At 55.8% G+C, this 57,671-nt stretch carries 53 protein-coding genes (2 of these 53 cut by a window edge); 39 read left to right on the top strand and 14 right to left on the bottom strand.

The genetic code is table 11. The features are described 5' to 3' along the window. A protein-coding gene (locus CJD38_RS08060) for a cation:proton antiporter (RefSeq protein WP_240783564.1) crosses the window boundary here: on the top strand, positions 1-459 show its 3' end. It extends 741 nt beyond the left edge of the window; 459 of the gene's 1,200 nt are visible here — the last part of the coding sequence; its start codon lies off the left edge, out of view; its stop codon occupies positions 457-459. Between the two features lie 813 nt (positions 460-1,272). Here CJD38_RS08060 and CJD38_RS08055 read toward each other — a convergent pair. From CJD38_RS08055 to CJD38_RS08035, 5 genes are read right to left on the bottom strand one after another with little or no spacing between them, the layout of a single operon-like run. After that, the gene (locus CJD38_RS08055; RefSeq protein ID WP_107939832.1) at positions 1,273-2,151 is read right to left on the bottom strand and encodes a PPK2 family polyphosphate kinase; all 879 of its coding nucleotides are present in this window, start codon (positions 2,149-2,151) and stop codon (positions 1,273-1,275) included. A 50-nt stretch (positions 2,152-2,201) separates the two neighbouring features. Beyond that, the gene (gene trhA, locus CJD38_RS08050; protein ID WP_107939831.1) at positions 2,202-2,918 is read right to left on the bottom strand and encodes a PAQR family membrane homeostasis protein TrhA; all 717 of its coding nucleotides are present in this window, start codon (positions 2,916-2,918) and stop codon (positions 2,202-2,204) included. Positions 2,919-2,920: 2 nt separating this feature from the next. After that, positions 2,921-3,349, bottom strand: a complete 429-nt coding sequence (locus CJD38_RS08045; RefSeq protein ID WP_240783563.1) for an NfeD family protein — start codon at positions 3,347-3,349, stop codon at positions 2,921-2,923. Positions 3,350-3,362: 13 nt separating this feature from the next. Next, positions 3,363-4,322: an SPFH domain-containing protein gene (locus CJD38_RS08040; protein ID WP_107939829.1), complete on the bottom strand. Its 960-nt coding sequence runs from the start codon at positions 4,320-4,322 to the stop codon at positions 3,363-3,365. A 49-nt stretch (positions 4,323-4,371) separates the two neighbouring features. Further along, positions 4,372-4,797, bottom strand: a complete 426-nt coding sequence (locus tag CJD38_RS08035) for a SufE family protein (protein WP_107939828.1) — start codon at positions 4,795-4,797, stop codon at positions 4,372-4,374. Between the two features lie 65 nt (positions 4,798-4,862). Here CJD38_RS08035 and rph point away from each other — a divergent pair, with 65 nt between their 5' ends. The 8 genes from rph to CJD38_RS18905 all read left to right on the top strand — a co-directional run bounded on the left by rph (position 4,863) and on the right by CJD38_RS18905 (position 11,147). After that, positions 4,863-5,579: a ribonuclease PH gene (rph, locus tag CJD38_RS08030; RefSeq protein WP_107939827.1), complete on the top strand. Its 717-nt coding sequence runs from the start codon at positions 4,863-4,865 to the stop codon at positions 5,577-5,579. Between the two features lie 4 nt (positions 5,580-5,583). Then, entirely contained in the window at positions 5,584-6,183 is a 600-nt protein-coding gene (rdgB, locus tag CJD38_RS08025) for an RdgB/HAM1 family non-canonical purine NTP pyrophosphatase (RefSeq protein WP_107940329.1), read from the top strand. Beyond that, entirely contained in the window at positions 6,170-7,318 is a 1,149-nt protein-coding gene (gene hemW, locus CJD38_RS08020; RefSeq protein WP_107939826.1) for a radical SAM family heme chaperone HemW, read from the top strand. The genes rdgB and hemW overlap by 14 nt, the downstream gene beginning before the upstream one ends. A 17-nt stretch (positions 7,319-7,335) precedes the next feature. Further along, positions 7,336-7,524 carry a CPXCG motif-containing cysteine-rich protein gene (locus CJD38_RS08015; protein ID WP_107939825.1) on the top strand — a complete coding sequence of 63 codons (189 nt, stop codon included), beginning with the start codon at positions 7,336-7,338 and terminating at the stop codon, positions 7,522-7,524. Between the two features lie 83 nt (positions 7,525-7,607). Further along, complete coding sequence (gene rpmE / locus CJD38_RS08010) at positions 7,608-7,826, top strand: 50S ribosomal protein L31 (RefSeq protein ID WP_107939824.1); 219 nt, start codon at positions 7,608-7,610, stop codon at positions 7,824-7,826. Between the two features lie 129 nt (positions 7,827-7,955). Continuing rightward, positions 7,956-9,218, top strand: coding sequence for a malic enzyme-like NAD(P)-binding protein (locus tag CJD38_RS08005; protein WP_107939823.1), 1,263 nt, complete (start codon positions 7,956-7,958; stop codon positions 9,216-9,218). Between the two features lie 20 nt (positions 9,219-9,238). Continuing rightward, positions 9,239-10,534, top strand: a complete 1,296-nt coding sequence (locus CJD38_RS08000) for a citrate synthase (protein WP_107939822.1) — start codon at positions 9,239-9,241, stop codon at positions 10,532-10,534. Between the two features lie 421 nt (positions 10,535-10,955). After that, on the top strand, positions 10,956-11,147 hold the full coding sequence (locus tag CJD38_RS18905; protein ID WP_206362926.1) for a hemin uptake protein HemP: 192 nt from the start codon (positions 10,956-10,958) through the stop codon (positions 11,145-11,147). Positions 11,148-11,190: 43 nt separating this feature from the next. On the opposite strand, the gene CJD38_RS07990 is transcribed toward CJD38_RS18905, so the two are convergent. After that, positions 11,191-11,793 (bottom strand): hypothetical protein, encoded by a 603-nt coding sequence (locus CJD38_RS07990; RefSeq protein WP_107939821.1) that lies wholly within the window; start codon positions 11,791-11,793, stop codon positions 11,191-11,193. 74 nt (positions 11,794-11,867) lie between these two features. Next, the gene (locus CJD38_RS07985; protein ID WP_107939820.1) at positions 11,868-14,282 is read right to left on the bottom strand and encodes a penicillin-binding protein 1A; all 2,415 of its coding nucleotides are present in this window, start codon (positions 14,280-14,282) and stop codon (positions 11,868-11,870) included. A 175-nt stretch (positions 14,283-14,457) separates the two neighbouring features. Between CJD38_RS07985 and CJD38_RS07980 the strand changes: the two genes are divergently transcribed. The 24 genes from CJD38_RS07980 (at position 14,458) to CJD38_RS07865 (ending at position 46,141) form a co-directional block, all read left to right on the top strand. Continuing rightward, entirely contained in the window at positions 14,458-15,543 is a 1,086-nt protein-coding gene (locus tag CJD38_RS07980) for a pilus assembly protein PilM (RefSeq protein ID WP_107939819.1), read from the top strand. A 3-nt stretch (positions 15,544-15,546) separates the two neighbouring features. Continuing rightward, a complete protein-coding gene (locus tag CJD38_RS07975; protein ID WP_107939818.1) occupies positions 15,547-16,125 on the top strand; it encodes a PilN domain-containing protein in 579 nt (192 codons plus the stop codon). Then, entirely contained in the window at positions 16,122-16,772 is a 651-nt protein-coding gene (locus tag CJD38_RS07970) for a type IV pilus inner membrane component PilO (RefSeq protein ID WP_107939817.1), read from the top strand. Before CJD38_RS07975 ends, CJD38_RS07970 begins: the two co-directional genes overlap by 4 nt. Then, on the top strand, positions 16,769-17,296 hold the full coding sequence (locus CJD38_RS07965; protein WP_107939816.1) for a pilus assembly protein PilP: 528 nt from the start codon (positions 16,769-16,771) through the stop codon (positions 17,294-17,296). Before CJD38_RS07970 ends, CJD38_RS07965 begins: the two co-directional genes overlap by 4 nt. A gap of 20 nt (positions 17,297-17,316) precedes the next feature. After that, the gene (locus tag CJD38_RS07960; RefSeq protein WP_107939815.1) at positions 17,317-19,410 is read left to right on the top strand and encodes a type IV pilus secretin PilQ; all 2,094 of its coding nucleotides are present in this window, start codon (positions 17,317-17,319) and stop codon (positions 19,408-19,410) included. Positions 19,411-19,543: 133 nt separating this feature from the next. Further along, positions 19,544-20,077 (top strand): shikimate kinase AroK, encoded by a 534-nt coding sequence (gene aroK, locus CJD38_RS07955; protein ID WP_107939814.1) that lies wholly within the window; start codon positions 19,544-19,546, stop codon positions 20,075-20,077. A gap of 7 nt (positions 20,078-20,084) precedes the next feature. Then, the gene (aroB, locus tag CJD38_RS07950) at positions 20,085-21,164 is read left to right on the top strand and encodes a 3-dehydroquinate synthase (RefSeq protein ID WP_107939813.1); all 1,080 of its coding nucleotides are present in this window, start codon (positions 20,085-20,087) and stop codon (positions 21,162-21,164) included. Between the two features lie 51 nt (positions 21,165-21,215). Continuing rightward, a complete protein-coding gene (locus CJD38_RS07945; protein WP_107939812.1) occupies positions 21,216-22,370 on the top strand; it encodes a deoxyguanosinetriphosphate triphosphohydrolase in 1,155 nt (384 codons plus the stop codon). A 3-nt stretch (positions 22,371-22,373) separates the two neighbouring features. Continuing rightward, a complete protein-coding gene (locus CJD38_RS07940; protein WP_107939811.1) occupies positions 22,374-23,072 on the top strand; it encodes a transposase in 699 nt (232 codons plus the stop codon). Beyond that, positions 23,020-23,766 (top strand): response regulator, encoded by a 747-nt coding sequence (locus CJD38_RS07935; protein ID WP_206362925.1) that lies wholly within the window; start codon positions 23,020-23,022, stop codon positions 23,764-23,766. Before CJD38_RS07940 ends, CJD38_RS07935 begins: the two co-directional genes overlap by 53 nt. Beyond that, entirely contained in the window at positions 23,763-25,550 is a 1,788-nt protein-coding gene (locus tag CJD38_RS07930) for a sensor histidine kinase (protein WP_107939809.1), read from the top strand. The genes CJD38_RS07935 and CJD38_RS07930 overlap by 4 nt, the downstream gene beginning before the upstream one ends. A 72-nt stretch (positions 25,551-25,622) precedes the next feature. Then, positions 25,623-28,505 carry an Ig-like domain-containing protein gene (locus CJD38_RS07925; RefSeq protein ID WP_107939808.1) on the top strand — a complete coding sequence of 961 codons (2,883 nt, stop codon included), beginning with the start codon at positions 25,623-25,625 and terminating at the stop codon, positions 28,503-28,505. A gap of 189 nt (positions 28,506-28,694) precedes the next feature. Then, positions 28,695-33,416 (top strand): glutamate synthase-related protein, encoded by a 4,722-nt coding sequence (locus tag CJD38_RS07920; protein WP_107939807.1) that lies wholly within the window; start codon positions 28,695-28,697, stop codon positions 33,414-33,416. A gap of 42 nt (positions 33,417-33,458) precedes the next feature. After that, positions 33,459-34,922 carry a glutamate synthase subunit beta gene (locus CJD38_RS07915; protein ID WP_107939806.1) on the top strand — a complete coding sequence of 488 codons (1,464 nt, stop codon included), beginning with the start codon at positions 33,459-33,461 and terminating at the stop codon, positions 34,920-34,922. A 131-nt stretch (positions 34,923-35,053) separates the two neighbouring features. Further along, positions 35,054-35,425, top strand: a complete 372-nt coding sequence (locus CJD38_RS07910) for a hypothetical protein (RefSeq protein ID WP_107939805.1) — start codon at positions 35,054-35,056, stop codon at positions 35,423-35,425. A 54-nt stretch (positions 35,426-35,479) separates the two neighbouring features. Further along, positions 35,480-36,130: a YceH family protein gene (locus CJD38_RS07905; protein ID WP_107939804.1), complete on the top strand. Its 651-nt coding sequence runs from the start codon at positions 35,480-35,482 to the stop codon at positions 36,128-36,130. Next, entirely contained in the window at positions 36,127-37,251 is a 1,125-nt protein-coding gene (locus tag CJD38_RS07900) for a PQQ-dependent sugar dehydrogenase (protein ID WP_107939803.1), read from the top strand. The genes CJD38_RS07905 and CJD38_RS07900 overlap by 4 nt, the downstream gene beginning before the upstream one ends. Positions 37,252-37,262: 11 nt before the next feature. Next, complete coding sequence (hrpA, locus tag CJD38_RS07895) at positions 37,263-41,111, top strand: ATP-dependent RNA helicase HrpA (protein WP_161554188.1); 3,849 nt, start codon at positions 37,263-37,265, stop codon at positions 41,109-41,111. Between the two features lie 83 nt (positions 41,112-41,194). Next, on the top strand, positions 41,195-41,458 hold the full coding sequence (locus CJD38_RS07890; RefSeq protein WP_107939801.1) for a TFIIB-type zinc ribbon-containing protein: 264 nt from the start codon (positions 41,195-41,197) through the stop codon (positions 41,456-41,458). A gap of 90 nt (positions 41,459-41,548) precedes the next feature. Beyond that, complete coding sequence (gene pyrF / locus CJD38_RS07885; RefSeq protein WP_107939800.1) at positions 41,549-42,262, top strand: orotidine-5'-phosphate decarboxylase; 714 nt, start codon at positions 41,549-41,551, stop codon at positions 42,260-42,262. Next, the gene (gene hemE, locus CJD38_RS07880; RefSeq protein ID WP_107939799.1) at positions 42,255-43,319 is read left to right on the top strand and encodes a uroporphyrinogen decarboxylase; all 1,065 of its coding nucleotides are present in this window, start codon (positions 42,255-42,257) and stop codon (positions 43,317-43,319) included. Before pyrF ends, hemE begins: the two co-directional genes overlap by 8 nt. A 22-nt stretch (positions 43,320-43,341) precedes the next feature. Beyond that, complete coding sequence (yihG, locus tag CJD38_RS07875; protein WP_107939798.1) at positions 43,342-44,274, top strand: 1-acylglycerol-3-phosphate O-acyltransferase, YihG family; 933 nt, start codon at positions 43,342-43,344, stop codon at positions 44,272-44,274. Positions 44,275-44,494: 220 nt separating this feature from the next. Continuing rightward, positions 44,495-45,610, top strand: a complete 1,116-nt coding sequence (locus tag CJD38_RS07870) for a DUF5131 family protein (RefSeq protein ID WP_161554187.1) — start codon at positions 44,495-44,497, stop codon at positions 45,608-45,610. A gap of 57 nt (positions 45,611-45,667) precedes the next feature. Further along, positions 45,668-46,141 carry a WbuC family cupin fold metalloprotein gene (locus CJD38_RS07865; protein WP_107939796.1) on the top strand — a complete coding sequence of 158 codons (474 nt, stop codon included), beginning with the start codon at positions 45,668-45,670 and terminating at the stop codon, positions 46,139-46,141. A 6-nt stretch (positions 46,142-46,147) separates the two neighbouring features. On the opposite strand, the gene CJD38_RS07860 is transcribed toward CJD38_RS07865, so the two are convergent. The 7 genes from CJD38_RS07860 to CJD38_RS07830 all read right to left on the bottom strand — a co-directional run bounded on the left by CJD38_RS07860 (position 46,148) and on the right by CJD38_RS07830 (position 52,214). Further along, positions 46,148-46,864 (bottom strand): hypothetical protein, encoded by a 717-nt coding sequence (locus CJD38_RS07860; protein WP_107939795.1) that lies wholly within the window; start codon positions 46,862-46,864, stop codon positions 46,148-46,150. A 200-nt stretch (positions 46,865-47,064) separates the two neighbouring features. Continuing rightward, a complete protein-coding gene (locus tag CJD38_RS07855) occupies positions 47,065-47,547 on the bottom strand; it encodes a DUF2062 domain-containing protein (protein ID WP_107939794.1) in 483 nt (160 codons plus the stop codon). Further along, complete coding sequence (locus tag CJD38_RS07850) at positions 47,540-47,890, bottom strand: DUF1475 family protein (protein WP_107939793.1); 351 nt, start codon at positions 47,888-47,890, stop codon at positions 47,540-47,542. The genes CJD38_RS07855 and CJD38_RS07850 overlap by 8 nt, the downstream gene beginning before the upstream one ends. A gap of 27 nt (positions 47,891-47,917) precedes the next feature. Next, complete coding sequence (locus tag CJD38_RS07845; protein ID WP_107939792.1) at positions 47,918-49,234, bottom strand: SAM-dependent methyltransferase; 1,317 nt, start codon at positions 49,232-49,234, stop codon at positions 47,918-47,920. 7 nt (positions 49,235-49,241) lie between these two features. Further along, the gene (locus CJD38_RS07840) at positions 49,242-50,015 is read right to left on the bottom strand and encodes a DUF1365 domain-containing protein (RefSeq protein ID WP_107939791.1); all 774 of its coding nucleotides are present in this window, start codon (positions 50,013-50,015) and stop codon (positions 49,242-49,244) included. Then, the gene (locus CJD38_RS07835; RefSeq protein ID WP_107939790.1) at positions 50,015-51,358 is read right to left on the bottom strand and encodes an NAD(P)/FAD-dependent oxidoreductase; all 1,344 of its coding nucleotides are present in this window, start codon (positions 51,356-51,358) and stop codon (positions 50,015-50,017) included. Before CJD38_RS07835 ends, CJD38_RS07840 begins: the two co-directional genes overlap by 1 nt. 229 nt (positions 51,359-51,587) lie before the next feature. Continuing rightward, positions 51,588-52,214: an arylesterase gene (locus CJD38_RS07830; protein ID WP_107939789.1), complete on the bottom strand. Its 627-nt coding sequence runs from the start codon at positions 52,212-52,214 to the stop codon at positions 51,588-51,590. On the opposite strand from CJD38_RS07830, the gene CJD38_RS07825 reads away from it, so the two are divergent. From CJD38_RS07825 to CJD38_RS07800, 6 genes are all read left to right on the top strand, one after another. Then, positions 52,213-52,881 carry an ABC transporter ATP-binding protein gene (locus CJD38_RS07825; protein WP_107939788.1) on the top strand — a complete coding sequence of 223 codons (669 nt, stop codon included), beginning with the start codon at positions 52,213-52,215 and terminating at the stop codon, positions 52,879-52,881. The genes CJD38_RS07830 and CJD38_RS07825 overlap by 2 nt on opposite strands. A gap of 24 nt (positions 52,882-52,905) precedes the next feature. After that, a complete protein-coding gene (locus tag CJD38_RS07820) occupies positions 52,906-55,386 on the top strand; it encodes an ABC transporter permease (RefSeq protein WP_240783560.1) in 2,481 nt (826 codons plus the stop codon). A gap of 183 nt (positions 55,387-55,569) precedes the next feature. Further along, positions 55,570-56,007: a hypothetical protein gene (locus CJD38_RS07815; RefSeq protein ID WP_107939787.1), complete on the top strand. Its 438-nt coding sequence runs from the start codon at positions 55,570-55,572 to the stop codon at positions 56,005-56,007. 62 nt (positions 56,008-56,069) lie between these two features. Beyond that, positions 56,070-56,459 carry a hypothetical protein gene (locus tag CJD38_RS07810; RefSeq protein ID WP_107939786.1) on the top strand — a complete coding sequence of 130 codons (390 nt, stop codon included), beginning with the start codon at positions 56,070-56,072 and terminating at the stop codon, positions 56,457-56,459. Between the two features lie 219 nt (positions 56,460-56,678). Then, on the top strand, positions 56,679-56,999 hold the full coding sequence (locus CJD38_RS07805; RefSeq protein WP_107939785.1) for a hypothetical protein: 321 nt from the start codon (positions 56,679-56,681) through the stop codon (positions 56,997-56,999). Between the two features lie 177 nt (positions 57,000-57,176). After that, positions 57,177-57,671, top strand: partial view of a malate dehydrogenase gene (locus tag CJD38_RS07800; RefSeq protein WP_107939784.1) — the 5' portion only. The gene runs 483 nt beyond the window's last position; only the first 495 of its 978 coding nucleotides appear in the window; its start codon is at positions 57,177-57,179; its stop codon lies off the right edge, out of view.

Raw genomic sequence — 57,671 nt, 5'->3', positions numbered from 1 at the left:
TACATTGGTGTAGCTGCAATCATCGGCGCGTTTCTCGCAGGCATGGCGATTGCCGAAGTTTCTGAAGACAACCACGAACTCCACAGCCAGATTCGCGGCGTTACAGAATTCATGGTGCCGTTCTTCCTCGTCGGCATCGGCATGCAGCTCAACCTCACCATTTTTAACGATATGAATGTGGTGTGGATGGCGGTGTGGGTGACCTTGATCGCGGTAGTCACCAAAGTCGTCGGCTGCGGTCTCGGCGCGTGGTCGCTGGGTTTGCGAGGCGCTGCTCAAGTTGGCGTTGGCATGGTGCCGCGCGGGGAAGTCGGCATTGTTGTCGCCCAGATTGGATTGGGCATGGGTGTGATTAGTGAAAGTTTGTTTGGTGTGGTGTTGTTTATGGCGATTGCTACTACGTTGATTGCGCCGCCGTTCTTGAGGCCGTTATTTGCCCGGACTGGGGCGGCTGATTAGCACTGCCTGTTGTTCTTTGCAGTGGCGTATTTCGCTAAGGCGCGAGGTACTTTTCTTTTTGTGCCCACCAACAGTAGGCGCCTCTAGGCGAAGAAAAGTAACCAAAAGAAAGGGCGCCCTGCGACTACGCCGGAACAAAAAGCGTTCCCCCGCGGCCACTCCGTGGCGTTCGCTAGGCAATGAGTGCCACTGGCACTCATTGAAATCCCTAGCTCACTCTCGCACTGATCGGGGTGCCTGACAGGCCATCCATGGCCTGGCACGCAAGCTCGGCTCCTGCCTCGCCCGACGCAAGCGTCGGCAATTAACCGATCAGTGCTGTGATGCTCGGCGTTGTCGAAGGGAACCCGGTAAAGCAAAGCCACTTGTACATCGCATCAGCTAGCGAGCGAATGAGCCGTGATGCAGCTTTTCATGCGGATAAAAAATGCCGCGAACACTCTTACTGTTCTCAAGAATCGCTCAGGCCATTGAGGAGACTCTTTCCCCATTCACAGCAAGAGTCGCTTTGCTTTGGATGTCGGGCCCCTTCGGCAGCGCCGAGCATCGCAGTCTTGGTCGGTTAATAGCCGCGCGAGTAGCGCGGGCGAAGGCAGGATGCCGAAGCGTGCGTGTCTGGACAGGGATGTCCTGTCACGCACCCCGGCCAAGACGAGAAGCACAGGGAACTCCCACGTCTTTTTGTGGGAGCGCGTACGCAGGGTGTGTTTTCTTTGGTTACTTTCTTTGCACAAGCAAAGAAAGTAACTCGCGCCGCAGCGCGAAACACGACGCCTCAGTCAGAGCAGGCGCCAGCCAAAGAAGCACGCAGCGCTACTTGCCACTCAACAACTGCGCCTTCATCTCATCAAACTTAGCCAACTCTTCCTTCTCAAGCGTCGGATATTTCAAATCCAAGGACTTGAGTGTTCGCACAAGAATGTCCGCAACCGTCATCCGCATAAAAGATTTGCTGTCAGCAGGAATTGCATACCACGGTGCGTGTGGGCGTGAGGTGGCGTTGAGGGCGTCCTGATAGGCGGACATATAGTCCTTCCATAGGGCGCGTTCGCTGAGATCGCCGTATTCAAACTTCCAGTTCTTTGCCGGTTCGTCCAACCGCGCCAATAAACGATCGCGCTGTTCATCGCGTGAAACGTTGAGCCAGAATTTGAGAATCACCGTGCCATTGCGAGCGAGATGTTGTTCGTGTTCGCAGATCGAGTCGTAGCGTTGCCGCCACAGATCGGCAAGCTTCTTCGGGCGAAATGGCAGATTTTGTGGAATGAGAAAATCTGGATGCACGCGTACCGCCAGTACTTCTTCGTAATAGCTGCGATTAAAAACACCAAGATGGCCGCGTTGCGGGAGGCGCTGTGTGGTGCGCCAGAGAAAATCGTGAGCGAGTTCGGTTTCGCTGGGGCGTTTAAATGAGGTGACTTCGCAGCCTGCGGGATCGACACCTGAGAGTACGGCGCGAATGGTGCTGTCTTTGCCCGCCGCATCCATTGCTTGAAATACCAACAGCACGCTGTGTTGGCTGTGTGCATAAAGGATGTGTTGCAGTGGCGCGAGCTCTGCGACTAACTCAGTGAGCTTGGCTTTGCGCGCGGTCTTATCCGCAACATTTTTAGGCGGCTTAGTGGGCGCCTTGATCTGTGCGAACGTGCCGTCGAAAGGAACCAGATAAGGACTCGATACGGCTTTGAACATGAGGCACCTCTAGTCCGCATCGACGGCGCGGTTGTTATGAGCGCAAACCTTTAAGCCGCGACAGCAGGCGCTCCTGGAATGACATAGAGCAGAATTGCGAAGTAGTGAAACACGCTGCCGCCCAGTACAAACACATGCCAGATGGCGTGGTGGTAACGGAGACGTTCCATTACATAGAAAGCAACGCCGCCGCTATAAGTGAGACCGCCAGCCAGCAATAGCCACAAGCCGCCCGTTGGCATCGAAGCAAGTAAAGGTTTGATCGCGAACAGCACGCACCAGCCCATGCCGAGATAAATCGCTAGCGAAAGTTTTTCAAATTTTCCGGTGGCGAAAACCTTGAAGACAATGCCGAACAGCGCCAAGCCCCAAGTCACGCCAAACAAAATCCAACCCCAAGGACTTTGGCTCAGCGTGATGAGTGTGAACGGTGTGTACGTTCCAGCAATCAGCACATAGATCAGTGAGTGATCAATGACGCGCAGAATGTGTTTGGCGCGTGGATATTGAATGCCGTGAAACAAGGCGGATGCTGCGTACATCATCACCAGCGAAGCGCCAAAGATGGCGCTGGCAGTGACATGAACAACGTCGCCATACATCGCTGCGCGTGCAACAAGAATGGTGAGGCCGGCAATTGATAACACGGCACCAAGGCCGTGCGTGACTACGTGCGCAACCTCTTCGCCAACGCTATAGAGCTTGGTGCGAACTTCTGCGAGTCCGGCGCTAATATCTTCGACGAGGTGTGATTGCGACTGCGACATTTTTATTCCGCTAACTCTACTTTGAAGGTTGTGCCATCGACTTCGATGACGCGTACGCGACTACCCGCGGCTGTGTCTGGACCTGAGACGCGCCATTGGCTGTCATCCACATGCACTTTGCCCATGCCGTTGACGATGGCTTCACTCAACTCGAAAACGCGGCCGATATAAGAATGGCCGCGACGATTCAGAGTTGGTTTGTCGTTCTCAATCGTTGGGCGAAATTTGCGATAGGTGAAATAGCTGACGATCGACAGCACGCCAAACAGCACCAGTTCAATCTGCCAGTTGAGTGGCAGCAGCATGGTCAGCAAGCCGACTACGACTGCTGAAACGCCCATCCACAGCAAAACAAATTCGCTGGCGATCAGCATTTCTGCGCAGAGCAAGCCCAAGCCAAGAACCAACCAATGCCAGTAGAGCAAATCCATGCTGTTCTCCACGTTAAGGTTTGGTGATGCTCACGCCTGCGTTTTTGGCGAGTTCAGCAATGCCGCCGAGTGCGCCGATGACGCCGCCCGCTTCCAGCGGCATCAGCACCAACTTCTGATTCGGGCTGGTGGCGATCTGGCCGAGCGCTTCGATGTACTTGGTGGCAACAAAATAATTGACCGCCTGTACATCGCCTTTTGAAATCGCCTGACTCACCATCATGACGGCTTTGGCTTCAGCTTCGGCCTGACGTTCACGTGCTTCAGCGTCACGGAAAGCCGCTTCTTTGCGACCTTCTGCATCCAGAATCATCTGCTGCTTCTCGCCTTCGGCGGTGAGCACCTGTGCTTGGCGTGCGCCTTCTGCTTTCAGAATGGCGGACTGTTTCATGCCTTCGGATTCCAGAATCGAGGCGCGCTTGTCGCGCTCAGCTTTCATCTGGCGGCCCATGCTCTCAACCAGATCGGCAGGTGGGCGAATGTCTTTGATTTCGATACGCGTGACTTTGACGCCCCAAGGCGTGGTTGCGGCATCGACAACAGTCAGCAACTTGGTGTTGATGTGATCGCGCTGGCTCAACAATTCGTCGAGATCCATCGAGCCCATCACGGTACGCAGATTGGTCTGCGTGAGCTGCATGATGGCGAACTCAAGGTTCTGCACTTCGTATGCGGCTTTCGGCGCATCGAGCACCTGGTAGAACACCACGCCGTCGACGCCAACCATGGCGTTGTCTTTGGTGATGACTTCCTGTGAAGGAACGTCGAGCACCTGTTCCATCAAGGAAAGGCGGCGGCCGATGCGATCGAACCACGGCACCATCCAGTGCGGGCCGGGCGTGAACGTCGTGCGATATTTGCCGAAGCGTTCGATGGTGTATTCCATGCCCTGTCGAACGACGACAAAGCCTTTAAGAATCGTGACCAGTGCAAAAGCGACAAAGGCAAAAAAGACGAGATTTCCGATAGCCATACGCTGTTCCTTTACATTTTTTTAACAGGGGCCTGATTGTAGGCTGGATTTATGACGTCTGAGCGGCGGCATAGTTCGTTGCCATCGCGCGAATGCGCTCAACCATGGCGTAAAAACCGTTGCGGCGATTCATGGTGATGTGATTTTCGAGGCCGAGTCGGGTGAAGGCGGATTCAATATCCAGCGCCAGAATCTCTTGCGGGGTCTGATCCGAGCAGAGCTGAAACAGCAGCGCGATCAGGCCTTTAACCAAATGCGAGTCGGAGTCGCCCTGAAAGACGAGTTTCAGTGGCGGGCCCTGCTCCACCTGATGCGTCAGCCAAACCTGTGACATACAGCCACGGACCTTATTGGTCTCGTTATGGTCGGTTTCAGGCATCGGCGGCAGTTTGCGGCCGAGGTCAATAATGAAGCGGTAACGCTCCTCCCAGTCGCCAAGGAGCTCGAAAGTTTCTGCAAGATCATCAATGTTCATGGGGCTATTGTAGGGCGATGGCCTGTCTGGCCGTATACTTCGCGCCCATATTTGTAGGCTCTCCCATGTCTCGTCCCTCCGGCCGCACTCCCGACCAACTCCGCACTGTCACGATTGAACGTGGCTTCACCAAGCATGCCGAAGGTTCGGTATTAGTCAGCTTTGGCGACACCCGTGTGCTGTGTAATGCCACGGTTGAAGAGCGTGGCCCGTCGTGGAAGAAGGATGGTGGCGGTTGGGTAACGGCCGAATACGGCATGTTGCCGCGCGCCACCAACGACCGTAACCGTCGCGAAGCCGCACAGGGCAAGCAGAGCGGGCGTACACAGGAAATTCAACGCTTGATTGGCCGCTCGCTGCGCGCTGCAGTCGATTTGAATGCGCTGGCTGGTTACACAATCACGCTCGATTGCGATGTGCTGCAGGCTGATGGCGGCACGCGTACCGCGGCGATCACTGGCGCTTATGTTGCGATGGTTGATGCGATTGAAGTGCTGAAAAAGCGCGGCAAGCTCAAAGGCAATCCGATCCATGGCCAGATTGCGGCGGTGTCGGTGGGTATTTATAACGGCGCCCCAGTATTGGATTTGGACTACGCTGAAGACTCGGCTTGCGAGTGCGACATGAATGTCGTCATGAACGAAGCCGGCGGTTTTATCGAAGTGCAGGGCACGGCCGAAGGCCACGCTTTCCGCCGCGAAGAGCTGGATGAGTTGCTGAACTTGGCAACGACGGGCATTCAGCAATTGCTGCAAGCCCAGCGCGAAGCGCTCGGAAAATAAAATGATTAAGGAAGCCGTACTGGCCAGTCGTAACGAGGGCAAGCTCGCCGAGATGCAGGCGATGCTCGCGCCCTTGGGCTGGAAGTTGCGGCTCTTGTCGGATTTCACCGATGGCGGTGCTGATGAACCGGCATCCACCTTTGTCGAAAATGCGCTGCTGAAAGCGCGTCATGCTTCGCTGGTGTCTGGATTGCCTGCGATTGCTGACGACTCTGGCCTGCAAGTCGACGCACTCGATGGCGCGCCCGGCGTGTTGTCTGCGCGCTATGCGGGCGAAGGTGCAACCGATGCACAGAACAATCAGAAACTTCTGCAAGCTCTCAAAGGCGTGCCGGATGGCAAGCGCACTGCGCGTTTTGTTTGTGTGATGACTTTTCTGCGTGACGCTAACGATCCGCTGCCGATCATCGCGCAGGGTTTATGGCGCGGCTCGATTCTGAGCAACCCGCACGGCAACCACGGTTTTGGTTACGACCCGCTGTTCTATGTCGCTGAGCACAAATGCGCTGCGGCGGAGTTGGATGCTGCGGTGAAAAATAAAATCAGCCATCGCGGCCGTGCTGCCAAGCATCTTTATTCTTCACTCGTCGATGTCGGCGTCTGATCTCCCGCTATCGCTTTACCTGCATTTTCCTTGGTGCGTGCGCAAATGCCCGTACTGCGATTTCAACTCGCACGCCTTGCGTGGCGAAGTTCCGGAAGATGACTACATCGACGCGCTGTTGCGCGATCTCGATTTCGAACTCGAACGACAAGCTGAATCACGGCCGCTGCTGAGCATCTTCATGGGCGGCGGCACGCCGAGTTTGTTTTCGGGCCGCGCGATGAAGCGTGTGTTGAGTGAAGTGCAGAAGCGTCTCGTGTTTGCGGCGGATATTGAGATCACGCTTGAATCCAATCCGGGCACTGTTGATGAAGCGCATTTCGCTGAGTATCGCGAAGCGGGCATTAATAGACTGTCGATTGGCGTGCAGAGTTTGGACGCGGAGCGCCTCAAGGCTTTGGGTCGTATTCACGATCCTGCACAGGCGCGCCGCGCAGTAGAAATCGCGCGACGCTGTGGCTTCGACAATCTCAATCTCGACATGATGTACGCACTGCCGCAGCAAACTGTTGAGCAGGCGAGAACAGATTTGCAGGGCCTGATTGATCTGAAACCTGATCACATCTCTTATTACCAACTGACGCTGGAGCCGAATACGGAGTTCGCTGCTCGACCACCCGCACTTCCGGACGACGATGCGTCTTGGACGATGCAGGAACAGGGTCAGCAACTGCTCGCGGCTCACGGTTATCAGCAGTACGAGGTCTCGGCCTATGCGCAGACTGGCCGACAGAGTCGCCACAATCTCAATTATTGGGGCTTTGGTGATTATTTAGGCATCGGCGCGGGCGCTCACGGCAAGCGGACAATGAATGGTGAAGTCCGTCGCCGCGCGCGACAGAAGCATCCGCGGCTCTATCAGGAGCAAGCGGGGACTGCGGAGTCGGCGCAGGAAGATCGCGTGGTGGCGGCCAAGGAGCTTCCGTTTGAGTTCATGCTCAACGCGCTACGCTTGAATAGCGGCTTTGCCATCCCCACATATGAAGCTCGCACCGGGCTGGCTTGGAATGCCGATGCGACAGGCCTGGTGGAAGCGCGCAAGCTGGGTCTGGTCGAGGAAGGCGATGGCAAAGTCAGGGCGAGTGCGCTCGGACAGCGTCATTTAAATACTCTGCTGACGCTGTTTTTGGATTAGTTCGAGGACTTTTACGCATGCTCGAAGACGCGTTTGTCACCTGCCCAGCTTGCTGGGAGGAAATCGTCTTAGAGCTGGACTTGTCCGCCGGATCAGCGGTTTATACCGAAGACTGCTCAGTTTGCTGTCGGCCTATGGTGGTACGTCTTAACGTCGATGACGGCAGTGGCGAGTTCACTGTGATCGTCGCGGCAGAGGACGAATAGGCCAAAGAGTGGCTCAGGCCTTGCCGTATCTTGACTATTTCAGTAGACTGCGCGCCCTTTATTGTTTCGCCTGGACTTTAGCAATGAAACCCGAAATTCACCCCGGCTACGCAGACGTTGCTGTTAAGTGCAGCTGCGGTCACGCGTTCACCACGCGTTCCACTGTGACCAAGCCTTTGTTCTTGGACGTATGCGCCAACTGCCACCCGTTCTATACCGGCAAGCAGAAAGTTGCTGACGTCGGCGGTCGCGTGGACAAGTTCAACAAGCGCTACACCACCAAGAGCGCTACTGCCGCTTAATTGGCTGTCGCGGTTTGCATTTGTGCAAAGCCGCCTACGGGCGGCTTTGTCGTTTCGGGTGGGTTCTTTATCGCCACCCGCGAATATTCTCCACGCGTATCTGTGCAGATGGCACTGCGCTAAGAATTTATGACGAACGAAGAACTCAAAAAAGCAGCACTGGATTACCACGAGTTTCCCCGTCCGGGAAAACTCGGCATTGAAATCACCAAGGGCTTTTCGACGCCTGAGGAGTTGTCGCTGGCTTACACGCCCGGCGTCGCTGAACCCGTACTGGCGATTCAGGCGAATCCTGAAGATGCCTATCGTTACACCGCCAAAGGCAATCTTGTTGCCGTGATCTCCAACGGTACGGCCGTTCTGGGTCTTGGCGACTGCGGTGCCCTCGCCGGCAAGCCGGTGATGGAAGGCAAAGCGGTTCTGTTTAAGAAATTTGCTGATATCGACGTGTTCGATATCGAAGTCGACGCTAAAGAGCCGAAAGACTTTATCGACACCGTCGCGCGTATTGCGCCGACGTTTGGCGGTATCAATTTAGAAGACATCGCTGCGCCATCTTGTTTCGAAATCGAAGATGCGCTGATTGAGCGCCTTGATATCCCGGTATTCCACGACGACCAGCATGGCACCGCGATTGTGCTTTGTGCGGGTCTGATCAATGCCTTGGAACTGGTCGGTAAAAAGATTGAAGACGTGCGCATTGTCTGCCTCGGTGCAGGCGCGGCGGGTATCGCGTCGATGCGCTTGGCGGTGGATTTGGGCGCGCGCCGCGAGAACATGTTGCTGGTTGATCGCAAGGGCGTGATTCATCGCGACCGTGATGACTTCTCCAAGCTCAATAAAGAAAAACTCGAATTTGCTTCCGCAGCTTCAGCCGAGCGTCGTTCGCTGGCGGGTGCGCTGGCGGGTGCCGATGTGTTTATCGGCGTATCGGGACCTGGCCTGATGAAGCCGGAATGGCTGATGCTGATGGCGGAAAATCCGCTGATCTTTGCTTTATCGAATCCTGTGCCAGAAATTTTGCCGGAAGCGGCATGGTCCGTGCGTAAAGATCTGATCATGGCAACCGGCCGCAGCGATTATCCAAATCAGGTCAATAATGTCCTGTGCTTCCCGTTTATTTTCCGCGGAGCTTTGGACGTGCGTGCGCGTACGATCAATAGCGCGATGAAAGTGGCCGCTGTTAAAGCCATTGCTGAACTGGCAAAACAGCCAGTACCGCAAGAAGTGCTAGCGGCCTACCGTAAAAACTCGTTATCCTTCGGCCCTGATTACATCATTCCCAAGCCGATCGATCCCCGTCTGCGCGATATCGTCGCACCGGCGGTCGCTCGTGCAGCAGTGGATAGTGGCGCAGCCCGCTTGCCCTATCCGGCGCATTACCCAGTTTAGTTTTTGAGATGGAGAGCAGCATGAGTGACGCGAACTACAGTCTCGTTAATAACAATACGGGCGAGAAGATTGACCTGCCAGCCATCAAAGGCACGCTGGGCCCTGTCGGCTTGGATGTCGGCAAGGTTTATGACAAACAGGAAGTCTTCACTTACGACCCGGGCTTTACGTCGACTTGTTCGACCAAGAGCGCGATTACTTATATCGACGGCGACAACGGCATCCTGCTGTATCGCGGCTACCCAGTCAGCGAACTGGCTGAGCACTGCACCTTCATCGAAGTTGCATACTTGATTCTGAACGGCGAATTGCCGAATGCAGAACAGCTGGCCAAGTTTGACTCCAGCATTCGCAAGCACACGATGATCAATGAAGGCCTGAAGAGCTTCTTCAACGGCTTCCATTACGACGCGCATCCGATGGCTATGCTGACGGGCATCGTCGGTTCGATGTCCGCGTTCTATCACGACACCACCAACAACAAAGATCCGCGTCACCGCGAAATCTTTGCGCACCGCATGATCGCCAAGATTCCGACGATCGCTGCTGCTGCTTACAAGAAATACTACGGCCAGCCGTTCATGTATCCGCAGAACCACATGGACTACAGCTCAAACCTGTTGCACATGATGTTTGCTGTGCCAGCCGAGCCGTACAAGATTGACCCAGTTATCGCCAAGGCGCTGGATGTGCTGTTCATCCTCCACGCTGACCACGAACAGAATGCTTCGACCTCGACCGTCCGTATGGCCGGCTCGACCGGCACCAACCCTTACGCTGCGGTTGCCTCAGGCATTGCTGCGCTTTGGGGCCCTGCACACGGCGGCGCTAACGAAGCTGTGTTGCACATGCTGGAATCAATCGGCACCAAGGACAACGTTGCTTCGTTCATGGCCAAGGTCAAGGACAAGAACTCCGGCGTTCGCCTGATGGGCTTCGGGCACCGCGTGTACAAGAACTTCGACCCACGCGCCACGATCATTCGTGAGCAGTGCCACAAGGTTCTCAAGCACCTCGGCAAGGAAAACGATCCGCAGCTGGAACTGGCGATGGAACTCGAGCGCATCGCGCTGTCCGACGATTACTTCAAGGACCGCAAGCTCTACCCTAACGTCGATTTCTACTCCGGCATCATCTACAAGGCCATCGGCATCCCCGTGAACATGTTCACGCCGATGTTCGCCGTGGCTCGTACCGTGGGTTGGGTGGCGCATTGGGCGGAAATGGTTTCCGATCCTACGATGCGTATTGCTCGTCCGCGCCAGGTTTACACCGGCGCTCCAGATCGCAAGGTTCAGCCGATCGCTTCGCGCTAAAAGTTGCTAAGTTGTATCTAAAAGCCCTCTTCGGAGGGCTTTTTTTATGGCCATGGATGGCCGGCATGTCGCGGGCGCAGGATGCGCGCGAGCGACAGATGAACAGGGAAGTTCTGTACCTCCGCGGGCGCATGGTGAGGGCAAGGATGCCCGAAGTAGAGCAACGCAGGAGCAGTTGCCGGATGCGCAGGAGCGGAGGTGTTCGTGCAGCGACGCCCATTCCTTAGTGGCCGCGCAGGAACGGGGTTGTTCGTGCAGAGATGCCATCTACAAGTGGCCGCGCAAGCGTGGAGGTGTCGATTCAGAGAAGAAACGTCAAAACAGCTAAATCAGCAGCCTTAATTTGTTGAGAATGATTATTATTTGAATTATGCTGAGAACAACTTAGCACTATCCACAACAAGTCTTCAGGAGCTGCGCTTTGACCATACTGCAAAAAAATATTGTCCAATCCCCGCGCGTTGGCCAAGCGAATGCAAACAGCCGAAGCCCGCAAGGCGAAATTAACAGCCGCGCCCTACTGGCAGGAATGGACTGCATCCCAATTCGGCATGGCGACAATGTGTATTGGCTGCGCGCCACGCGACAGGGAAAACTTTTGCTGACCAAATAAGGCTCGTTGCTTCGAGCGCTCAGGTGCTTTTGCGAGCACAGGTTTAACTGTTTTCGAGCAGGTTTTGTACCGCCGCAAGATCAAGGCGCTTGTAGCTCAGGCCGTCAGCGGGATTCAGCGGCGGACGTCGCTGATCGTCAATCGGGAAAATAGCGACATCGACGCCAATGCCATCAGCGTCAAAACTCGCCAATGGAATTTCATGTTCCTGACCGTTGGAGTAGCGATAGCGGCGGTCACCGAGCTCATAGTGAATGCCGCGATCTTGTAGAAAAACATCCAGCGTTTCTGCCTTTTCGTGGAAGGCATGGAGTTGTACGTGATGCGTCGCATTGATGGCGCCACTTACTGCGCCGCCGACTAAACGCGGCTGAAAATCGGCCAGCCATTTCATCGCCTGCACTGCCGTGCGACGTAGGCGCGCTAAATGCTCGGTGTATTCCTCGCCACCAAACAAGCGCTGATATTCGAGCACTGCCTGCTGCACGGTGGCGTTGTCGGGCAAAGAAGCGCGTGAGCCTAAGCCAAGTCGTTCCGCGGCCTTTTGCTTGGCCAAGCGATAGTCGGTGACCTGCTCTTCACAAATCACTCTGGCTGCTTCCTGCGCTATTTCGTAGTGCAACAAGCCACTGCTCTGCGTGCCCATCGTTGTCACTCAGCTAATTAACGTCGTCCGTGATTGGAGGAGATCATAGAGGCTAATCTGGAAGATGCTAAGAACTAAAAAAGATCCTCTGCTGCAGATTTTTCTTTCGGTGCTTCAGTTCCGCTATCGGCAGCCGGAATGCGATCGGCCTGAACGGTTTCAAAGATGGCGTTTGCGTCATCGGCATCCGCCAATTTGCCGGTCAGTGGATCAATGCGGACATTGGCCAAACCGCTGGGGCGAGGAAGTCTTTCTTGCGGCACGCCTTTGAGCGCGACGCGCATGAAGTCCATCCAGATGGGCAAGGCCGCGCGGCCGCCGACTTCGCCACGGCCCATGGGCGTGGGCTGATCAAAGCCGACCCAGGAAACGGCGACCAGATCTTTCTGGAAGCCATTGAACCAAGCATCAGTTTCGTCATTGCTGGTGCCGGTTTTGCCGGCGAGATCGCTGCGTCCCAATGAATTCACGGCCGCCGCGGTGCCGCGCACGGTGACGTCATGCAGCATGTCGGAGATGAGCCAGATCACTTGCGGATCAACGACGCGTGGCGCAGAGCCAGCGGTAGACAACGGCGCAGCTGCTGGAGGTGCTGTCGCTGTGGGATTGGCTGGTGCGGTGCCATCTGGAGCGGGTTCAGCAGGCGGTGGAAGGCCGCAGCTGGAGCAAGCGACCTTAGGCGCAGCTTTTAAAAGAACTGCGCCCTTGGCATCACGAATCTCGCGAATAAAATAAGGGCTGACCAAGAAGCCGCCGTTGGCAATCGTGGCGTAGCCGCGCGCCAGCTCTAGTGGCGTGTACACCGCGGTGCCTAGCGCAAGTGTCAAATCGCGTGGCATGCGGTCGGCAGGCAGGCCGAAACGTGGGATGAATTCACGTGCGGTGTTGATGCCTAAAGCCATCAGGATGCGAATCGAAACGAGATTGCGTGATTGCACCAGCGCTTCGCGCATACGCATCGGGCCATTGAAGCTGCCGCCATAATTTTCAGGACGCCAGGCAGACTCCAAATTTGGGTCGTCAAACACCACCGGAGCGTCGAGAAATACCGAGGCAGGGGTGTAGCCGTTTGCGAGTGCGGTGGCGTAGAGGAAGGGCTTAAATCCGCTACCGACCTGACGACGCGCCTGAGTTGCGCGGTTGAATTTGCCTTGGAAGAAATCGTAACCGCCGATGAGGGCCTCAATAGCTCCGTCCTTAGGATCGAGCGCAACAAACGCACCCTGCACTTGCGGCACCTGCGCCAACCTCCAGCGTTCACCGACACGTTTAATGCGGACGATATCGCCGGGCAGCAGGGTTTTCTTGGCGGAAAAATTCGCCCACTTAAAATCATTCTGAGCCACGCTGACGCGGCCTGTGCGGGTCAGTAATTGCAGCGTGTCGGCGGTAAATGCAGTGACAACGGCAGGAACTAAGCCGGACAAGAGAGGGCGCTCGTCGAGCGCCAAGTCGATTTTGGGGCTGCCGGCCGTCAGCAGGGGAATCAAATCCGGCGTCAATTTGGCTTCAGCACCGCGATAGCCGTGGCGCTCGTCGTAATCGAGCAGCGAGCGGCGCAATGCGGCGTTGGCGGCAATCTGACGGTTGGCGTTGATGGTGGTGATCACGGTGAAGCCACGGTTGTAGGCGTCTTCTCCATATTTGGTGAACATCTCTACGCGCACCATTTCCGCGACGTAGTGCGCATCGACATCAACCGCCATATGCGCGGGTCGCACGACCACCGGCGAGGCAACTGCGGCGGTGTATTCCTGTTTGGTGATGTAGTTCAATTCGAGCATGCGACGCAGCACATAATTACGACGTTCTGCCGCACGCGCAGGGTTTTTGACCGGGTTATTGGTTGAAGGTGCCTTGGGCAGGCTGGCAATGACCGCGATCTCAGATAGGGTTAGATCTTTGACGTCTTTATCGAAATAAACCTTAGCCGCAGCGCCGACGCCATAGGCACGTTCGCCTAGGTAAATCTTGTTGAGATAGAGCTCGAGAATCTCTTCTTTCGTCAGTTCGCGCTCAATTTTTTGTGCGAGCAGAATTTCGCGAAATTTACGCGTAAATGTCTTTTCGCTGGACAGAAAAACGTTGCGAGCCAACTGCATCGTGATCGTGCTGCCGCCCTGCGCTTTGTCTCCAGTCGTAGCGAGTTTGACGCCTGCGCGCAGTAATCCCATGTAGTCCACGCCAGAGTGCTGGAAAAAATTAGCATCTTCAGCAGCGAGGAAGGCTTGAACCACCTTGGGCGGGAGGGCTTTGTACTTGAGCAGGGCGCGGCGCTCTGCGCCAAATTCGCCGATTAACTTGTTGTCTTCGGTATAGATGCGCAGCGGCACGGAGAGCTGTAGCTCGCGCAGGCTTTCTATCGACGGCAGGTCAGACTCAAGGCTCGCCCGTCCGGCATAAACGCCCGCAGTGCCCAAGATGACTACGATAGCGGCTAGCCAAGGGGCCAGTCGGAGTGCTTTTTGGTAAAGCTCAGAAGATGTCATGGATCCCTAGTCTGTAAGCGGGAGATTACAAGATAGCTTTGAGACTACTATCAGATAGTTGGACGCAGAACTTCGTGTTGCATTGTAGGAAGATTGGGTTATATTAAAGGTTCAAAGCGGGCGGGGCATTAACTGCCAGCATATAAATAAACATATAACGATGCGGTGAGGCGGTATGTCCATCATGCAATCGCTGTTGGGTGGGGGTAGTCAGACATTGATCGGATTGGACATTAGTTCCAGCGCGGTCAAGCTTTTGGAGCTGGGGAAAAAGGGTGACAAGTTTCAGGTCGAAACTTACGCCATTGAGCCTCTTCCGCCAAACGCAGTCAACGACAAACAGATTATTGATCCGAAGGCAGTCGGCGAAGTTATCGCACGCGCTGTAAACCGGGCTGGGTCGCGTGCCAAGCATGCGGCCGTGGCTGTGGCTGGTGCTTCGGTTATCACTAAGATTGTGCAGATGCCCAGCAATCTCTCTGAAAACGATCTCGAAGCGCAGATCAAAGCAGAAGCCGATCAATACATTCCCTACCCGATTGATGAAGTAAACCTGGACTTCCAGGTCATCGGGAAAAGCGAAAAGATGGGCGATATGGTTGACGTTCTGCTCGCGGCTTGCCGCAAAGAGCAGATCGAGCAGCGCTGCGCCGCCGTGGAAATTGCTGGCCTTAAGCCGATGGTCGTGGATATCGAATCCTACGCCTTGGAAAATGCCTGCCAGTTCCTACGCTATCAGATGCCGGACGAAGGCAAAGATAAAACCATCGCGATCGTTGATATTGGCTCTAGCAATACTTCTGTATTGATCCTTCACGATATGAAGACGGTCTATACGCGCGATCAGGCTTTTGGTGGCAAACAGCTCACCGAAGACATCATGCGGCATTACGGCATGTCGTATGAGGAAGCACTGCGCGCGAAGCGTAGCGGCAATCTTCCAGAGACTTATAACGAAGAAGTGTTGTCACACTTTCTCGCAGACATGGCACAGCAGGTTGATCGCTCGCTGCAGTTTTTCTTTTCTGCCGCGTCTCAGTACAGCAGCGTTGACCAAGTCATTCTTGCTGGCGGCTGCGCGCACATTCCTAACGTTGAGAGTTACATCAATCAGCGTTTGCAGATTCCGACGGTGGTGGCCAAGCCCTTTGCACGCATGGGGGTTTCATCCAAAGCAAAACCACCGATGCTTGCCAAAGACGAAGGTGCCATGTTGATCGCCTGTGGTCTGGCCTACCGCGCTTTTGACGAGGCGAGGTAAGTCATGGCAATCAAAATAAACCTATTAGATTGGCGCCAAGAGCTACGCGATTCGCGCAAGAAGCAATTTCTGTCATTGCTAGGCCTGAGCTCCATTGCAAGTGCAGGCTTGGTTCTGTTGGGAATGCTTTTGGCCAGCGAAGCGATTGATCACCAGAACGGTCGCAATGCGTATCTCAAACAACAGATTGCTGAGACTGAGAAAAAGATCAAAGAGATTCAGGATCTCGAAAAAACTCGAGCCAGCTTGCTCTCGCGTATGCGCGTGATTGAACAGCTGCAAGCGAGCCGTTCGGCAACAGTGCATTTCTTCGATGAGATCGTAAATACTATTCCTGAAGGTATTACGCTGAGCTCAATCAAACAGAACGGAACGAACGTCAGCATTGAGGGCACTGCTGAGTCCAACGGCCGAGTTTCAACCTACATGAAAAACTTAGAGGCTTCTGAGTGGTTTGCAGAGCCAAGGTTGGTTGTGATTTCTACCAATCCAAAAGACAAACTGCGCAAGAGCACGTTCTCGCTGCGAGTCAAAAATCTGACCAAGGCAACGCCTAAGGACAATGTGGAGGGCGCAGAATGAATCTCCAGCAGATCATTGACGAACTCCAGTCTTTAGATGCGCAGAACCCAGGCGCTTGGCCAGCTTGGGCGCGACTGTCAGCCGTTATTCTCGCCGCGATTATTATTCTGGCGGCAGGCACGTGGTTTTTAATCAAGCCAGAAATGGAAGAGTTGGACGCTGCGAAAGCGCAGGAGCAAGGCTTACGCACTGAATTTGTGGCGAAGCAGGAAAAAGTCGCTGCACTTGATGCCTATAAAGAGCAGCTTGAAGAGATGCGCAAATCGTTTGGCTCGATGCTGCGTCAGCTTCCGAGCAAGACCGAAGTACCTAGTCTTTTGAATGATATTTCGCAGACGCGTATTGCTTCGAGTCTGGAAGAAGAATTGTTCAGACCGCAGGGCGAAGTGCCGAAAGATTTCTATGCGGAGATGCCTAATCAGATCATCGTGATTGGCACTTACCATGAAATGGGCGCTTTTGTGAGCGGCATTGCAGCGCTGCCTCGTATCGTGACGATTGATGATGTTGAAATTCGTCCGGCTGGCAAAGGTGGCACTGGCAATGAAATGAGAATGCAGGCCTTCGCTAAGACCTATCGTTATTTGGACGATGAAGAAGTCGCTGCGAGAGCGCCAAAACCTAAAAAAGGTAAGGGCAGAAAATGATCTCTAATATTCTGCTAAGAAGTACTGCGGTCTTGATGGTCGTCAGCCTGTCGGCATGTTCGATTGGCATGAGCGACTTGGAAGAATTTGTTGCGCAAGAAAAAGCCAAGAAATCGACCAAGATCGAGCCGATTCCGCAGATCAAACAGTACGAAGCGTTTGCCTATGTTGAAAATGGCCGACGTGATCCATTTGTTTCAGCTGATCCAGATCGGCGCCCGGCTGGCGCGCCTGGAGCTGCGGGTGCTTTAGCGCCAGATATCCATCGCAACCGCGAAGCGTTGGAAGAATTTCCACTGGATGGACTTCGCATGCTCGGCATTATTCAAGCTAATGGCAAGACCTACGCTTTGGTTCGGGCGCCGGACAAAATTGTTCACCGTGTTACGCGTGGGGATCACTTGGGCCAGAACTACGGCACCATCACAAAAGTGGACGATACGGAAATCAAGCTGACGGAAATTATTCCGGACGGTTTTGGCGGCTGGATGCAGCGCCTCGCTAGCCTGGCATTGGCGCAGTAGTCGCAAATAGGGAGCTTCAAATGGTGTACAAAACAATCATTCAAAAAGCCCAGACTTTCAGCTCTCGTGTGTTCTTGGGATTAAGCTGCTTGTTCTTCGCAACGGCTGCATCGGCCGAGGCAAGTCGCAGTCTGCAGTCCGTCGATTTCACGTCGCTTGAAGGCGATCGTGTGCTGTTGACGCTGACGCTGTCGGAACCCGCACCTGAGCCGGTCGTTTTTACAATCGATAAGCCAGCGCGTTTGTCGTTGGACTTGCCCGACACGCGCTTGGAACTGGCGGATCGTTTCCGCAAGATTGGCGTGGGCAAGGCAGTGTCGCTTGCTGCGGCTGAAGCTAAAGACCGCACGCGTCTCGTGGTTGAGCTCACCGAGCTGACCCAGTACAGCGTCCGCGTTGATGGCAATCGTGTTCTTCTTCAACTGGGCAGCGGTGTCTCCGCTGCCACAGTAGGGCCAAGCGTCGCGAGCAATGTTTCGGTTGCTGCGAGTAAGCCCGAGCCTAAAATTTCTAATGTTGATTTTCGTCGTGGCGAAAAGGGTGAAGGCCGAATCGTTGTGACGCTGGTGGACGTTCGCACGCCTGTGGACGTTCATGAGGAATCTGGCAAGGTCATCGCAAAATTCAAAGGCGCAACGCTGCCTGACAGTCTGATTCGTCGCTTGGATGTCCTCGATTTTGCAACGCCTGTGAAGTATGTTGATGTGCGCCGCGATGGTGTTAGTAGCACGATCGCCATCACGCCTGTCGACAAGATGGCCTTTGAACAAGTGGCTTACCAGACCGGCAATATTTTTACGCTGGAATTGCAGCCGCTCACGCAAGAGAAGATAGAAGAACGTAAGAAGTTGCAGCCGCAGTACACCGGCGAGCGCATTAGTCTTTCGTTCCAGAGTGTTGAAATCCGCTCGTTGCTGCAAATCATTGCTGATGTCGCTGGCACCAATATGGTCGTAAGCGATAGCGTTAACGGCGACATCGCCATGCGCTTGCAAAATGTTCCTTGGGATCAGGCGCTGGACATCATTCTCAAGTCCAAAGGCTTGGGCATGCGCCGCCAAGGCAATGTCATGATGGTTGCGCCGGTCGGCGAAATTGCTTCGCGCGAAAAAGCTGAACTCGAAGCACAGAACCAAGCGGTGCAATTGGCGCCACTGCGTTCGGAAATCATTCAGGTTAATTACGCCAAGGCGTCTGATCTGAAATCGCTGATCACCAGCGATAAGTCGTCGTTGATGTCGGATCGTGGCCGCGTCAGTGTTGACGACCGTACCAACACGCTGATCGTTCTGGAAACCAGAGACAATATCACCGAAATCCGTAATCTCGTGGCGCGTTTGGATATTCCAGTGCGTCAGGTGTTGATCGAATCCAGAATTGTGATTGCAAATGATGATTACAGTAAGGAAGTCGGTGCGAGGTTTGGCGTGCAGGCTGTCGATGTCAGTAACATCACCGGAGGAAGTGTTGTCACCTCGGGCAATTCAGCGGGTGTAACGCACATAGTGAATGGCGACCCCATATTAGTGCCGTCCGATTTCAACGTTAATCTTCCTGCGGCAGGCGGTGCTGGTATCGCGCTGGCCATTCTGGGAGCGAACTACGGGATCGATCTGGAACTGTCGGCGATGCAGACCGAAGGCCGTGGCGAGGTTATTTCAACTCCGCGAGTCATTACCGCAAACGGTAAAAAGGCCATCATTGAACAAGGTCAGGAAGTTCCTTTCCAGAGTTCTAGCGCCAACAATGGCACTAACGTTCAGTTCAAGAAGGCAGTGCTTTCTCTGGATGTAACCCCACAAATCACGCCAGACAATCGCGTGCTAATGGATTTGGAAGTGAAGAACGATTCTATCGGTCAGATCATTCAAGGCAACCCTGCGATTGATACCAAGCGCATCACCACTCAAGTGCTGATCAAGACTGGCGAAACGGTGGTGTTGGGTGGCGTTTATCAACAAACCAACAGCAAGAACACGTCGAAAGTGCCATTGCTCGGCGATATCCCCTTGCTGGGTGTGCTGTTCCGCAATGACCTAAACAAGGCCAGCAAGCGCGAATTGCTCATCTTCGTGACGCCTAAGATTCTGCAAGACGGGCTCAAGGTTAACTAAATTCTTGGCCATGGCCCCTCCGTGCGATTTCGCCGGAGGGGCCTTTCTTTTTGACCCTTGGATAGCCCGGCTCCGTTATACTGGCCATTGTTCACGGGCAATCCGCTTTGGCGCGCCCGCTTAATTCCAAAAAATGGCCAATAAAAGCAATATCTTCCTGATCGGCCCTATGGGCGCGGGCAAAACAACGGTAGGCAAGCGCCTGGCCGATACCCGTGGCATGGAGTTTGTCGATAGCGACCAGGAAATTGAGGCCCGCACCGGCGTTGATATCGCCTACATCTTCGAAAAAGAAGGTGAGGCCGGATTCCGCAAGCGCGAGCGCGGCATCATTGCTGAGCTGACTGGCCGACAGAACATCGTACTGGCGACCGGTGGTGGCGCTGTTTTGGAAGCGGAAAACCGGCAGGCCCTATCTGCACGTGGCTTTGTGGTTTATCTACATGCCAGCGTAGAGCAGCAGTTGGCGCGTACCGCCCGAACTGAAAATCGCCCGCTTCTGCAGAACGCTGTGGATCGACGCGAAGTTCTGGATCAGCTATTCGCATTTCGCGATCCCTTGTACCGTGAAATCGCCGACCTCCTTTTACAAACGGATGGCCGTAACGCGCGAGTGCTGGCGCGTGATATTGAAGATCATCTAGAGCGCCCGGCCAGCGCAATTTAGTACGCATATGAGAACGCTCAACGTAGAACTGGGTGACCGTAGTTACCCGATCAGAATCGGCGCCGGCTTGCTGTCAGACCGCGCGCAGTTTGCTGAGCTCGAAAATCGCAAAATCAAAATCGTGACGGACGCCAATGCGGGCCGTCGCTATCTGCCGACCCTGCTCTACACCTTGGCACTTACGCCGGAAGACGTTCTGGTTTTGCCCGCGGGCGAAACCCAGAAAACCTGGACAAGCGCTGAAAAAATTCTGGATTGGTTGCTCGCGAGCAACTTTGGCCGCGACGGTGTTCTGATTGCACTCGGCGGCGGCGTGATCGGCGACATGGCCGGTTTCTGCGCAGCGCTGTATCAGCGCGGCATCGACTTTGTTCAAGTTCCGACCACACTTTTGTCGCAGGTTGATTCTTCCGTCGGCGGTAAGACCGCAGTCAATCACCCGCGCGGCAAAAACATGATTGGCGCGTTTCACCAGCCCAAGTCGGTGATTGCGGACATCAACACGCTCAAGACCCTGCCGCCGCGTGAGCTGGCCTCAGGTCTCGCAGAAGTCATCAAATACGGCATGTTGGCCGACGCTGAATTCCTCAAGTGGATTGAGCAGAATCTCGACAAGATGCTGGCGCTCGATGCTGAAGCGCTGACCAAAGCCATCTACCGCAGCTGTGAGCTCAAAGCCCGCATCGTTGCGCAAGATGAGCGCGAGTCCGGCCCGCGTGCCTTGCTCAATCTGGGCCACACCTTTGGCCACGCCATCGAAACCTTCACCGGTTACAGCGAATGGCTGCACGGCGAAGCCGTCGCGGTTGGTTTGTGCATGGCTGCAGATATGTCGACTCAAATGGGTTGGCTGTCGGTCGATGACGCGCTGCGTTGCACCTCGCTGATTCAACGCGCAGGTTTGCCGACGCGCCCGCCTGTTGGCATGACGCCAGAAGATTTCCTCGAGTTGATGGGCCACGACAAGAAAGTCGCCGCTGGCAAAGTGCGCCTCGTGCTGCTGCGCAAGCTTGGCGTGTCAGTGCTCTCCGCAGACTTTGACGAAAAAGCGCTGCTAGCCACGCTGAAACATTTCACTACGCCCTAGCGCAGACGGTTTAAATTGCGGCTAGAGCGCGTTTTCGGCTCTAATCACTGCATGAACGCCTCACTCGCCGTATACGCCGCTGACACTAACAACTCACGCGGCCGCCGCTATCCCGAAGCGCCTCCCGGTTATCGCAGTGAATATCAGCGCGATCGTGATCGCATCATTCACTCTGGTGCCTTCCGTCGTCTTGAATACAAGACGCAGGTTTTCGTTAATCACGAAGGCGATCTATTCCGCACGCGTCTGACGCATTCCTTGGAAGTGGCGCAGATCGCGCGCACCATCGCACGCACGCTTTCGCTTAACGAAGATCTCTGCGAAGCGATTTCACTCGCACACGATCTCGGCCACACCCCTTTCGGTCACGCCGGACAAGACGCACTCAATCCTTGCATGCGCGCTTATGGTGGTTTTGAGCACAACGCGCAATCGTTGCGCGTCGTCGATGAGCTCGAAGACAAGTACGCAGATTTTCGCGGACTCAATCTCACCTTTGAAACGCGCGAAGGCATTCTCAAACATTGCTCAAAAGCGCGTGCGCGTGATCTGGGCGATATTGGCGAACGCTTTCTCAAAGGTGGGCAGCCAGGTTTGGAAGCGCAGCTCGCAAATGTTGCTGACGAGATCGCGTACAACAATCACGACATCGATGATGGTCTGCGCGCACGTTTGCTGACGATTGAAGCCATGCGCGAAGTGCCGCTGTTCAAGCGACACCACGATCAAGCGCGCAAAGCCAACAAGCAGATGAACGCCAAGCAAGAGCGCCACGAAACCATTCGTCGCATCATCAACACGCTGGTGAGTGATCTCACCGAGACCTCACGCGCAGCACTGCTGAAAGCCAAACCGAAAGGCATTGAAGATGTTCGCGCACGCAAAAAACCTTTGATTGCTTACAGCGCTGAGACACAAGTCGAAAATCTCGCGTTGAAGAAATTCCTGCGTGAACATCTTTATAAGCACCATCAGGTTTATCGCATGACCGTGAAGGCGCAGCGCGTAGTGCGTGAGTTGTTTGCAGCGCTGATCGATGATCCACGCTTGCTGCCGCCTGGAAAATTTGAAGATGCGAAGGCGCAAGAAAAGCTGACAGGTAAAACCGGACGCGCGCGAGTTGTTGCGGACTACATCGCAGGCATGACGGATCGTTATGCCTTGGATGAGCACGAACGTCTGTTCGACCCACGTCGCCTGCGCTAAACCATGGCTCGTCTGCCGCGCTTAGCAGTCGCCGGGCATGTCCATCATGTCTTGCAGCGTGGCAACAATCGCCAGCCCATCTTTATCGATGCGGAAGACTATCAGCGCATGCTCAGTCTTTTGGCCGAGCACGCGGCTCGCGAGAAAGTCGCGATCCATGCCTATGTTCTGATGGGCACAGAGTTCCATCTCTTGGCCACGCCAGAAAGCGATAACGGCCTGTCGACCATGATGCAGTCTGTTGGCCGTCGCTACGTGCAGTACTTCAATAAGCGACATCAGCGCAGCGGCACATTGTGGGAAGGACGCTATCGCGCAACATTGCTTCAGCCAGAACGTTGGTTGATCAATAGCAAAATATTTATCGATCTCAATCCAGTGCGTGGCGGTCTGGTGACGCGCGCATTAGATTATCGATGGTCCAGTCATGGTCACTATGTGGGCCATCACGTCGATAAGTTAGTGACGCCACACGCGCTCTACTGGGGCTTGGGGAACACGCCATTTGCACGCGAGGCGCGTTATGCGGAGCTGGTCAGTCTTGGTCTCAACACGCAACAACACACCGAGTTGATGGAGTCCGTACTCAAAGGCTGGCCTTTGGGTGATGCGAAGTTTGTTGAGGGCGTGCAGAAGCAGACCTTGCGTCGTGTCGTACGTCGACGTGCTGGACGGCCGCAATCAAAACAGTTGTCGTCGTGACCTTGCCGAGGACGAATCAGTGGCAGGGATAAACCGCGTATTGGTCGTTGAGGACGAAGCGCAAACGCGCGAACGACTCGCGCGCGCCGTAAGTGCTGACGCCAATCTTGAACTCTGCGGCACCGCCGCCAACTGCGCCGACGCGCGCTTGCTGTTTGCTGAGCAGCGTCCGCAAGCCGTGTTGATTGATCTAGGTTTGCCGGATGGTGATGGCGCAGCGCTCATTCGCGAACTGGCAGCTGTAGCGCCAGAGACATTGTTCATGGTGATCACCGTGTTTGGTGACGAGACGCATGTGGTGGAGGCGATCAAGGCCGGCGCCAGTTCATATCTCTTGAAAGACGCCAGCGCGCTTAGAGTGGCGCGCGCTATTCATGAGATGTTTGACGGAGGCTCGCCGATCAGTCCCGCAGTGGCGCGCCATCTCTTGCAGCGCATGCAGACCCCGAGCGAGCCCAAACGCGCAGAGCCTGCCGCTCAGCTTTCCGCCCGTGAGCGCGATGTGCTGCTTTTGGTTGCCAAGGGCTATGCCTATCTTGAGATTAGTGAAGCGCTGGATGTATCGGTCAACACGGTTGGCTCTCACGTCAAACAGATCTACCGCAAGCTAGCGGTCAGCTCGCGCGGCGAAGCCGTGTATGAAGCGGTGCAGCAGGGGCTCATCAGCGATCTCAGTAGCGGACGGCCTCATTGAATTGGTCAACGCGCGGGTTGTCGCTGCTCCTGCTCAGTGTCTTTGTGATTGTGGTGCTGACGGCGATCGCGTTGTTACACCGTGCAGGCCCAAGTGGCGATGGCATGCGCGTGCATTGGCTGGTGCAATTGCAAGGCGAAAGCACGCGTTATCAAAGTCATTTCACAGTGTCTGCCAGCACCGCTACGCAAGCGCTGTACATCGAAAGCCTGAGTGGCGCTGCCACCATCTCGCTTAACGGCACAGTACTCGCGCAGCGCCGCATTCCTGCTGCGGTCCCCGCGTTGGGTAGCTCACAACCGATGCTAGTGTCGCTGCCTAGCGCGTTGCTACATGCGGCAGACAACGAGCTTGCGATTGAGCAAATAAGCGCGCCATCAAGCAGCACTTTTATCGGCGCAAGTTATCTCGGCGACGAGGCGCTGCTGGCGACGAATTACGCGCAGCGGCATTTTCTCAAGCACACACTACTGATCGCACTCATCGTCACGACATTGGTGTTGGCAGGCGTGAGCTTCGCGTTGTGGCTGCGGCGCCGACACGAAAAAATCTACGCTTGGCATACGCTGACCTGTGTGACCGGTAGCGCCTACTGCGCTTTGCCGATTAGCCCACTGCCTTTGCCGAGCATCTGGCTCGATGCCTTGCTGCTGCTGTTCTTCCTCTGGTTTGTTGTGAGTGCAGCGTGGCTGGGAATATGTCTGGCCTCCAAGCCACAACCCAAAACGTGGCAGCGCATTACTTACGCTGTATTCAGCGGCTCTGCGTTGATCGTCATTGCGAGTCTGTTCTGCACTCCGCAAGAATTTCGTCACGCCGTTCCCTGGGCTTACATGGGAATTATCGCGCTCGGCACTTACACCACTGCCACCGTGTTCTGGCGGCAGTACTTCACACGCTGGGATAGCACTGCGTTTTGGATGCTCGGTGCGGTGATGTGTATCTGCATGGTGTCGTTGCACGATGGCGCGCTGCTGTTGGGCCTCATCGCACCGGATGATGGTTTCTGGCTCGCCTATGGCGCACCGCCGCCCGTCCTCGTGTTCACCGCGCTTCTGCTGCGAAATTTTGTGAATGCGCTGACCGAATCCGAGTCGCTCAGTCGCGAGTTGGAGCAACGCGTCGCTGTACGCGAGGCGCAGATCGCGTCCAACTACCAAGCACTTCAGCGCGCTGAGAGTGATCGTGTGGTGAGTGCTGAGCGCGAGCGACTGTTTGGCGATTTGCACGACGGTCTCGGCGGCACGCTCATCGCCACGCTGTCGCGACTTTCCAACGAGGGCGCAGGCAAAAGTGCGGTCGCGCTCGGTGTGCAGGCCGCACTGGAAGACTTACGCCTCACGCTCGATTCGCTCAACCCGGAAGAGCGCTCACTGCGTGCTGTGTTGGCGCCGCTGCGAGAGCGTCTCGCCAACGTTTGTGCCGATGCCGAAATAGCACTGGTGTTTAGCCTGAGTAGCCTCGACGACGGCTTCGAGTTGCCGAAGTCACAGACGCTGCATCTGCTGCGCATTGTGCAAGAGGCAGCGATGAACGCCGTGCGCCATGCCGAAGGCAGCAGTCTGCGCATCACATTGCATCGCATCACCAATGATGAAGGCGCGAAGCAACTCGAAGTGCTGATCGACGATAACGGTCGTGGCATGCCCGCATCGGGTGACGCACGCCCCGGACACTACGGCCTCGCCAATCTGCGCCGCCGCGCTGTGCAGATCGGCGGCGGCATTGAATGGCTAGCGCTGCAACCGGGCACGCGCGTGCGCTTGACGCTGCCGCTGGTGTAGCACTCACCAATTTATGTGATATCGCGCCGAGCGCTGAGCCACTACAACTGACGCCTGTCTTTTAGGATCGTCATGAACAGCTCCTCGCGCCATCACCACAAGCGTTCTTTTGTCAGCAACTTTTTTGCGGCGATGCTGCGGCCTGTTGCGTTGCTGGCGCTCCTGCTGGTGTTGGCAGCCTGCACCAACAACACGGGGAAGTCAGCCGCGCGCGTCGAGATTGTGCAGACCGGCTTGCTGTTCACCGAACGCGGGCAGACCCGCCAACTCAGCGCCCGCGTATTCGATGAAGCAGGTGTGCCGATCGATACCCCCGTGCGCTGGTCGTCGTCCGATGCGGCGAACATCAGCATTGCGAGCAACGGCATTGCTTCTGCCGAACGCAGCAGCGGTTCCACCCAGATCACCGCCATGGCGGGCGAAGTGCGTTCAGCTCCTTTGCTTGCCGTCGTAACCACCGTCGCTGCTGGCACCGTGTTGGTCAGCGACGAACAGATCGCGCGCGGTGTCGCAGAGAGCGACCCCGACGCAGCGCCTAGTCTCGACAACACCTACACCGTCGTCGTTAGCGGCATTGCGCTGCCGGCCGTGGGTACGCTGATGGTCGGCACCGGCTCTGCTCCTGTGGCGGGTCGCGTGGTGTCAGCGCGCGAGGTTGCTGGCGGCGTTGAAGTCACGTTAAAGCTCGCGCCGCTGTCGGTGCTGTTTCCGGGCTTGGAGATCAATCAGCGTTTCAATCTCGCCGACGTTGCCGCCACGATTCCGGAGAGCGTGAATGCTGGCTACACCGTGCTGCGCGAGGGCAACACGTACACGTTCACACCGCGTCCTGAAGTCAGAGCAGCCTTAGCGAAGGCAGGTGGTGTCCCAGCCGGCACGCGAACGTTGTTTCAAGGCTGCGAAGGTTCAATCAACGGTTTGGGATTGGGCGATGGTGCCGCACCGCCGTTCGTATTCGAGCCGCAGCCAGTTTTTAGTTTCACCATCGCCCCGGCGCTGGACGTGATCTATACCGAGGCGCGTGGATTGGAACGCTTCGTGGTGACCGCCGAGCCGACGTTCTTGATCGACGGCACCGTTAAGGCCACAGCGGCTTTCGAAGGCAAGGTTTCCTGCAAGGCAGAACTGCTGATCTTCCCGGTTCCGGTTGGTGGCGCGCTGTCGGTTCTCATCAGTGGCCTAGTGCCAGTCGGCGTCGGCTTCGAGCTCGGCGGCAAAGTGACGGTGGCGCAAATGAAGCTCGGCCTCAACAGCCGCACCAGTGCCAAGGCCGCGCTGGGTCTGGACTGTGAAAGTGAATGCACCTTCGTCAATGAGCTGACCGATTTTGTGAATACCAACACCCCGACGGTGGATGTGCCGGGCTTGGATGATTTTCGCGTCAAACCGGAATTCACCGCGTTTGGATACGTCGAGGCCGCCGTCGGCAATCGCGTTTTTAGATCGCTTCAGTTCAAGGCATTCGAGATCAAGGCTGGGCCTAAACTCGAAGGCGAGTTTGCACCCGCTGCAACGCAGATCGCCGCCACCGATTTCAAATCGAGCTACAAGCTTTCACTCGTACTCAACGCCGGTTTCGGCGATGACATTGAGAGCGTGTTGAACATTCTCGGTGTGGTGAAGGTGGGTGATGAAGTGCTGGAGAAAGCGATTGACTTGGCAGGCTCTCCGACCGGCGTGCTGACGGTGGATCGAGATCGCTTTGTCAGCGGCGAGACAGCGCAGTTTCAACTCAAGCTCGACCCAGCGACCATCAATTTTCTCGGGCTCTACAACGTTAGCGAGATCGTGTTGATGCGCACCGCCGCCGGCCAGCGCGAGGTTGAGGTCGCACGCTCACGCGCCACGAACGGCCAGACCACTTTCAATTTCACCTTCATCGCAAACAATTCAGGTTTGACCAGCGAGTTCACCGCCTTTGCAGTGACGCCGCTGCTGCCGTCGGCGCTGATACTGGAACTCGACACCGCCCGCGCCAGCAATGCTGCGCCCGTGGCCGTCGATGACGATGAGAGCGTGATCGAAGGCAGTTCAGCCGTAACGTTCTTCGTGCTCAACAACGACACTGATGCTGATGGCGATGCCTTGGAGATCAGCGCCGTGACACAACCCGCGCGCGGTTCGGTGGCGACCAGCGCCAATGGCTTGAGCCTGAGTTATCGGCCTGCCACTGGCTTCGTTGGCACCGAGACTTTTGAATACACGATCACCGATAGCAAGGGCGGTAGTGACAAGGCGAAAGTCAGTGTAGAAGTGCAGCCACGATCGGCGGCCACCGCGCGGCTCATCGCCGTCAGCATCGCCACAAGAGCGGGTGCTTCGAACTGCGCTAGCGCGGGAGACCCCGACTGCGATCTCAGGGGTTCGTCCACCGGTGAAGAGAAGATTCTGACTGAAGAGACAGGTTTTGGCCGCAACACGGAAACCACCGGCAGCGGAGAGCAGACTTTGCAGGGGAGGCAGTCCGTTGCCAGCGGCAATGGCGCTGTGACGCTGGATCGCGCAGACGGCACCGTGGGCGCGATCACGCTGAGTTGTAGCGGATCCGCCGGCTTCGGCGCTGGGCCTGAAAGCCCGGCCCGCATCAAAAGCGACGCTTCCGCGCGCACGACAGCGACTGTCCTTTTCAGCATTGAGGGCGAGACGGGCTTGCGCTACAGCATTGCGGCGAGTGGTACTGCCTCGGCCCCCACTTCCTCGAACCCCAGCTTGCCAATCCTGGCTGGTGCTAGCGTCAACGCCACCTTCCACTCACCGCGCGCCAGCTTGTTTACCTTCACCCGCAGTAGCTCCGGGAGCGACGATAGAGGCAGCAATACAGGGTTGCTGGGGCCGGGTCGACATCAAATTTCGATCATCTGCAGTGCTAGTGGCCGCGATGGCCCCGACAGTGGATATGCCGGCGGCGGCGGCTCTACCAGCGGCATGACTGTCCAGCTGACGCTGCAACCTTGAGCAAGGCACCCATTCTGTTTTCCTTCACTTGCAGCAGTTATAGGTTTATTTTTAATGTGTCCCTAATTAAAGTATTTTAAATATGACAAGTATATTAATTAGGTTCTGACCCCAATTTAAAAATCTTGGCATTGTTGTTGCACTGCACTATCCTCCCCGGTCCAGATTGACGTCTTTAGAGGATGTGCCATGGAGCACAAGATTCAGCAGGCCCAGCAGCACGGTCTATATAGCGCTAAGAATGAGCATGACGCCTGCGGCGTCGGCTTTGTCGCGCATATCAAGGGCAACAAGAGCCACTCCATTATTGAGCAGGGTCTGCAGATTCTAAAGAATCTCGACCATCGTGGCGCTGTGGGTGCCGATCCATTAATGGGTGACGGCGCGGGCATTCTCATTCAGCTCCCCGACCAGCTCTATCGTGAAGAGATGGCCAAGCAAGGCGTCGAACTACCGCCTGTTGGCGAGTACGGCGTCGGCATGGTGTTCCTGCCGAAAGAAAACGCTTCACGTATTGCTTGCGAGCAAGAGATCGAACGCTCGATCCGCGAAGAAGGCCAAGTGCTGCTCGGCTGGCGCGATGTCCCAGTGAACCGCGACATGCCGATGTCGCCAACCGTGCGCGCTAAAGAACCCGTCATCCGTCAGATCTTCATTGGTCGCGGCGAAGACATCATGGTCACCGACGCGCTGGAACGTAAGCTCTACGTCATCCGCAAATCATCCGGCCACGCGATCCAAGCGCTCAACCTGATTCACGGCAAGGAATTCTTCGTGCCGTCGATGTCAGCGCGCACGGTTGTATATAAAGGTCTGTTGCTCGCTGACCAAGTCGGCGTGTACTACCTCGACCTGCAAGATGAGCGTTGCGTCTCCGCACTCTCGCTCGTGCACCAGCGCTTCTCGACCAACACTTTCCCTGAATGGCCGCTGGCGCATCCTTACCGCTTCATCGCGCACAACGGCGAAATCAATACTGTTAAGGGCAACTTCAACTGGATGCGCGCACGCGAAGGCGTGATGGAATCCGACGAGCTCGGCGACGATCTCAAGAAGCTGTTCCCGCTGATCTATGAAGGCCAGTCCGATACCGCCAGCTTCGACAATGCGCTCGAACTGTTGGTGATGGCTGGTTACCCGATCGCACAGGCGATGATGATCATGGTTCCAGAAGCGTGGGAAAACCACACGCTGATGGACGACAACCGTCGCGCCTTCTACGAATATCACGCAGCCATGATGGAACCGTGGGACGGCCCCGCCGCGCTCGCGTTTACCGATGGCCGTTACATCGGCGGCACGCTCGACCGTAACGGTCTACGCCCTGCACGCTTCATCGTCACCGACGACGACCTCGTCGTGATGGCTTCGGAATCCGGCACGCTGCCGATTCCGGACGCGAAGATCACCAAGAAGTGGCGCCTGCAGCCGGGCCGCATGTTCCTGATCGATCTCGAAGCCGGACGCATCATCGAAGACGAAGAGCTGAAGAACACTTACGCCAGCGCCAAGCCTTACAAGACTTGGGTCAACCGCGTGCGCATCAAGCTCGACGAACTCAAGCTGGTGCCGACCAAGACTTTGCCGGAAGAAGTCTCTGCTGTTTCGCTGCTCGATCGCCAACAGGCTTTCGGCTACACGCAGGAAGACATCCGCATCGTCATGGCGCCAATGTCAGTTGATGGCGAAGAAGCCACCGGCTCGATGGGCAACGACTCGCCTCCGGCCGTCATGTCCAATAAGTTGAAGCCGCTGTACAGCTACTTCAAGCAGCTGTTCGCGCAGGTGACCAACCCGCCTATCGACCCCATTCGCGAAGCGATGGTGATGTCCTTGGTGTCGTTCATCGGTCCTAAGCCGAACGTGCTCGACATCAACAACAACAATCCGCCGATGCGTTTGGAAGTATCGCAGCCGATTCTCGATTACTCCGACATCACCAAGCTGCGCAACATCGCCGCGCACACCGGCAACAAGTTCAAGTCGTATGAACTGAACATCTGCTACCCAGCGGCTTGGGGCAAGGAAGGCATCGAAGCACGCCTCGCCTCGCTCTGCGCCAAAGCTGTGGATGCCGTGAAGTCGGGCCACAACATCATCATCGTGTCTGATCGCAAGATGGACGCGGACATGGTTGCGATCCCTGCACTGCTCGCCACGTCAGCCATTCACTTGCACTTGGTGAACAAGGGTCTGCGTACTTCGACTGGCCTCGTTGTTGAAACCGGTTCGGCTCGCGAAGTGCATCACTTCGCATTGCTCGCAGGCTACGGCGCAGAAGCAATTCACCCGTACCTCGCAATGGACACGCTGTCAGCAATGGCCGCTGGTCTCACTGGCGATCTGTCGCCAGAGAAGGCGATCTACAACTTCCAGAAAGCTATCGCCAAGGGCTTGATGAAGGTCATGTCCAAGATGGGCATCTCGACCTATATGTCCTACTGCGGCGCGCAGATCTTCGAAGCGATTGGTTTGAATCGCTCGCTGGTCGACAAGTATTTCCGCGGCACGCCATCGAACATCGAAGGTATTGGTGTATTCGAAGTCGCCGAAGAAGCGCTGCGTCTGCACAAGGCTGCATTCGGTAACGATCCAGTCCTGGCCAACATGCTCGACGCTGGTGGCGAATACGCCTTCCGCGTGCGTGGTGAAGAGCACATGTGGACGCCAGACGCGATTGCCAAGCTGCAGCACTCGACCAAGTCGAACAGCTACAGCACGTATAAAGAGTACGCGCAGATCATCAACGATCAGAGCAAGCGTCATATGACGCTGCGTGGTCTGTTCGAGTTCAAGATTGATCCGAGCAAAGCGATCTCGCTGGATGAAGTGGAACCGGCGAAGGACATCGTCAAGCGTTTCGCAACCGGCGCCATGTCGCTCGGTTCGATCAGCACAGAAGCGCACGCAACACTTGCAGTGGCGATGAACCGCATCGGCGGTAAATCGAACACCGGTGAAGGCGGCGAAGATCCAGCGCGTTATCGCAACGAGCTCAAAGGCATCGCCATCAAAACCGGCGACACCATCGCGAGCGTAATCGGCGCTGATCAGGTTGAAGCCAACATTCCTTTGCAGGATGGCGACTCGCTGCGTTCGCGCATCAAGCAGGTGGCTGCAGGCCGCTTCGGTGTCACCACCGAATACCTGAACTCTGCTGATCAGATTCAGATCAAGATGGCGCAGGGCGCCAAGCCTGGTGAAGGCGGTCAGCTGCCTGGCAAGAAAGTTTCCGAGTACATCGCTCGTTTGCGCTTCTCGGTGCCGGGCGTTGGTTTGATTTCACCTCCTCCGCATCACGACATCTACTCGATCGAAGATCTTGCGCAGCTGATCCACGATTTGAAGAACGCCAACCCGCGCGCTTCGATCTCCGTGAAGCTTGTTGCTGAGAGCGGCGTGGGTACGGTTGCTGCAGGCGTTACCAAGGCCAAGTCTGATCACCTCGTGATCGCGGGTCATGACGGTGGCACCGGCGCTTCGCCTTTGTCATCGGTCAAGCACGCAGGCGCGATGTGGGAACTCGGCATGGCCGAAACCCAGCAGACGCTCGTGCTCAACGGCTTGCGTTCGCGTATCCGCGTACAGGCTGACGGTCAGATGAAGACCGGCCGTGACGTCGTGATCGCTGCACTGCTCGGCGCTGATGAAGTTGGTTTTGCAACCGCTCCATTGGTTGTCGAAGGCTGCATCATGCTGCGCAAATGCCATCTCAACACCTGCTCCGTTGGTGTTGCGACGCAAGACCCAGTGCTGCGTAAGAAATTCGCAGGCAAGCCTGAGTACGTTGTGAACTACTTCTTCTTCGTTGCTGAAGAAGCACGTCAGTTGATGGCGCAGCTCGGCATTCGCAAGTTTGATGATCTGGTTGGTCGTTCTGATCTGCTTGATCAGTCCAAAGCAATCTCGCATTGGAAAGCTCGCGGTCTCGACTTCAGCCGTCTGTTCTATCGTCCGGAATCTCCGGGCGGCGCTTCGCTGCATCACACCGAAGAGCAGGATCACAATCTTGCCAAGGCGCTTGATCACAAGCTCATCGCACAAGCCAAAAATGCTATCGAGAAGGGCGAACGCGTTTCGTTCATCTCGCCGGTCCATAACTTCAACCGCACCGTCGGCACCATGCTCTCGGGCGAAGTGGCCAAGAAGTACGGCCACGAAGGTTTGCCAGACGACACCATTCACATTCAGCTGCAGGGCACCGCAGGTCAGTCGGCTGGCGCGTTCCTCGCGCACGGCGTGACGCTGGATCTGGTTGGCGAAGGCAATGACTATGTGGGCAAGGGTCTCTCGGGCGGTCGCATCATCGTGCGTCCAAACACCGAATTCCGCGGCCGCGCAGTCGACAACATCATCATTGGCAACACCGTGTTGTACGGTGCGATTGCAGGTGAGGCTTACTTCAACGGCGTTGCTGGCGAACGTTTCGCTGTCCGTAACTCAGGTGCTGCGACGGTTGTCGAAGGCACCGGCGACCACGGTTGCGAATACATGACCGGCGGTACGGTTGTTGTACTCGGCGGCACGGGCCGTAACTTCGCTGCAGGTATGTCCGGCGGTGTTGCTTATGTCTATGACGAGAACGGCGACTTTGCCAAGCGCTGCAACATGGCGATGGTTGCGCTTGATCCGGTGCTCACCAGCGCCGAGCAAGACAAGACCGATAAGGCGCTGTGGCATAGCTTGAAGCGCGGTGGTCAGTCACAAACCGACGAAGCGATTCTCAAGGGTCAAATTGAGCGTCACTTCAAGTTCACCGGCAGCACGCGTGCGCGCAATCTGCTCGACGATTGGGCCAATGCTCGCAAGAAGTTCGTGAAGGTGTTCCCGCACGAATACAAGCGCGCACTGGGCGAAATGCATGCAGAGAAAGCTGCAGCAGCGTCGAAGAAAGATGCAGTCACCGCGTAAGCGTTGAACGAGCGAACTAAAAAATATTTGTAGAGGTGCACTATGGGTAAGGTAACGGGCTTCCTGGAATATCCGCGTCAGAAAGAGGCATATCTGCCGGTCGACTCGCGCGTGAAGAACTACAAAGAGTTCGTGCTCACGCTGGAAAATGATCAGGCCAAAGTACAAAGCGCACGCTGCATGAATTGCGGTACGCCGTTCTGCACGACTGGCTGCCCGGTGAACAACATCATTCCGGATTGGAATGATCTGGTTTACACCGGCGCTTATCAGGCTGCGCTCGACACGCTGCACTCGACGAATAACTTCCCTGAGTTCACCGGTCGCGTTTGCCCGGCACCTTGCGAAGCCGCGTGCACACTCAATGTGAACAACGATGCCGTCGGTATCAAAAGCATCGAGCACTTCATCATTGAGAAGGGCTTTGAAAATGGTTGGGTCACGCCATTGCCTGCTGCGGTCAAGACCGGCAAGAAAGTTGCGGTCGTTGGTTCAGGCCCTGCTGGCCTCGCCGCTGCACAGCAACTTGCGCGCGCTGGACATGATGTGACTTTGTTCGAAAAGAACGATCGCGTCGGTGGTCTGCTGCGTTACGGCATCCCTGGCTTCAAGCTCAACAAAGAAGTGATTGATCGTCGTATTGAGCAGATGAAGGCAGAAGGCGTGACCTTCCGCACCAGCGTTTACATCGGCAAAGATCCGCTGTCGATGATCACCAATCTGGCGAAGGAAACGATCTCGCCGGATCAGCTGAAGAAAGATTTCGACGCCGTGCTACTCACCGGTGGCTCCGAACAGGGCCGCGATTTGCCAGTACCAGGCCGCGAACTCAGCGGCATCCATTTCGCGATGGAATTCCTGCCGCAGCAGAATCGCGTTGATGCAGGCGACAAGGTTGCTGACCAGATCAAAGCGACAGGCAAGCATGTTGTCGTTATCGGCGGCGGTGACACCGGCTCCGACTGCGTTGGTACCAGCAACCGTCACGGCGCTGCTGGCGTCATGCAGTTTGAACTGCTGCCACAGCCACCCGTCACCGAGAACAAGCCGCTGGTATGGCCTTACTGGCCGATCAAGCTGCGCACGTCTTCGTCGCACGACGAAGGCTGTGATCGTGACTGGTCGGTTGCGACCAAGCGCTTCGAAGGTTCAAACGGCAAGGTCGAGAAATTGATCGGCGTTCGTCTCGAATGGAAGGACGGCAAGATGACGGAAGTCGCCGGTTCCGAATTCGAAATGAAAGCGGACCTCGTGTTGCTTGCCATGGGCTTCGTTGCTCCAGCAGCGCAAGTGCTTGAAGCTTTCGGTGTTGAGAAAGACGCACGCGGTAATGCCAAGGCAACGACCGATGGCGAAGGTTGCTACAAGACTTCCGTCGACAAGGTTTTCGCTGCAGGCGACATGCGCCGCGGTCAATCGCTTGTGGTTTGGGCGATTCGCGAAGGTCGTCAGGCTGCACGCGCTGTCGACGAGTTCCTGATGGGTTCATCGGATCTGCCGCGTTAAGCAAATGCTGTAAAGGAAAAGCCCCATCGCTGAGCAATCGGCGATGGGGCTTTTTGTTAATGCGGCGATTTGCTGCAAACATTCAGCACTCGCTTTATCCTCAGGCGGTCGAACACTCGCGAGGAACCGCTATGCGCAATGCACTCACTCTCCTGCTCGCTCTGATTCTGGCCGCGAATGGCCTGCTGATGCTGATTGCCCCTGAGCCTTGGTATCACCTGATTCCCGGCGTCTCCAGCACGGGCCCATTCAATCCGCATTTTGTCCGTGACATTGGCTGCGCCTATCTGGTCTGCGGCGCGTCGTTCTTCTGGCTGGCGCGTGATGTGCGCGCGCAACCTGCTGCGCTGGTCTCTGCGGTGTTCTTATTGCTGCATGCACTAACGCATATATGGGATGGCATCGCGGGGCGCGAGAGTATTGAGCATTTGCTCCTCGATATTCCCGGCGTGTTCTTATTGCCCGCACTTGCACTGTGGCTCAGTGCAAAGCGGCAAAGCTGATACTGCGGCGCTGCGGTAGACTGCCGCGCTTTTTGTCGAATCACACAGGCATTTATGACCCCACAACTCAGCCCCAACGAAGCACGCGTCATCGCTGCGATGGTCGAAAAATCTATTGCCACGCCGCAGTACTACCCGATGACGGTCAACGCCATCATGCTGGCCTGCAATCAAAAGAGCAGCCGCAGCCCAGTGATGAATCTGAGCGAAGGTGATGTTGGCGCTGCGCTCAATGCACTTGAACAAAACAAATTGGTCGCACGCGATGACTTTGGCGGGCGCGTCGCCAAGTGGCGTCATCACTTTCACAATCAATTGCTGTTGAAGCCGCCCGTGATGGCCGTGCTCGCAACTTTGATTTTGCGTGGGCCGCAGACCTTGTCTGAATTGCGTGCGAACGCCGTTGTACTCGGTGGCCCAGCAGATGCTGACGGTGCTAATCAGGCGCTGCAAGACCTCGCGGATCGTGCGCAGCCTATGGCGACATTGCTGCCACGTGCGGTAGGACAATCATCGCTGCGCTACGCCCACACACTGAGCGGCGAAGTCGCCACGCCATTTTCACCAGAGCAGACCAGCCCAGCGGCGACGGTTGCAACAACAGCCAGCGGCGAGAAAATTTCTTTGGCCGATTTGTATGAGCGAATTCGTGTGCTGGAAGCAAAGGTTGCTGAGTTAGAGCAACGTCAGACGCCAGTGGAATGATCAAGTTGCGCCACCTATTGCTTGCGGCACTGCTGGCGCTATTTTCGCTGGTTGTTTACAGCAACTATGTCGAAGGCAAACCGGCTCAATCGGCGTTAGACGTGAAACGCATCGCGCACGGCCTGCAACAGCCGTGGGCACTGGCGTTTTTGCCTGATGGACGCATGCTCGTCACAGAAAAGCCCGGGCGCCTGCGCATCGTTGATGCGGCGGGCAAGATTTCTGCACCGTTAGCTGGCGTGCCAAGCGTAGTGTTCAAAGGTCAGGGCGGTTTGCTGGATGTGGTGCTTGATCCGCAGTTCGCCAAAACTCGGCGTATCTATTTCAGCTATAGCGAACCGCGCGCCGATGGCGCGAACGGCACAGCTGTGGCTCATGCCGAACTTGCACAAGATCGTATCGAGAATCTCAAAGTCATCTTTCGCCAGCAGCCCGCAATAAAAAGCGACAAGCACTTTGGTTCGCGACTCGCATTTGCAGCCGACGGCAATTTATTCGTCACTGCAGGTGAGCGCGGTAGCGCCATGCAGCAGGCGCAAACGCTGGACAACGATCTCGGCAAAGTCATCCGAGTCACGCGTGAAGGCGATGTACCCGCAGATAATCCTTTCGTCATCCGCAAAGATGCGCGACCCGAGTTGTGGTCATACGGTCACCGCAATCTTCAGGGCGCTGCGATCAATCCATGGAGTGGAAAGCTGTGGACGCATGAACACGGTCCGCAAGGTGGCGACGAGATCAATATTCCTCAAGCAGGCCGCAACTACGGTTGGCCTATCATCACTTACGGCGAGCAGTACGGCGGCGGCAAGATTGGTGAGGGCATTACAAAAAAAGAAGGCATGGAACAACCGATTTATTATTGGGTTCCATCGATTGCGCCATCCGGCATGGCTTTCTACAACGCAGCGCGTTTTCCTCAATGGCAGGGAAATCTTTTTGTTGGCTCACTCAAGTTCGGGCAGCTCGTACGTTTGCAGCTGAAGGACGACAAGGTACTGAGCGAACAACGTTTCGATATCGGTCGCCGCGTGCGTGATGTGCGGCAGGGGCCAGATGGGTATCTCTACTTACTGACAGATGAAAGCGACGGTCAGATTTTGCGCGTCGGTCCGCGTTAAGGATTAAAGCCGTGGAATCTGTCGCAAAGCTCAAGACTGCTTTTGGCGCAATACGCGAGCAACTGCTCGTGCGTGATGCCGTGCGCCTTGACCGCACATTGGCACAGGCGCGTGAAGGTAAATTTGATATCGGGCGATTCAATGCTGACGTGCAGCGCGCGCTACTTGCCGCCGAAAATCGCGCGCGCCTAAAACCACAAACGATTAGTTATCCAGAAGAATTGCCTGTTGTGCAGGCGCGCGAAGAATTGCTCGCGGCAATTCGTGGCAACCAAGTCGTTATTCTTTGCGGCGAAACGGGCTCCGGTAAAACCACGCAGTTACCTAAGCTTTGTTTAGAGCTTGGCCGCGGGCAGCGTGGATTGATTGGTCACACGCAACCACGTCGTCTTGCTGCACGCAGTGTTGCAACGCGCATTGCCAGCGAACTCAACGGCAAGCTGGGTGAACTGGTCGGATATGAAACGCGCTTTGATCGCCGAGTATCCGAGCGCTCAATGGTCAAGCTGATGACGGACGGCATTTTGCTCGCCGAGTTGCAGCGTGATCGCGAATTGCTGGCCTACGACACCATCATCATCGACGAAGCGCACGAGCGCAGTCTCAACATCGATTTCTTGTTGGGCTGGCTTAAGCGCCTGCTGCCTAAACGTCCTGATCTTAAAGTCATCGTGACTTCGGCAACGCTGGATCCCGAGCGTTTATCCAAACACTTTGATGGCGCGCCGATTCTTACGGTGTCCGGTCGCGCTTATCCGGTGGACGTGCGTTATCGCGCGCCAGATAAAGATGATGATCTTGAAGATCGCGTCGGCGCTGCAATTGCTGAACTATGGCCTGGCGCACCGCGTGGCGATGTGCTGGTGTTCTTGCCGGGTGAGCGCGAGATTCATGATCTTGCGCGTTCATTGCCTGGCCGTTTCCCACGCGCAGAAATTCTGCCGCTGTATTCGCGTTTGCCTGCACAACAGCAGGATCGTGTGTTCAGCACCGGTGGCCCAGCAAAAATTGTTCTCTCGACCAACGTCGCTGAAACATCACTGACGGTTCCGGGCATTCGCTTTGTTGTCGACACCGGTACTGCGCGCATCAATCGCTTCTCACCGCGTCTCGGCGTGCAGCAATTGCAGATTGAAGCAGTGGCGCAGTCTGCAGCTAATCAACGCTCAGGTCGTTGCGGCCGCATTGGTGCGGGCATTTGTATTCGTCTGTATGAAAAAGAGGAATTCGAAGTTCGTCCTTTGTTTACGGACCCCGAAATCTTGCGCGCCAATCTTGCTGGCGTCATTTTGCAGATGGCGGCGTTGAATCTTGGTGACGTTGAAGACTTCCCTTGGATTGATCCGCCAGAGTCACGCCATGTCTCCGATGGTTATCGTCTACTGCAAACGTTGGGTGCCTTGGATGATGATCGCCGTCTGACGCGACTTGGGCGTGAACTTGCGCGCCTACCGCTGGATCCACGCATCGCTCGCATCGCGATGGCCGGTCGTGATCAAACCAGTTGTCGCGAACATATCTGGGCTTTGGCTGCGGCTTTGTCCGTGCAAGATCCACACGACGTTCCGCCAGAAGCGCAAGAAGCTGCACGCGCCAAGCATGCGACCTGGCGTCATCCACGCTCAGACTTTTTGAGTTTGCTGAATCTTTGGCAGAAATGGCGCGAATGGAGTGATGCTTCTTCCAATCGTCAGCTACGAAAAATCTGTCGCGACAACTTTGTCTCTTACTTGCGTATGGAAGAGTGGGAAGCGGTTTATAAGCAGATTGTTGATCTGCTGCGACATGATCAACCCGAAGAGCCGCGTGATTCGAAGCTGACACTCGATGATCTGTTGCCGCAGATTCACAAATGTCTGCTTGCAGGTTTGATTGATCACATCGGCCTCAAAGCACCGGACAAGCCGGAGTATCAAGGCCCGCGTGGTCGCAAGTTCAAAATATTTCCTGGCTCTGCGCTGGCGAAGAAAGCGCCGCAGTGGTTGATGAGCGCGCAACTCGCACAGACCAGCCAGTTATTCGCGCGCGTGAATGCAGCCGTCGAACCCGAGTGGCTCGCAGAAGTCGGCGCGCATTTGGTCAAGCGCACGCTGACGCATCCGCAGTGGAATGGTGATCGCGGTGAAGTCACGGCGACTGAACATCAGAGTTTATTCGGTCTGCCGCTGGTCAAGCGTCAGCGCCATTACGGTTCTCTGGAGCCAGTAGAAGCACGCCGTATTTTTATACTTGATGGTTTGGTGCGCGGCGACTGCCCGAACAAGCTCGATTTCTTGCAACGCAATCTCAAGCTGATTGAAGAAGTGCGCGAGAAAGAAACGCGTCTGCGTCGCCCGGATTTGCTTGCTGACGAAGATCAACTCTGTGAGTTCTACAACCAGCGCGTGCCAGCCGATGTCTGCACGATCGCGGGACTGAAGAATTGGCTGCGTCAGCTTGGCGCTGGCCAAGCGCCACCAAAACCAGGAGAAGGCGCCAAGCGTTTTGGTGCAGTTTTGTTGATGGTGGAAGAAGACGTGCTGCGCTCAGGTGCCAATGCCAACGTTGCCGAACTATTCCCCGATTTTCTCGATATTGGTGAGCACACGCTGGAACTCAGCTATGCACACGATCCGGGCGAAGATGAAGACGGCGTGAGTTTTCATATTCCGCTATCGCTGCTTTACGCACTGCCGAAAGATGCGTTTGATTGGCTCGTGCCAGGCTTGCGCCCGGCGCGCATTGAAGCGCTGATCCGCACGCTGCCGCAAAATCTGCGTCGCTATTGCACGCCCGCCGCGGATTACGCCACGGCGCTTGCTGCGCGCATGTCGCCGAGTGATGGCGATTTTCTCTCTGCGATTTGCAGCCACTTCCACGCGATGACGGGTGTGAAGTTGGAACCGAGTAATTTCTCACCCGAAAAATTACCAGTGCATTTGAAACCGCGTCTGGTGGTTGAAGATGACAAAGGCAAAATGGTCGCCGAAGCCGAGACACTGCAACAGCTCCAACAAGGCAACGCTGCGCCCGCACGCGCCGCGCTCTCGCAAGCTGCGACTCGTGATGAAGTAGCGAAACGATGGGTGCGTGACGTAATCGATCAATGGGACTTCGGCGATTTGCCAGAGTTTGTCGATTTGGCCGGTGGTGCGCGTGGGTATCCTGCGCTGCAAGTGACAGGCGCAACGATTTCGCTGCGCTTGCTGGAATCGCAAAGTGTTGCGGCCACCACACATGCGATTGGCGTGCGTGCGCTGCTACTTTCCAAATTGCCCGATCGCATGCGTGATTTAGCCAAGACCGCCAAGAGCAAACTCAATCTCGCTTTGGTCAATGCACCCTACACTTCAGATGATCTCGCGCAGGCGATTGCTGAGCGTGCCGCGACATCGGCATGGGATACGGCAGCGATTCGCACGCAAGCGCAGTTCAACACCGCACTGATGCACCGCGGCGAGTTCGGCCGTGAAGCCGCCAAGATGCTGGATGAAATTTGTGCGTGGCTGCTGACGGCGGCCGAACTGAAGCGACGCTTGCGCTCACACGGCAGTCAATGGGCGGAGTCGATCAACGATCTGCAAGGCCAATTACAAAACCTGTTCGCGCCCGGTTTTGCTGCATCGGTGCCCGATGCCCAATGGCCGCGCATCGCGACCTATCTCAAGGCCATCGGCATTCGCCTTGATCGTCTTGCGAATAAACCCGCGCGTGATGCCGAACTCACCGCATCGCTGCGTAAAGTTGCAGATCGCATCCCCGAGCCTTTCCATCCCGCGCGTTGGGTGCTGGAAGAGTGGCGCGTGGCCCTGTTTGCGCAGGAGCTCAAGGCGCAAGGCGCGCCCAACGCCGAGAAAGTGGCGGCCTTGATCAAGGCCTAGCGCGAAGTTGCGTGTCGAACCTTCGTAGGGGCTCACTGTCCTAGAGCCGGCAATACAACATTGCTAGATCAGGATCAGGCCACATGAAATGCCCCGTATGTAAAGACACAAATCTCACCATGGCGGACCGCCAAGGCATCGAGATTGACTATTGCCCGCAATGTCGCGGGGTTTGGCTGGATCGTGGTGAGTTGGACAAGTTAATCGAACGCTCTGTCGCCGAAGTGCCACAAGCACGTCCGCAGGAGTCGCGCAGTTCCAAGCCTTCTTACGATGACTCGCGGGACTCGGACTACTACAAGCACAAAAGAAGGAAGAGCTTGCTGGGCGAGTTGTTCGATTTCTAGACCTGACGCAAGAGAGGCCCTGACGCGGTACAAGGGCAATAAATCTTGGCTTTCCGGGGTAAAATAGGCCGTCCCCAAAGATGCCCTGCCATGTCCAAGCTGATTCCTGCCCGCGAACGCCTGATTATTGCCCTTGATGTGCCCGAAGCCGAGCAGGCCAAGGCGATGGTCAACGCCCTGGGTGATGCCGGTGTGTTTTACAAAATCGGCATGGAATTGCTGATGGCGCCTGGCTTCTTCGAACTGCTGGAATGGCTGCGCAACAACGACAAGAAAGTCTTCGTCGATCTGAAATTCTTCGACATCCCCGAGACGGTTGCGCGCGCGGTGAAGAATCTCGCCGAACGTGGTGCGGATTTCTGCACCATTCATGGCAATCAGTCGATCATGGAAGCGGCGGCGAAAGCCAAGTCGGGCAATCTCAAAGTATTGGCAGTGACGGCGCTCACGAGCCTCGATCAAGGCGATGTCGCCGACATGGGCTTCGACTGCAATATCGCTGATCTCGTTCTGTCGCGCGCACGTCGCGCACTGCAAGCCGGTTGTGATGGCGTGGTGTCGTCTGGCCTTGAAGTCGAACGCCTGCGCCGCGAGGCACCGCATGAACTCATTTGTGTAACGCCGGGTATTCGTCCGGTAGAAAACAAACCCGATGGTGATCAAAAGCGCGTGATGACGCCCACGCATGCGATCCAGTCGGGTGCTGACTACATCGTAGTAGGCCGTCCGATTCGTGACGCCGCTGATCCGCGCAACGCCGCGCTTTCCATCCAACAAGAAATTGCGAGTGCTCTGCGTGCCTAATCAAGATTTGAAGAATGACCGTTTTCTGCGTGCACTGAAGCGTCAAAAAGTTGATCGCACGCCGGTTTGGATGATGCGTCAGGCTGGGCGTTATTTGCCTGAGTACCGCGCCAGTCGCGCCAAAGCTGGCGGCTTCATGGACCTCTGCCGCAATGCTGAGTTGTGCTGCGAAGTAACGCTGCAGCCACTCGCACGCTACGGCCTCGATGCTGCAATTCTGTTCTCCGACATTCTCACCATTCCCGACGCGATGGGCCTCGGCCTGCGTTTTGTCGAAGGCGAAGGCCCAGTGTTTGATCGCCCCCTGCAAACGGTGGCGGACATTCGCAACATCGGCATTCCTGATCCCGAAGGCGAACTGCGCTACGTGATGGATGCGGTCAGCACCATCAAATCCGCGTTAAATAATTCGGTGCCGCTGATTGGTTTTGCCGGCAGCCCGTGGACGCTGGCGACCTACATGATCGAAGGTCAATCCAGCCGCGAATTCGCCAAGACCAAGAAGATGATGTTCGACGAGCCTGAAGCGCTCGACGAATTGCTGGCGAAACTTTCTGAATCTGTTGCGATCTATCTGCAAGCGCAGATCGCTCGTGGTGCCGATGCCGTGATGGTGTTCGACACTTGGGGCGGTGCGCTGAGCCCGGCCGCGTATCAACGTTTCTCGTTGCAACCAATGGAACTGATCGTCGCCAAACTCAAGAAGTTTGCGCCACATATTCCGGTGATTTTGTTCACCAAGAATGGCGGGCAGCATTTGTCGAAGATGGCGGACACCGGTTGTGACGCCTTGGGCGTAGATTGGACTACGGACCTGCGTGATGCTCGCGCCAAAGTAGGTCATCGCGTCGCGCTGCAAGGCAATCTGGATCCGCTGTGCTTGTTGGCGCGACCCGAACGCATCCGCGAACAAGTCGCACGAGTATTAGAAAGCTTTGGTCCGGGCGAAGGACACATCTTCAATCTCGGTCACGGCATCCTGCAGCAAACGCCGCCGGAGCATGCCGCGGCGATGATTGAAGCCGTGCACGAACTGAGCCCGCGTTATCACGTCTGATTAGGCGTGTTGGAGGCTAAGAATGTTTTCAATTTTGTTGCCTGGATTCTTAGTTGGCGCGGCTACTTTTCTGGCCATGCTGGCGCTGTTGATCGTCACTTTTGTGTTTTTGCTGCCGGGCATTTTGCTCAAGCTGATTCCCTATGTGCCTTTGCAGCGCGCCTGCAGTCGCTACTGCGTCGGCGTCGCCATTCAATGGGCCGCGACGAGTCAGCTGATTTATCGCATTTTTCATCCCAAGCAGTGGCAGGTGGATATTCGCGGAAAGCTCGACTCTAATCGCAGCTATCTGCTGGTCAGCAATCATCAATCGATGACCGATATTCTGCTGCTGTTTGATGTGCTGCATCGCCGCGTGCCGCTGCCGCGCTTTTTTTTGAAACAACAACTGATGTACGTGCCGATTATTGGCATGGGCTGCTGGGCGATGGATTTCCCATTCATGAAGCGCCACAGCAAAGCTGCCGTGGCCGCCAACCCGGCTTTGCGTCACGAAGATCTGGAAGCCACCCGCCGGTCCTGCGAGATTTTCCGCACTGAGCCGGTGACGCTGGTCAATTTCGTTGAGGGCACCCGTTTTTCGGAGGCCAAGCGCCTAAAAAACCGCTCGCCATACCGTTATTTGCTGCGCCCGAAGTCAGGCGGCATGTCTTTTGCGTTGAATGCTATGGGGGATCAGTTCGCTGGCTTGATCGATGTGACAGTGGCCTACCGCCAAACCGGTAAGCCTTTGTTCTGGAGCTGGCTTTGCGGGGAGCAGGATGATCTGGCGATACGGGCCGACATCTCAGCGATTCCGGCTGATCTGATTCATGGGGATTACGAGCACGACGAAGAGTTTCGGGGGCGCTTCCAGGGTTGGGTCAACGATCTTTGGACGCGGAAAGACGCTAGGCTGGGGAAAATGCTGGATCAACCGCTCAGTAGCCCGGTTAAGCCCGCACATCACTTTTAGTCCCACTTGAGACTCGGAGCTGGGTTTAATAGGCTCACGGTTAACGGTAAGGACGAATGTTGAGATGGATCTCAAGATTGCCGCCAGTGGTCAAATTTGGTGCAGGGTCAATTTTTCTATTGGGTTGGCACCTCAACTCGCATACGGTAGCCGACCGAAAGATCGGCACGCGACGGAACGCAACTGACATTTATTGCCAATGAGTGACTTCAACGAACTAATGGATTCCCTTTCGCGCACCATGCGCGGAGAAGAAGCCCGTAAAGCCGTCGAGAAACCGTTGCCACGACCTTTCCGGTTTAAGTGGCATCCGATCATTGGCTGCCGCATGAAAACCGGCCCTGTCTGCAATGACTGCATTGCACGCAAAGAAAGCTGGGAAGAATTCCAAAACAGCACCTCCGGCTTCTGGGCCGCCAAGCCCAATGAAGTGACGGTGCACGAGCTGCAGCTGACTGAACCCATCCGCTATCGCGAACCGATGGATATCGAAGTCGCGCCGCTCAGCGATCTGTTCCAGCCAGACGTGAGCGACGAAGTTCGCCACAAGATTTTCACGGTCATCAAGAACGCCCCGCAGCACCGATTCTTTATTCAGACCAAGAATCCCGCGTTCATGAAGCATTACTTCAAGACGCGTGTCGCCGTTGAGTGGCCATTGCCTAATGTTTGGGTGGGCACTTCGGTTGAAGATCAGGCGTCGTTCAATGCGCGCGTGCCCAATTTGCTCGGCACCAATGCGCACAATCACTTTCTGGTGTTTGAGCCGCTGCTAGGCCCGATCAATCTGGAAATGATTCAGCTCGATACGTTTGACCGTCTGTGGCCGTTCAAGCAGATGGTGCAGGCTTACGAATCGATGGACGATGAAGGTCAGCGTCACTGGGCGCCGCTGCATGGCGAACCTTTGATGCGCACGCCAGCGATCAAATGGATTTATGTTGGCGGCATGCGCGGCGGCAACGCTCGCCCGCCTCATCCGGATTGGGTGCAGCGCATCGTGTCGCAGGCAGCCGAGAATCTGGTGCCCGTTTGGTTTGCAGGCTTTGGCGAATATTCGCAGCTTGAGAAACCAGACTTGGAAAACGACGAAACACTGGTCTACGTCAACAAGCGTGGCGAATACCGTGGTCGCGGTGTCGGCTCGATCACCAATTTGCTCGCGCAAACTTTGGATGGCGAAACCAGCGCAATTCTCAGCCGCAAAACATCGCCGGCCAGACGCATGCTGCTCAACGGCAAGCACTATCTGGAGAAGCCACCGATGCCGGTGAAGTTCTCCAATACGCAGATTAAAGATTCCGTAGAAGCTTTGGCTCTAAGACTCAAGGCCTAGCTTGTGTCCGTAGCGGCACGTGGATAATGTCCGCGCTGTCCGATTAGGAATCCTCTCTTGAAACAAATCACCCCGCAGATCCTCGATCAGCTGGCTGCGCAGGCGCAGGCTTCACCGCGCCGCCGAGCCAACCACAATCTGCACGAACAACTCGCGGATCCGATTCAGCGCCTCGCGATTGCGATGGAGCCCGACACTTATGTGCGGCCGCATCGGCACCCGCATACCTGGGAGTTGTTGTATCCGCTGCGTGGTCGCTTTGTGGTGCTGCACTTTGATGAAGGCGGAACCGTTGTTGCGCGCACAGTCTTGGGCGCGGAGAGTGCCGTCGTCGAAAATGCGGCAGGGGTTTGGCACGCGGTGCTGTCGCTGGATGTCGGCGGCGTGATCTTTGAGGTTAAGCACGGCCCGTACATGCCGATTGCGCCGGAAGACTATGCGCCATGGTCGTCTGCTGAGGGAACCTCGCAGGCGATGCAATTAAACGAGTGGTATGCGCAGGCCCAGTGTGGGGACGTTGCGCCGCGTTAAAGAAACTCAGGCGCGCTTTTTCTCGGCGCCGCGGGTGCTCTTAACGTTTTGATGGCTGTTCAGTTCAATGGTCTGACCCATCAATTCCTGATCGGCTGCCGAATAGGCTTTGGCAGGTGCCGGATTGTTGCGCATGTTGTCGCGCACTTCTTGCGGGCGGACCAGCGCCGTACGCATATAGCTGCGGATAATCTCGGGATTGGTCACATCAACCGTGCTGACGTAGGTCAGGATCTCGTTGTAAAAATCCGGTGACTGCGTACGCAGCGCCGTCGCAATTTCAAAATCGCTCATCGTCGCGATGCTGCGCAGGCTGTGTTCGGTCACCCAGCGCTGAATCAGCGCACGCATCGAGTTGCCGTGCTTTTTCCACAGTTCGTCGCTGGAAACCTGCTCGCAAACCACGCTGTCCAATGCATCGAGGTCGAGCCCAGCCGCGTCGGCCTTATTGCCTTCCACGATCACGGCTTCGGCTGAGGGCCATTGGCGTGAGGTTGAAATATGCACATTGATTTTGAATTGGGAGCCGGATGCGCGCATCAAGGAGAGCTCGCAAACGATGTCGTATTCGTGTCCCACGCCATAGGCCTGATCGGTACGCGGGATGATTTCCAGCAGCAAAATCAGTCGCGGAAAGGCCGTGAGCGCAAGCGTTTCCCGTCCCGCCACAAACTGCTTGGGGAAACTCTTGAGAACTTCAATTTCGCGGGTTAATCGGGTCACTGGAGGCTACAGTTTAATACAGAAGGTGACTTCGAGAGGCTAATCTAATCGGTGGTCTTTGGGACGAGTAAAAATAGCCTGATAGAAGCGTTACGGTGTTTGGCTACATTCTCACCAACTCCCTAGCTAAAACCGTCGAAGCCGCCAAACGGATAAGAAAGCGCCATGGAATGGTAGAGGCTCTTGGCGGGCATCTCGGCCTAGGCCTGTTTCGCTTGCCGGGCCGACATTGCGCGAATTGGGCCGCGCAACAGGAAGTAAAGCAAGGCCGCACTAGGCGGGGCAACGAGGCACCAAACCACCACGCCATAAACGCCGACCATCCCAAAATCTGCCAGAAAGCGCAGTGGGTCGAGTTCAAAGCGGTGGGCCAAATCCGTGATTGAAAAGATCGGCAGATGCTCCTGCCCAAACAAGGTCTCGCCTGCGCGATAAAACGGCAGCAGCAGGAGCAGATGAATGGGGTACATCAGATAGTTGATCAGTTGAATGATTGGCTGATTCAGCTTGAGTCGCCATGCAATCACCGCGCACAGCGCAGTGGTGGCGCCGAGAATGGGGAACACGCCCAGCACGCTGCCAAGTGACAGCGTCAGCGCAATCTTTTCTGGCGTGATGCCTTGTTTGAGCTGGCCAAGGATCGGCGTGACGACACGCCGCTGCCAAAAACTTTCTTCAACCACGGCGCAGCAACAGGTCTTCGATCTTTGCGTCCGCGGGCAAGCGGTAAAGCTGAATCAGAATGTAAGCCCCCATCGCCATATTGCCCAAACCGAGAATCAGGACCAGCCAAATCACGCGGCTGAGCCACGAGCGTTCTTTGTACGCGACCCAAGCCCAGAACCACAGGAAACCGAAGTAAGCGTCGAGCAGGGTCGCAACAAACCACGGGTTATTGCCTTCGCCGGGCTGCGCCAGAAGGTTGTCGATGACTGGGGAGATGCTGATGTGGCCGGTGGCCCAGATCGAAACGCTGATCAATGCCGCAAGCGCGGTCAGGGCAAAGAGCCCGAGACGGAACTTCATTTTATTCACCCCAAGTAACGCGATTTTTTACGGCTTGGTCAGCGTGACCTGCATCAGATTCACTCGCTCAACCCGAAAGCCGCACTCGCAATAGGCCAGATAATAACGCCACATGCGCAAGAAGCGCTCGTCGAATTGCTGCACGATGGTGTCTCGCACGGCCAGAACATTCTGATGCCATATTGCCAAGGTGTCTGCGTAATCCTTTGCAAAGAATTCCGGGCGCTGTGCCGTGAGCCCCGCGCCCGCGGCAGCATCTGTAAACACGCCCGGCGTAGCAAGCATGCCACCAGGGAAAATGTACTTCTGAATGAAGTCGATCTTGTTACGGTACTGATCAAAGATTTCGGGGTGAATGGTGATGCCTTGAATCGCTGCGCGGCCGCCCGATTTGAGCGCGCGCTGAATCGCTGAGAAATAGGTCGGCCAGAATTCTTCGCCAACGGCTTCATACATTTCGATAGAGACAACACGGTCGTATTGGCCTTGGATATCGCGGTAGTCGCGCAGCTCAAAGCTCACGCGATCACTGACGCCAGCCGCTTCTGCACGGCGCTGCGCTTCTTCTAACTGTTCTTTCGACAGCGTGATGCTGTGCACGCGGCAACCTGATTTTTGTGCGGCATAAATTGCAAAGCCGCCCCAGCCAGAGCCAATTTCCAGCAAGGTGTGCTCAGCTTTGAGTTCAAGTCGCTCGTACATATTCGCGAACTTGTTGAGCTGTGAATCCATCAACGAATCGTCAGGCTTTTTGAACACGCCGCTTGGGGCATCCATTGACTCTTCGCGGCGGAAAATGCCGCTCGAGTAAGCCATCGTGTCATCCAGCCACAGCTTGTAAAAACTATTGCCCAGATCGTAGTGATACTGGATGTTCTCAAGCGCCTTCTTCTTGGTATTGGCGCGGCTCTTGTGTTTGAGCCAGCCGAGAAAGCGTGAAACAAAATTCTTTTCGTAAGGGCCGAGATAATGCGGCTCGTTGAGGTACATCACCGTCAGCAGGGCGGTGAGATCTGGCGAGTCCCACAGGCCGTCCATAAAGGCTTCGCCAAAACCGACTTCGCCGTTCTTGAGAACATGACGGATCATCGCGCCATCGCGAATATTCAGAACGCCGTGCAGCTCTGGCCGCGAGCTGCCGCGGAAATGCCGCGTTTCGCCATTCGGCAAATGCACATCAAGCTGGCCGATCTGTATGCCTTTGAGCATGAACATCAGCGTGCGCAAGCCCCAGCTCAGGCCGTTGCTGTGCTTGCTGAGCATCTCTGGCAGCGCAGGTGAAAAGCCGTCTGCCGGCATCATCTGGCGATCGTTGGAAATGACTTTTGGATCTTCTTTGTTCATGTTGTGCTCAAGTCACATCAAGTTTTGGTGCGGCGGGCTTGCGATGGAATCGCGCTCCGCGTAGCCACAGTTTCAATGCCTCCCAATGAATGCCGGCAACGACCTTGAACGTCATCAGCGGCAACATCAGGACCTGCTTAAGAACATTGCCGTCGTTGAGCGTGCGGCGCTCACCTGCAAGCGTCGCATCGAGAATCGGCTGGCCTTCGCGGGTTTCATGAATCAAAACGCGCAACTGCTCAGACGGTTCACTCAACGTGAAACGGTAACGCCCAACCAGATCGAAAAAGGGTGAAACGTGGAAGCACTTTTCGGTCTCGTATGGCTGCATATACGACATTGCCGCGCCATCGGATGCGAGTAGGTAACAATGGCGCTCGCCAAAGGTGTTGTGCACCTCGACGATGACCGCGCGCAGACTGCCGTCGACGTGCTCGCAATACCAAAGACTGATCGGGTTAAAGGCATAGCCAAAGAGGCGCGGCATGCATAACAGGCGGATGCGGCCGCCATCGAGGCTGACACCTGCATTACTCAAAATGGTTTCGGCCCAAGTGCGCAGCTCGCCACGTTCGTACGAGCCGTGATCGCGATCATGAAAGGACAGCAGATTGAATCGATTATGGGAGAACAGGCGCAGGCCTTTGGCCGCTTCATCGACGCGATCAATGTCAAGCAGCAGATAGAACACGCGGTACACAAAGCGATAAAGCGGCGCCACCAAGCGGCGATGCATCACTCGCGCGGTGTAGAGATGGGCGGCGGCTTGTGATTTGGACATCAGGTTGCTAACTCTGGGATCAGCGTGTCGATCGCAGCTGACGCTTCGGCGTGCTTGAGCTCGGTGCCAAGATTGGTCGCCCATTGCGGCAAGCAACTCGCGTCAATACCGCGCACAGCGCGCAAGCCGGATTTGAGCCCATCTTCATGAAAGCCATAGCCGCACCAAGCGCCCGCCCACCATAAACCACCGCGGCCTTGAATTTGAGCGATGCGTTCGTGCGTCATCACTGATGATGCGCCGTAATGCGGGTGATCGTAGTCAGTTTCGTAAATGATCTTGTCGCGTGGAATTTCGCGTTGTGGATTTAGTGTGACAACGTAATTCACTGGACCAGGAATGCCCTGCAACAGATTCATCCAATAACTGCCGGAGATGCGGCGGTCATGAATCTCATCGAAGGGATGCAGATAATTCCAGCTTGCCCACGCTGCTTTGCGTTGTGGCAAAAAGGATTCGTCGGTGTGCAGAACACAACGGCTCTGGTTGTAGGGAATGCCGCCAAGAATTTCGCGTTCATCAGCTGCAACTTCTTGCAGTAGCTTTAAAGCCTGATCGCTATGCGTTGCGCAGACCACACGCTCGAACACTTCCGTTCCGCTTGCGCTGCTTACGGCAACGCCATCTTCTTCGCGACGTATGGCGCTGACGCCTGCCTGCAAACGCAGATCTGCTTTGAGTTCCACAAGAATTTTTTTGACGTAAGTGTGGCTGCCACCAATCACGGTCTGCCACTGCGGCTGATCCATGGTTGTGAACAAGCCATGCGAATCAAAGAAGCGCATGAAATCGGCAGCGGGATATTCGGTCGCCTTCTTCGGCGAGCAACTCCAGATCATGCCGGCCATCGGCAGCAGATAGCGGCTCTGTAGTTCGACAGAGAATTTTTCTTTTTTCAGGAAATCGCCCAGCGATCCTGATGGCAATTCGCCGCTCTTGAGTAGCGCGTTGCACAGTTTGTTGAGACGCAGAATGTCCAGCAGCATGCGGATGTGCGAGAGGCTGAACAGATTCGATGGTTGTGCGAACACTGAAAGCAGTTGATCGCTGCCCTTCCACTCATAAGCGCCAGCGCCGAGTGACACGCTGAAGGACATCTGCGTATCGCGAGTCGCCACATTCAATTCTTGAAAGAGGCCTGTGAGGTTGGGATAGTTGATGCCGTTGTAAACGATCCAGCCGGTATCGACTGCAACAAAGCCTTCTGGCGTGGGCACTTGAATGGTGTTGGTGTGTCCGCCGACGCGATCATCTTGTTCAAACAGGGTCACGTCGTGGCCGCGCGATAAGTAGCGCGCCGCTGACAGACCAGAAATGCCGCTGCCGATCACTGCGATCTTCATGCGCAGCTCCCAATCTTATGGATCCGCTCCTTGCAGGATAGGCCAATGGCATGTGCCAATATATTAATCATAGTTAATTTAATGTTTACTTAATAACATTCTGACTAAATCGGAATTTCGATATCAGGATCTATTTACTGATACGTGACTTCTCGAACATGGGATGCAGTGATTTTGTATTTCTTGTCGTCGCTTCACAATTAAAAAACCCGCCGATTGGCGGGCCTTTTTATTTCTTTAGAAGCGGTTTCAATGTCGGCCAGACTGCATCGAGCAGTTTTGCTTGCACCACTTCGTTTGGATGGATGCCATCGTCCTGAAACGCTTTAGGGTCGGTTGCGATGGCGTTGAGCCAGAACGGCACCATCGGCAACTTCGCGCTTTTCGCGACTTCGCCAAACGTAGCGTGAAATCCATCGGCATAAGTTGCGCCGTAATTGGCCGGAATCCGCATTTCAAAAATCACCGGTTGAGCTTGCTGCGCTTTGCTGAGCTTCGCCATCGCTTCGAGATTGGCGCGCATCAGTTTCAGCGGTTGCGCACGCAGGCCATCGTTGCCGCCAAGTTCAATCAGCACAATCTTTGGGCGATGCGTCTCCAGCGCTGCGGGCAGACGTTGCAGTCCACCGCTGGTGGTCTCGCCGCTGATGCTGGCGTTGACCACGCGGTGCGGGTAGCCTGCCTGCGCCAAACGTTCGCGCAACAAAGCGACCCAGCCGCGGTCAATACTGATGCCATAGGCTGCGCTGAGGCTGTCGCCGAGTACCAGAATCGTCGGCGGTGCCGCCGCTGATGCGGTCAGGCAAAACAATAAGCAGCCTAAAAAAACATTCAATCTCAAGAGCCGAGCAAACATGTCAGACGCCGTCGTTGCCAGAAAAGTGAGCAAACAGATTACCAGTGGCAGCGAACCGCTGACGATATTGGATGGAGTTGATCTGAAAGTTGCGGCGGGTGAATCGCTCGCCATCGTCGGCGCCAGCGGCTCCGGCAAAACCACTTTGCTGTCTTTGCTTGCCGGGCTTGATCTACCGAGCAGCGGTGAAATTGCCCTCGCCGGGCAGACGCTCAATGGCATGAACGAAGATGCGCGTGCCGCGTTGCGGGCTGGCCGCGTTGGTTTCGTGTTTCAGTCTTTTCAGCTGCTGGCTGGATTCACTGCGCTGGAGAACGTGATGTTGCCTGCGGAGCTTGCAGGTCGCGCAGATGCTAGCGATCGCGCTCGTGCAGCACTGGAGCAAGTGGGTCTCGGCAAACGTTTAACGCACTATCCCTATCAGTTATCTGGCGGCGAGCAGCAACGCGTTGCCATTGCGCGTGCGTTTGCGGGTGAGCCCAAAATTCTTTTTGCCGATGAGCCTACCGGCAATCTCGACACGGCGACCGGCGCACGCATCATCGATCTGTTGTTTGAACTCAATCGCGGCAGTAGCGCCACATTGATTCTGGTGACGCACGACACCGCACTCGCAGTACGTTGTCAGCGCACCGTCACGCTCCGTCAGGGTCGCTTGTATGAGTAAGCGTGTGTTGTTGGGAGTGATGCTGTGATCGCCGCGCTGAAGTTTGCGATTCGTCGTTTGCGCCGCAGCTGGCGATCAGGTGAGCTGGTGATTATGGCACTAGCCTTGGTTGTTGCCGTCGCTGCAGTCTCCGCAGTTGGTTTGTTCTCACAGCGTGTGCGCACTGCATTAGTGAATCAGTCCGGCGACACGATGGGCGCCGATCTGATCTTCACATCACGCGATCCGTTTACGGCGGATGTAACGAAGTTCGTGAATGCGAATGCAACTGCAGCCGCACAGGCGATGCAGTTCCCTAGCGTTGTGCTGAATGGTGATGCAACAACGCTCGCATCGGTTAAAGCGGTGAGTGGCAACTACCCCTTGCGCGGTGTTCTGCGTATTACGGATCAACCGTTTGGCGTTGTGCGATCGGCGGAAGGCACGCCGCCACGCGGAGAAGCTTGGGTTGATCTCAAACTGTGGACTGCGCTGGGCCTTAAGTCAGGTGCTGTTGTACAAGCCGGAGCCAGTAAGTTCCGCGTGAGTGCGATCGTTGATAGTGAGCCAGATCGCGGCGGCGGCTTCATGGATCTTGCGCCGCGTTTTCTGATGAATGCAGATGATCTTCCTGCAAGTCAATTGCTAGGCCCCGGCTCGCGTGCGCAGTACGCGCTAATGGCAGTAGGCAATGACACGCAGCGCGAAGTGTTGAACGCGTTCACTTTGCCTAAAGGCGTGAAACGCGTATCGCCTCAAGATGCCCGGCCTGAAGTTCGTAACGCGATTAATCGTGCTGGGCAATTTCTGGATATCGCGGTGCTTGCTGCGACTTTGCTTGCCGCTGCAGCGATTGCCCTAAGCGCACACCAGCACGGCACAAAATTGCGTGACGAAATTGCTTTGCTCAAATGCCTCGGCGCACGTCAGAACTTTTTAGGCATGGCGTTGATATTGAATCTTTTGCTGCTGGGTCTGGCTGCAGGAATCGTCGGCGCGGCAATAGGCTGGGCGGCGCAAAGTGTGATCGCCAATTTGTTATCGAGTGTGTTGATGCTCGATTTGCCTGCGGTATCACTGACGCCGTTGTTCTATGCCTGGGGCTTGGGTCTGTTGATGTTGCTCGGATTTGCGGTGCCGCCAATTCTGCAAGCGCGGCGCGTTACGCCGATTCGTGTATTCCAAAGAGATCTCAGTGACAGTGGCATGACGCGCTGGGTTTCATTTGCCGCCATGCTGACGGTCGGCGCGTTGCTCTGGCTGCAAACTGGCGAAGCAAAGCTCGCGTTGTATGTACTCGGCGGCACGTTCGCGACTTTGACAACGCTCGCAGCCTTGGCATGGCTCCTGGTGCGCACGCTCAAGCCACTCAAACAAACGGTCGGAGCTTCTTGGCGTTTTGGTTTGGGCAATATCTCGCGGCGTCGCGGCGCCACGGTTGCGCAGGCAGTGGCACTCGGCATGGCGCTGCATGCGCTGCTGCTGATTACCGTTGTGCGTCAGGATTTATTAGTGACCTGGCGTTCGCAGTTACCTGCGGATACGCCGAATCAGTTCCTGATCAATATTCAAACTGAGCAATTGCCGGCGCTAAAGAAATTCTTTGATGAACGCGGATATCCCGATCTTGAAATCATGCCGATGGCACGCGGCCGTCTCGCGGCGATCAATGGAAAGTCAGTGACTGCAAATGATTTCGATGATCCGGAAACGCAGCGCTGGATCAATCGCGATTTCAATTTGTCGTCTACAGACATTCTGCGTCCAGACAACAAACTCACGAGCGGCGAATGGTGGGGCGCTACAGGTCATGGACAAAAGTGGTTATCGCTAGACAAGTACGCGTTTGAACGGCTGAAAGTAAAACTGGGTGATCGCGTCACGCTGGATTTCGCCGGCACGCCGGTTGAATTCACTGTGCGCAGTACACGCATCGTTCGCTGGGATAGTTTCAAACCCAATTTCTTTTTGCTGACACCAAGTGGCGTGCTGGATGGGGTGCCACAACAGTGGATCACCAGTTTCTATCTTCCAGCCGGCAAGAATCAGGTGCTACGCGAATTGATCACAGCCTTTCCAAATGTGACGCCACTGGATATTGGCGCAGCGATGGCGCAAGTGCGCGGCATCATGGATCGCATCATCAATGCGGTGGAATTTATTTTCTTATTTGCACTCGCGGCAGGTCTGACGGTGTTGCTTGCGGCGATTGAGAGCACGCGTAGTGAACGCGTGCGTGAGACAGGCCTCTTGCGTGCACTTGGCGCGAGCTCGCGTGTGATCACGCGAGGCTTGCTGGCTGAATACGCAGTGTTGGGTTTGTTGGCGGGTGCCGTGTCTGCACTCGCTGCACAAGTCATTGCCTGGGTGCTGGCGGTAAATATGTTCAATATTCCTTACGGACCACGGCCCCTGATCTGGCTTGCGGGCGCGCTGACAGGATGCGCGATTGTTACTTTGCTTGGTTGGATATCTTTGCGTCGCGTATTGCGCACGCCCCCTACGATCGTGCTTCAACAAGCTTGAAAAAGTGACTTAAAAGCTTGTTTATACAAATGCCGGCACACGCCGGCATTTGTGTATACGCAACTTAACTTTCTTGATTCGAACTCACTTTGCCTGCGTTCACCTTGGGTTCAGGACGCTAACGTAATCTGCGCTCATGCCGGAATGAATCGGCGGAAGTACAAAATTTTAGGAGACGTTCACATGAAAAGGATTTTATTTGCTGCTGTACTGGCTGTAGCTGCAGTTCCAGCATTTGCTCAGGTTGGCGTATCGGTGAGCGTTGGTCAGCCCGGTTTTTACGGACAGATTGACGTCGGTAGTGCGCCGAGACCTCAGGTGATTTATGCAGAGCCGCGAGTGATTGAACGGACTGTGATTGGCTCGCCAATTTATCTGCGCGTTCCACCCGGCCATGCTAAACACTGGCGCAAACATTGCGGCGCTTACAACGCATGCGGCAGACCGGTTTATTTCGTTCGCGACAGTTGGTACAGCCAGCAGTATGTGCCGTACTACAACGAACACCATGGCGGTGGTCACCACGACCGTGGCCATGACCATGATCGTGGCGATCATCGCGGCAAAGGTCATGGAAACGGAAAAGGTCGCGGACATGACAAAGACCGAGACCATCACTAATTGATTGATTAGTCCAGTGTTTGCATCAACATCGGCCCGCCTAGTGCGGGCCGATTTTTTGGATGGGACATTCACGCGGTGCAAATATTTTATCTGTGCGCGTCTGCCGAAACGGCCTCACCGTTGGCGGCGCAAAAAGCGTACAGCTCGTGGTGGTGGCAGTTAGCGTACGGCATGTTAGATTCTGCACATGGATTACCACCGGGGGGATGGTTATTTCGTACTTTAATTTTCAGAGCCAGCAAAATAAAAAACGGCCTGATGTTGTTCAAGCAGTCATTCTTTCTACACCACTGTGGGCCACTGGTTGGATGCTGCTCGCCGTCATTTTTTTGACGGGCGATGTTGGACCTTGGGAGGGCCCGCTATTCGTAGCGTTGTCTCTTCTCAACATCGTGTTGGCCACTATGGCTGCGCTGCGAGTGATGGCTGGTAACTTGCGGCGCACTTAAAACGCGTTCAAAAAACAGCGCAGCTGGCGCGCATTTTCTGCGCCCGTTAAATCCTAAGTTCAACTATCGGCGCTCACAGCGCTGGTCTTTTTTTGCTGATGGATAACGAGCCTGACCGCTAATCTGCTTGTTCCCCGCGCCTGCCTGCTGCGCCGTTTTTCGTGAGAGCGACTGCGTATGTTTGATCGCAAGTGTTGTAGCGTTTTAGCGGAGGCCGTCATGAATCACATTTCGATCCAGAGCAAGCAGGACCATGCGCATCCCGATGTGTTGCACGCCTTGTTGCTTGCGACGCCGCTTTGGGCGTCAGGCCTCGTATTTCTCGCTGCAGTTTTTTCGGCAATCAAAATCGAAGACCCGCATGGCTACAGATTCATCGCGCTGGCCTTGCTGATGGTGGCTGCGGCGACGACGGCTGTATTTCGCGTCATGGTTCGCCAGTCTGAGCACACGTTGGCTTCTCGCCGCCGGAAGTTGCGCGCACTGCATTTGCGCGCTCCGCGTGCCGCAAAAGGGACGGACTCTGTGACAAAGGTCTAGGCGTTCCCCGCCAGCGACGTCCGTAGTGGCAGATCAATTGAGATTTAATATTTACAAATATTATAGTTAGTAGTCTATTGGCACTTTCTTGTCTGCGTACGAGTGGATGAAGGGGGCGCAATAAAGTATTCTCCCGCGCGCAATTTATCCCCCAAGATTTCGCTCAGGAGCGCCCTCATGAAGAAGCCCGTTCGCGTCACCATCACTGGTGCCGCAGGCCAGATTTCCTACTCGCTGATTTTCCGCATCGCTTCGGGCTCCATGCTCGGCCCGGATCAGCCAGTCATTCTGCAGTTGCTCGAAATCACCCCGGCTCTGCCTGCGCTCAACGGCGTTGTGATGGAACTCAATGACTGCGCCTTCCCGCTCGTTGCTGGCGTTATCGCCACCGACAAGCTCGAAGAAGCTTTCGACAAGACCGACTACGCACTGCTCGTCGGCGCCCGTCCTCGCGGCCCAGGCATGGAGCGCAAAGATCTGCTCACCGCCAACGGTGGCATCTTCGGACCTCAGGGCAAGGCTCTGTCCGACTACGCTAGCCGCGACGTCAAGGTTCTGGTTGTCGGCAACCCTGCCAACACCAACGCACTGATCGCTGCATCGGCTGCCAAGTCGCTCGACCCTAAGCAGTTCACCGCGATGGTTCGTCTCGACCACAACCGCGCGCTGAGC

It is taken from the genome of Stenotrophobium rhamnosiphilum, assembly GCF_003052265.1.
Taxonomy (GTDB): domain Bacteria; phylum Pseudomonadota; class Gammaproteobacteria; order Nevskiales; family Nevskiaceae; genus Stenotrophobium; species Stenotrophobium rhamnosiphilum.
The sequence above is the reverse complement of the archived record's forward strand: the minus strand, read 5'-3'. Positions and strand labels throughout refer to the sequence as shown.

Bases quoted from the DNA above. Each gene is read 5' to 3' on its own strand.
- CJD38_RS07905 (WP_107939804.1), top strand. From the start codon at position 35,480: ATGACCCCACAACTCAGCCCCAACGAAGCACGCGTCATCGCTGCGATG.
- pyrF (WP_107939800.1), top strand. From the start codon at position 41,549: ATGTCCAAGCTGATTCCTGCCCGCGAACGCCTGATTATTGCCCTTGAT.
- CJD38_RS07920 (WP_107939807.1), top strand. From the start codon at position 28,695: ATGGAGCACAAGATTCAGCAGGCCCAGCAGCACGGTCTATATAGCGCT.
- CJD38_RS08040 (WP_107939829.1), bottom strand. From the start codon at position 4,322: ATGGCTATCGGAAATCTCGTCTTTTTTGCCTTTGTCGCTTTTGCACTG.
- CJD38_RS07965 (WP_107939816.1), top strand. From the start codon at position 16,769: ATGATCTCTAATATTCTGCTAAGAAGTACTGCGGTCTTGATGGTCGTC.
- CJD38_RS07890 (WP_107939801.1), top strand. From the start codon at position 41,195: ATGAAATGCCCCGTATGTAAAGACACAAATCTCACCATGGCGGACCGC.
- CJD38_RS08000 (WP_107939822.1), top strand. From the start codon at position 9,239: ATGAGTGACGCGAACTACAGTCTCGTTAATAACAATACGGGCGAGAAG.
- hemW (WP_107939826.1), top strand. From the start codon at position 6,170: ATGTCGGCGTCTGATCTCCCGCTATCGCTTTACCTGCATTTTCCTTGG.
- aroB (WP_107939813.1), top strand. From the start codon at position 20,085: ATGAGAACGCTCAACGTAGAACTGGGTGACCGTAGTTACCCGATCAGA.
- CJD38_RS07960 (WP_107939815.1), top strand. From the start codon at position 17,317: ATGGTGTACAAAACAATCATTCAAAAAGCCCAGACTTTCAGCTCTCGT.
- CJD38_RS07830 (WP_107939789.1), bottom strand. From the start codon at position 52,214: ATGTTTGCTCGGCTCTTGAGATTGAATGTTTTTTTAGGCTGCTTATTG.
- CJD38_RS08055 (WP_107939832.1), bottom strand. From the start codon at position 2,151: ATGTTCAAAGCCGTATCGAGTCCTTATCTGGTTCCTTTCGACGGCACG.
- CJD38_RS07980 (WP_107939819.1), top strand. From the start codon at position 14,458: ATGTCCATCATGCAATCGCTGTTGGGTGGGGGTAGTCAGACATTGATC.
- CJD38_RS07815 (WP_107939787.1), top strand. From the start codon at position 55,570: ATGAAAAGGATTTTATTTGCTGCTGTACTGGCTGTAGCTGCAGTTCCA.
- CJD38_RS07910 (WP_107939805.1), top strand. From the start codon at position 35,054: ATGCGCAATGCACTCACTCTCCTGCTCGCTCTGATTCTGGCCGCGAAT.
- rpmE (WP_107939824.1), top strand. From the start codon at position 7,608: ATGAAACCCGAAATTCACCCCGGCTACGCAGACGTTGCTGTTAAGTGC.
- CJD38_RS08015 (WP_107939825.1), top strand. From the start codon at position 7,336: ATGCTCGAAGACGCGTTTGTCACCTGCCCAGCTTGCTGGGAGGAAATC.
- CJD38_RS07970 (WP_107939817.1), top strand. From the start codon at position 16,122: ATGAATCTCCAGCAGATCATTGACGAACTCCAGTCTTTAGATGCGCAG.
- CJD38_RS08005 (WP_107939823.1), top strand. From the start codon at position 7,956: ATGACGAACGAAGAACTCAAAAAAGCAGCACTGGATTACCACGAGTTT.
- CJD38_RS07810 (WP_107939786.1), top strand. From the start codon at position 56,070: ATGGGACATTCACGCGGTGCAAATATTTTATCTGTGCGCGTCTGCCGA.
- CJD38_RS07900 (WP_107939803.1), top strand. From the start codon at position 36,127: ATGATCAAGTTGCGCCACCTATTGCTTGCGGCACTGCTGGCGCTATTT.
- CJD38_RS07825 (WP_107939788.1), top strand. From the start codon at position 52,213: ATGTCAGACGCCGTCGTTGCCAGAAAAGTGAGCAAACAGATTACCAGT.
- CJD38_RS07840 (WP_107939791.1), bottom strand. From the start codon at position 50,015: ATGTCCAAATCACAAGCCGCCGCCCATCTCTACACCGCGCGAGTGATG.
- rph (WP_107939827.1), top strand. From the start codon at position 4,863: ATGTCTCGTCCCTCCGGCCGCACTCCCGACCAACTCCGCACTGTCACG.
- CJD38_RS07985 (WP_107939820.1), bottom strand. From the start codon at position 14,282: ATGACATCTTCTGAGCTTTACCAAAAAGCACTCCGACTGGCCCCTTGG.
- CJD38_RS07850 (WP_107939793.1), bottom strand. From the start codon at position 47,890: ATGAAGTTCCGTCTCGGGCTCTTTGCCCTGACCGCGCTTGCGGCATTG.
- CJD38_RS08045 (WP_240783563.1), bottom strand. From the start codon at position 3,349: ATGGATTTGCTCTACTGGCATTGGTTGGTTCTTGGCTTGGGCTTGCTC.
- CJD38_RS07925 (WP_107939808.1), top strand. From the start codon at position 25,623: ATGAACAGCTCCTCGCGCCATCACCACAAGCGTTCTTTTGTCAGCAAC.
- CJD38_RS07845 (WP_107939792.1), bottom strand. From the start codon at position 49,234: ATGAACAAAGAAGATCCAAAAGTCATTTCCAACGATCGCCAGATGATG.
- CJD38_RS07975 (WP_107939818.1), top strand. From the start codon at position 15,547: ATGGCAATCAAAATAAACCTATTAGATTGGCGCCAAGAGCTACGCGAT.
- CJD38_RS07940 (WP_107939811.1), top strand. From the start codon at position 22,374: ATGGCTCGTCTGCCGCGCTTAGCAGTCGCCGGGCATGTCCATCATGTC.
- trhA (WP_107939831.1), bottom strand. From the start codon at position 2,918: ATGTCGCAGTCGCAATCACACCTCGTCGAAGATATTAGCGCCGGACTC.
- CJD38_RS08035 (WP_107939828.1), bottom strand. From the start codon at position 4,797: ATGAACATTGATGATCTTGCAGAAACTTTCGAGCTCCTTGGCGACTGG.
- CJD38_RS07870 (WP_161554187.1), top strand. From the start codon at position 44,495: ATGGATTCCCTTTCGCGCACCATGCGCGGAGAAGAAGCCCGTAAAGCC.
- CJD38_RS07945 (WP_107939812.1), top strand. From the start codon at position 21,216: ATGAACGCCTCACTCGCCGTATACGCCGCTGACACTAACAACTCACGC.
- CJD38_RS07915 (WP_107939806.1), top strand. From the start codon at position 33,459: ATGGGTAAGGTAACGGGCTTCCTGGAATATCCGCGTCAGAAAGAGGCA.
- CJD38_RS07990 (WP_107939821.1), bottom strand. From the start codon at position 11,793: ATGGGCACGCAGAGCAGTGGCTTGTTGCACTACGAAATAGCGCAGGAA.
- yihG (WP_107939798.1), top strand. From the start codon at position 43,342: ATGTTTTCAATTTTGTTGCCTGGATTCTTAGTTGGCGCGGCTACTTTT.
- aroK (WP_107939814.1), top strand. From the start codon at position 19,544: ATGGCCAATAAAAGCAATATCTTCCTGATCGGCCCTATGGGCGCGGGC.
- CJD38_RS07805 (WP_107939785.1), top strand. From the start codon at position 56,679: ATGAATCACATTTCGATCCAGAGCAAGCAGGACCATGCGCATCCCGAT.
- CJD38_RS07835 (WP_107939790.1), bottom strand. From the start codon at position 51,358: ATGAAGATCGCAGTGATCGGCAGCGGCATTTCTGGTCTGTCAGCGGCG.